52 protein-coding genes (1 of these 52 cut by a window edge) are annotated in these 56,791 nt (G+C 65.1%); 23 read left to right on the forward strand and 29 right to left on the reverse strand.

Features of this window, described 5'->3' with window-relative positions:
* Positions 1-1,799: hypothetical protein (locus tag Q0K12_RS04145; RefSeq protein ID WP_297260510.1), on the reverse strand; the 1,799-nt coding region annotated here is incomplete at its 3' end.
* 183 nt (positions 1,800-1,982) lie between these two features.
* Positions 1,983-2,375 (reverse strand): cytochrome c3 family protein, encoded by a 393-nt coding sequence (locus Q0K12_RS04150; protein ID WP_297260511.1) that lies wholly within the window; start codon positions 2,373-2,375, stop codon positions 1,983-1,985.
* A gap of 232 nt (positions 2,376-2,607) precedes the next feature.
* Between Q0K12_RS04150 and Q0K12_RS04155 the strand changes: the two genes are divergently transcribed.
* The 4 genes from Q0K12_RS04155 to wecB all read left to right on the forward strand — a co-directional run bounded on the left by Q0K12_RS04155 (position 2,608) and on the right by wecB (position 8,589).
* A complete protein-coding gene (locus tag Q0K12_RS04155; RefSeq protein WP_297260512.1) occupies positions 2,608-3,642 on the forward strand; it encodes a UDP-N-acetylglucosamine 2-epimerase in 1,035 nt (344 codons plus the stop codon).
* A gap of 130 nt (positions 3,643-3,772) precedes the next feature.
* The gene (locus Q0K12_RS04160) at positions 3,773-4,900 is read left to right on the forward strand and encodes a glycosyltransferase family A protein (protein WP_297260513.1); all 1,128 of its coding nucleotides are present in this window, start codon (positions 3,773-3,775) and stop codon (positions 4,898-4,900) included.
* Between the two features lie 41 nt (positions 4,901-4,941).
* Positions 4,942-7,152, forward strand: coding sequence for a hypothetical protein (locus tag Q0K12_RS04165; RefSeq protein ID WP_297260514.1), 2,211 nt, complete (start codon positions 4,942-4,944; stop codon positions 7,150-7,152).
* Between the two features lie 351 nt (positions 7,153-7,503).
* Positions 7,504-8,589: a UDP-N-acetylglucosamine 2-epimerase (non-hydrolyzing) gene (wecB, locus tag Q0K12_RS04170; protein ID WP_297260515.1), complete on the forward strand. Its 1,086-nt coding sequence runs from the start codon at positions 7,504-7,506 to the stop codon at positions 8,587-8,589.
* Positions 8,590-8,847: 258 nt separating this feature from the next.
* Here wecB and Q0K12_RS04175 read toward each other — a convergent pair whose 3' ends face one another.
* Entirely contained in the window at positions 8,848-9,828 is a 981-nt protein-coding gene (locus Q0K12_RS04175) for a hypothetical protein (RefSeq protein ID WP_297260516.1), read from the reverse strand.
* Positions 9,829-9,972: 144 nt separating this feature from the next.
* Between Q0K12_RS04175 and Q0K12_RS04180 the strand changes: the two genes are divergently transcribed.
* Complete coding sequence (locus Q0K12_RS04180) at positions 9,973-10,284, forward strand: hypothetical protein (protein WP_297260517.1); 312 nt, start codon at positions 9,973-9,975, stop codon at positions 10,282-10,284.
* Between the two features lie 152 nt (positions 10,285-10,436).
* On the opposite strand, the gene Q0K12_RS12430 is transcribed toward Q0K12_RS04180, so the two are convergent.
* The 11 genes from Q0K12_RS12430 to Q0K12_RS04240 all read right to left on the reverse strand — a co-directional run bounded on the left by Q0K12_RS12430 (position 10,437) and on the right by Q0K12_RS04240 (position 20,311).
* The gene (locus Q0K12_RS12430; RefSeq protein ID WP_363315616.1) at positions 10,437-11,900 is read right to left on the reverse strand and encodes a methyl-accepting chemotaxis protein; all 1,464 of its coding nucleotides are present in this window, start codon (positions 11,898-11,900) and stop codon (positions 10,437-10,439) included.
* 513 nt (positions 11,901-12,413) lie between these two features.
* Positions 12,414-13,688 (reverse strand): glutamate-1-semialdehyde 2,1-aminomutase, encoded by a 1,275-nt coding sequence (hemL, locus tag Q0K12_RS04195; protein WP_297260518.1) that lies wholly within the window; start codon positions 13,686-13,688, stop codon positions 12,414-12,416.
* Positions 13,689-13,697: 9 nt separating this feature from the next.
* Positions 13,698-14,174, reverse strand: coding sequence for a siroheme decarboxylase subunit beta (locus Q0K12_RS04200; RefSeq protein ID WP_297260519.1), 477 nt, complete (start codon positions 14,172-14,174; stop codon positions 13,698-13,700).
* 113 nt (positions 14,175-14,287) lie between these two features.
* Positions 14,288-14,842 (reverse strand): hypothetical protein, encoded by a 555-nt coding sequence (locus Q0K12_RS04205; RefSeq protein ID WP_297260520.1) that lies wholly within the window; start codon positions 14,840-14,842, stop codon positions 14,288-14,290.
* Positions 14,843-14,954: 112 nt separating this feature from the next.
* Positions 14,955-15,530, reverse strand: coding sequence for a YbhB/YbcL family Raf kinase inhibitor-like protein (locus Q0K12_RS04210; RefSeq protein WP_297260521.1), 576 nt, complete (start codon positions 15,528-15,530; stop codon positions 14,955-14,957).
* 67 nt (positions 15,531-15,597) lie between these two features.
* Complete coding sequence (locus tag Q0K12_RS04215) at positions 15,598-15,864, reverse strand: RNA-binding protein (protein ID WP_297227085.1); 267 nt, start codon at positions 15,862-15,864, stop codon at positions 15,598-15,600.
* Between the two features lie 631 nt (positions 15,865-16,495).
* A complete protein-coding gene (gene dnaB / locus Q0K12_RS04220; RefSeq protein WP_297260522.1) occupies positions 16,496-17,962 on the reverse strand; it encodes a replicative DNA helicase in 1,467 nt (488 codons plus the stop codon).
* A 5-nt stretch (positions 17,963-17,967) separates the two neighbouring features.
* Positions 17,968-18,477 carry a 50S ribosomal protein L9 gene (gene rplI / locus Q0K12_RS04225; protein WP_297260523.1) on the reverse strand — a complete coding sequence of 170 codons (510 nt, stop codon included), beginning with the start codon at positions 18,475-18,477 and terminating at the stop codon, positions 17,968-17,970.
* A gap of 10 nt (positions 18,478-18,487) precedes the next feature.
* A complete protein-coding gene (gene rpsR / locus Q0K12_RS04230) occupies positions 18,488-18,751 on the reverse strand; it encodes a 30S ribosomal protein S18 (RefSeq protein WP_297227080.1) in 264 nt (87 codons plus the stop codon).
* Positions 18,751-19,053: a 30S ribosomal protein S6 gene (gene rpsF, locus Q0K12_RS04235; RefSeq protein ID WP_297260524.1), complete on the reverse strand. Its 303-nt coding sequence runs from the start codon at positions 19,051-19,053 to the stop codon at positions 18,751-18,753. The genes rpsR and rpsF overlap by 1 nt, the downstream gene beginning before the upstream one ends.
* A 178-nt stretch (positions 19,054-19,231) precedes the next feature.
* Positions 19,232-20,311 carry an aminopeptidase P family protein gene (locus tag Q0K12_RS04240; protein ID WP_297260564.1) on the reverse strand — a complete coding sequence of 360 codons (1,080 nt, stop codon included), beginning with the start codon at positions 20,309-20,311 and terminating at the stop codon, positions 19,232-19,234.
* A gap of 428 nt (positions 20,312-20,739) precedes the next feature.
* Between Q0K12_RS04240 and Q0K12_RS04245 the strand changes: the two genes are divergently transcribed.
* Together Q0K12_RS04245 and Q0K12_RS04250 are read left to right on the forward strand one after the other, a co-directional pair.
* Positions 20,740-21,414 (forward strand): septal ring lytic transglycosylase RlpA family protein, encoded by a 675-nt coding sequence (locus Q0K12_RS04245; RefSeq protein WP_297260525.1) that lies wholly within the window; start codon positions 20,740-20,742, stop codon positions 21,412-21,414.
* 169 nt (positions 21,415-21,583) lie between these two features.
* Positions 21,584-23,053: an ATP-binding cassette domain-containing protein gene (locus tag Q0K12_RS04250; protein ID WP_297260526.1), complete on the forward strand. Its 1,470-nt coding sequence runs from the start codon at positions 21,584-21,586 to the stop codon at positions 23,051-23,053.
* Between the two features lie 42 nt (positions 23,054-23,095).
* On the opposite strand, the gene Q0K12_RS04255 is transcribed toward Q0K12_RS04250, so the two are convergent.
* Positions 23,096-23,788 carry a DedA family protein gene (locus Q0K12_RS04255; protein ID WP_297260527.1) on the reverse strand — a complete coding sequence of 231 codons (693 nt, stop codon included), beginning with the start codon at positions 23,786-23,788 and terminating at the stop codon, positions 23,096-23,098.
* Between the two features lie 109 nt (positions 23,789-23,897).
* Here Q0K12_RS04255 and Q0K12_RS04260 point away from each other — a divergent pair, with 109 nt between their 5' ends.
* Entirely contained in the window at positions 23,898-25,082 is a 1,185-nt protein-coding gene (locus tag Q0K12_RS04260; protein ID WP_297260528.1) for a hypothetical protein, read from the forward strand.
* Positions 25,083-25,364: 282 nt separating this feature from the next.
* Entirely contained in the window at positions 25,365-25,901 is a 537-nt protein-coding gene (locus Q0K12_RS04265; RefSeq protein WP_297260529.1) for a hypothetical protein, read from the forward strand.
* A gap of 476 nt (positions 25,902-26,377) precedes the next feature.
* Here the strand turns inward: Q0K12_RS04265 and Q0K12_RS04270 are convergent, their stop codons facing one another.
* The 3 genes from Q0K12_RS04270 to Q0K12_RS04280 form a co-directional block, all read right to left on the reverse strand.
* Positions 26,378-27,781 carry an L-serine ammonia-lyase gene (locus tag Q0K12_RS04270; RefSeq protein ID WP_297260530.1) on the reverse strand — a complete coding sequence of 468 codons (1,404 nt, stop codon included), beginning with the start codon at positions 27,779-27,781 and terminating at the stop codon, positions 26,378-26,380.
* A gap of 79 nt (positions 27,782-27,860) precedes the next feature.
* Positions 27,861-29,090: a serine transporter gene (locus Q0K12_RS04275; RefSeq protein ID WP_297260531.1), complete on the reverse strand. Its 1,230-nt coding sequence runs from the start codon at positions 29,088-29,090 to the stop codon at positions 27,861-27,863.
* 736 nt (positions 29,091-29,826) lie between these two features.
* On the reverse strand, positions 29,827-31,467 hold the full coding sequence (locus Q0K12_RS04280) for a lactate permease LctP family transporter (protein WP_297260532.1): 1,641 nt from the start codon (positions 31,465-31,467) through the stop codon (positions 29,827-29,829).
* 274 nt (positions 31,468-31,741) lie between these two features.
* On the opposite strand from Q0K12_RS04280, the gene Q0K12_RS04285 reads away from it, so the two are divergent.
* From Q0K12_RS04285 to ldhH, 5 genes are all read left to right on the forward strand, one after another.
* Positions 31,742-32,236 carry an EVE domain-containing protein gene (locus Q0K12_RS04285; RefSeq protein WP_297260533.1) on the forward strand — a complete coding sequence of 165 codons (495 nt, stop codon included), beginning with the start codon at positions 31,742-31,744 and terminating at the stop codon, positions 32,234-32,236.
* Positions 32,237-32,314: 78 nt separating this feature from the next.
* The gene (locus Q0K12_RS04290; RefSeq protein ID WP_297260534.1) at positions 32,315-33,703 is read left to right on the forward strand and encodes an FAD-linked oxidase C-terminal domain-containing protein; all 1,389 of its coding nucleotides are present in this window, start codon (positions 32,315-32,317) and stop codon (positions 33,701-33,703) included.
* Positions 33,704-33,714: 11 nt separating this feature from the next.
* The gene (locus Q0K12_RS04295) at positions 33,715-35,025 is read left to right on the forward strand and encodes a (Fe-S)-binding protein (protein WP_297260535.1); all 1,311 of its coding nucleotides are present in this window, start codon (positions 33,715-33,717) and stop codon (positions 35,023-35,025) included.
* A 17-nt stretch (positions 35,026-35,042) separates the two neighbouring features.
* A complete protein-coding gene (locus tag Q0K12_RS04300) occupies positions 35,043-35,681 on the forward strand; it encodes a lactate utilization protein (RefSeq protein ID WP_297260536.1) in 639 nt (212 codons plus the stop codon).
* Entirely contained in the window at positions 35,674-37,848 is a 2,175-nt protein-coding gene (gene ldhH / locus Q0K12_RS04305) for an L-lactate dehydrogenase (quinone) large subunit LdhH (RefSeq protein ID WP_297260537.1), read from the forward strand. The genes Q0K12_RS04300 and ldhH overlap by 8 nt, the downstream gene beginning before the upstream one ends.
* A gap of 297 nt (positions 37,849-38,145) precedes the next feature.
* Here ldhH and fliW read toward each other — a convergent pair whose 3' ends face one another.
* The 11 genes from fliW to thrB all read right to left on the reverse strand — a co-directional run bounded on the left by fliW (position 38,146) and on the right by thrB (position 48,826).
* Positions 38,146-38,619, reverse strand: a complete 474-nt coding sequence (gene fliW / locus Q0K12_RS04310) for a flagellar assembly protein FliW (RefSeq protein WP_297260538.1) — start codon at positions 38,617-38,619, stop codon at positions 38,146-38,148.
* A complete protein-coding gene (gene csrA / locus Q0K12_RS04315) occupies positions 38,598-38,834 on the reverse strand; it encodes a carbon storage regulator CsrA (protein ID WP_297260539.1) in 237 nt (78 codons plus the stop codon). The genes fliW and csrA overlap by 22 nt, the downstream gene beginning before the upstream one ends.
* Positions 38,835-38,844: 10 nt before the next feature.
* Positions 38,845-40,410: a flagellar hook protein gene (locus Q0K12_RS04320; RefSeq protein ID WP_297260540.1), complete on the reverse strand. Its 1,566-nt coding sequence runs from the start codon at positions 40,408-40,410 to the stop codon at positions 38,845-38,847.
* A gap of 19 nt (positions 40,411-40,429) precedes the next feature.
* A complete protein-coding gene (gene flgK, locus Q0K12_RS04325; RefSeq protein ID WP_297260541.1) occupies positions 40,430-42,541 on the reverse strand; it encodes a flagellar hook-associated protein FlgK in 2,112 nt (703 codons plus the stop codon).
* 17 nt (positions 42,542-42,558) lie between these two features.
* Positions 42,559-43,026 (reverse strand): flagellar export chaperone FlgN, encoded by a 468-nt coding sequence (gene flgN / locus Q0K12_RS04330; RefSeq protein WP_297260542.1) that lies wholly within the window; start codon positions 43,024-43,026, stop codon positions 42,559-42,561.
* A gap of 117 nt (positions 43,027-43,143) precedes the next feature.
* A complete protein-coding gene (locus tag Q0K12_RS04335; RefSeq protein ID WP_297260543.1) occupies positions 43,144-44,661 on the reverse strand; it encodes a rod-binding protein in 1,518 nt (505 codons plus the stop codon).
* Positions 44,662-45,768 carry a flagellar basal body P-ring protein FlgI gene (locus tag Q0K12_RS04340; protein WP_297260544.1) on the reverse strand — a complete coding sequence of 369 codons (1,107 nt, stop codon included), beginning with the start codon at positions 45,766-45,768 and terminating at the stop codon, positions 44,662-44,664.
* A 204-nt stretch (positions 45,769-45,972) separates the two neighbouring features.
* Positions 45,973-46,284: a flagellar biosynthesis anti-sigma factor FlgM gene (flgM, locus tag Q0K12_RS04345; protein ID WP_297260545.1), complete on the reverse strand. Its 312-nt coding sequence runs from the start codon at positions 46,282-46,284 to the stop codon at positions 45,973-45,975.
* Between the two features lie 21 nt (positions 46,285-46,305).
* Positions 46,306-46,746 (reverse strand): hypothetical protein, encoded by a 441-nt coding sequence (locus tag Q0K12_RS04350; RefSeq protein WP_297260546.1) that lies wholly within the window; start codon positions 46,744-46,746, stop codon positions 46,306-46,308.
* A gap of 70 nt (positions 46,747-46,816) precedes the next feature.
* A complete protein-coding gene (locus Q0K12_RS04355) occupies positions 46,817-48,223 on the reverse strand; it encodes an MFS transporter (RefSeq protein WP_297260547.1) in 1,407 nt (468 codons plus the stop codon).
* Positions 48,224-48,259: 36 nt separating this feature from the next.
* Complete coding sequence (gene thrB, locus Q0K12_RS04360; RefSeq protein ID WP_297260548.1) at positions 48,260-48,826, reverse strand: homoserine kinase; 567 nt, start codon at positions 48,824-48,826, stop codon at positions 48,260-48,262.
* 207 nt (positions 48,827-49,033) lie between these two features.
* On the opposite strand from thrB, the gene Q0K12_RS04365 reads away from it, so the two are divergent.
* From Q0K12_RS04365 to Q0K12_RS04405, 9 genes are all read left to right on the forward strand, one after another.
* Positions 49,034-49,879 (forward strand): hypothetical protein, encoded by an 846-nt coding sequence (locus Q0K12_RS04365; RefSeq protein WP_297260549.1) that lies wholly within the window; start codon positions 49,034-49,036, stop codon positions 49,877-49,879.
* A 217-nt stretch (positions 49,880-50,096) separates the two neighbouring features.
* Positions 50,097-50,231 (forward strand): 50S ribosomal protein L34, encoded by a 135-nt coding sequence (gene rpmH / locus Q0K12_RS04370; protein WP_296303392.1) that lies wholly within the window; start codon positions 50,097-50,099, stop codon positions 50,229-50,231.
* A 41-nt stretch (positions 50,232-50,272) separates the two neighbouring features.
* The gene (gene rnpA / locus Q0K12_RS04375) at positions 50,273-50,665 is read left to right on the forward strand and encodes a ribonuclease P protein component (RefSeq protein WP_297260565.1); all 393 of its coding nucleotides are present in this window, start codon (positions 50,273-50,275) and stop codon (positions 50,663-50,665) included.
* Positions 50,662-50,946 carry a membrane protein insertion efficiency factor YidD gene (yidD, locus tag Q0K12_RS04380; protein WP_297260566.1) on the forward strand — a complete coding sequence of 95 codons (285 nt, stop codon included), beginning with the start codon at positions 50,662-50,664 and terminating at the stop codon, positions 50,944-50,946. Before rnpA ends, yidD begins: the two co-directional genes overlap by 4 nt.
* Complete coding sequence (yidC, locus tag Q0K12_RS04385) at positions 50,933-52,585, forward strand: membrane protein insertase YidC (RefSeq protein ID WP_297260550.1); 1,653 nt, start codon at positions 50,933-50,935, stop codon at positions 52,583-52,585. The genes yidD and yidC overlap by 14 nt, the downstream gene beginning before the upstream one ends.
* A gap of 64 nt (positions 52,586-52,649) precedes the next feature.
* Positions 52,650-54,068 carry a protein jag gene (locus Q0K12_RS04390; protein ID WP_297260551.1) on the forward strand — a complete coding sequence of 473 codons (1,419 nt, stop codon included), beginning with the start codon at positions 52,650-52,652 and terminating at the stop codon, positions 54,066-54,068.
* Positions 54,065-55,462 (forward strand): tRNA uridine-5-carboxymethylaminomethyl(34) synthesis GTPase MnmE, encoded by a 1,398-nt coding sequence (gene mnmE, locus Q0K12_RS04395; RefSeq protein WP_297260552.1) that lies wholly within the window; start codon positions 54,065-54,067, stop codon positions 55,460-55,462. Before Q0K12_RS04390 ends, mnmE begins: the two co-directional genes overlap by 4 nt.
* Positions 55,463-55,503: 41 nt before the next feature.
* Positions 55,504-56,109 carry a 3'-5' exonuclease gene (locus Q0K12_RS04400; protein ID WP_297260553.1) on the forward strand — a complete coding sequence of 202 codons (606 nt, stop codon included), beginning with the start codon at positions 55,504-55,506 and terminating at the stop codon, positions 56,107-56,109.
* Positions 56,106-56,791, forward strand: the 5' portion of a protein-coding gene (locus Q0K12_RS04405; RefSeq protein WP_297260554.1) for a GAK system CofD-like protein. The gene runs 463 nt beyond the window's last position; the window shows 686 of its 1,149 coding nt (coding positions 1-686); it begins with the start codon at positions 56,106-56,108; its stop codon lies beyond the right edge, outside the window. Before Q0K12_RS04400 ends, Q0K12_RS04405 begins: the two co-directional genes overlap by 4 nt.

Consider the following 56,791-nt stretch of genomic DNA (forward strand, 5'->3'; position numbering starts at 1 on the left):
GGCGTTTCGCCCAGCGCGGCGTCCAGATCCGCCAGCATGTCGTCGGCAGCGGACGCGGCAGCCGGTTCGGCGGCAGGTTCGGCCTTCGCAGCGGGCGCGGCGGGCGTCTCGCCCAGCGCAGCGTCCAGATCCGCCAGCATGTCGTCAGCAGCGGACGCGGCAGCCGGTTCGGCGGCAGGTTCGGCCTTCGCAGCGGGCGCGGCGGGCGTTTCGCCCAGCGCGGCGTCCAGATCCGCCAGCATGTCGTCGGCAGCGGACGCGGCGGCCGGTTCGGCCTCCGCAGCGGGCGCGGCGGGCGTTTCGCCCAGCGCGGCGTCCAGATCCGCCAGCATGTCGTCGGCAGCGGACGCGGCAGCAGGTTCGGCCTTCGCAGCGGGCGCGGCGGGCGTTTCGCCCAGCGCGGCGTCCAGATCCGCCAGCATGTCGTCCATTGCCGAGGTAGCGGCAGGCGCGCTCTTCTTTTCCAGCGCGGCAAGTTCTTCGCTGAACATATCGCCGACATCCGGCAGCGTATCCGCCGCTGCGGCAGGCCCGGCAGGAACGGCATCCAGCATGGCTGCCATCTCGTCCACGGACGGCGGCACGGGAGCCTTGGCCGGGGCGGGCGCGGCGGTCAGCAGGGCATCAAGATCGGTAGTGTCCGCGGCGGGGGCCTTCTGCGGAGCCGGGGCGGGCTTTCTGGCCGGGGCGGCCGGGGCCGAGCTCTTGCCTTTGGGGGCTGCGGGCGTCGCCGCATGCGGCGCAGGCTGCGCGGCCGGGCTGGGAGCGGGCTTGGCTGCGGGCCTGGGAGCGGGTTTCGCCGTCGGCTGTGCCGCCGGCTTGGGCGCAGGTTTCGGAGCCGGTTGTGCCGCCGGCTTGGGCGCGGGCTTCGCCGCCGGTCTCGGCGCCGCAGCCTTGGGTGCGGCCTTGGCCTGCGCGGACGGTGCGGCAGCCTTGGCAGGAACCGGCTGAGCTGCGGGCGCTTTGGGCGCAGCCTGTGGCGCAAGCGGGAGGTCCGTATCCGACGCCAGGAGATCGTCCAGGGCTTCCTCGGCCGATTTCCGCTCAGACGGCATCTCGACAGCATCGGCGGCAGGCGAAGCGGACGGCAGCACAGGATCGCCCATATCCGCCATGAGCGACGTCAGATCCGCATCCAGAGCGGCTTCGATGTCGTCATCCGGGGAAGGACGCCCGGAAGACGCAGGGACGCCGCCGCTCACATCGCGCAGAAGAGCTTCCATCTCATCGCCGGCGGAAGCCGCCGGGGACGGTGCAGCCGGTGCGGCAGGCGCGGCGCCGCCCACATCGCGCAGCAGATCCTCTATGCCCTCGCCGGCAGAGGCCGGCGGCGCGGGTTCGGGCTGGGCGGCCGGAGCGGCGGCCGGCGGCACTTTGACGCCCGCGGACGACAGGAGATCCTCCACCGCGCTGTCCAGCGCGGCCCCCTCTTCCACCGGGGCGGCCGTCGTCGTATGCGGCTGGCTGGGGATATCCAGATGGTTCAGCAGAGCGTCCACATCGTCTATGCCGGGCATGACGATCTTCTCGTTGGGATTTTCATCAGGGCCCTGCGAAGGGGCGTCCGGCCCGGAGAGACTGGGGGAGCGCAACTCCTCCACGGTTTCCGGCGCGCCCTGCCCCATTTGCTGCAGCAGGCTGTCGATGGCATCGCCTGACGCATGAGGAACGTCGTTGAGACTCTGCAACTGTTCGTCCAGACTGTCCTTTTCCGCGGAGGGACGGGAAGCCTGGGCGGAGGTTTCCCCCTCCTCGATGAGATCGGTCAGGTCAATGATTTCTTCGGTATCAGCCGTCATGGCAGCCTCGCGGGTTGGGACCTTATGGGTGAAGGAATTGTTCTCTATTGTAAAACGACAAAAAAGAATAGCAGTTTAGGGGGAAAAAGGCAAACAAGCACACATGGGGCCCGACAGCCCCCCGGCAGGAAAAAAAAAGCCGCGACAGCGTCGCGGCCTGAGAGCAAAGAAATGACGTCAGGACTACGGATGACACTTGGACTTGGCGCAGCCGGTGAGGTCCTTCTTGAGGTCGGGCTTTTCGGCCACGATCTTGTCATGGCACTGCAGACAGGTCTGGAACTTCGTATCCTTTTTGTTGTGCACGACGTAGTAAAGGCTCTTGGTGCCCTTTTTGCCCGCCAGATCATCATGGCAGCCGGCCGTGGCGCACTTGGCGAAGTTTTCCTTGCCGTCCACCGGATGGTGGCAGACCGTGCATTCAATGGCCTTGTGGGTGCTGTGGTTGAACTTCACGACCTTCTTGGGGTTGGATCCCACCATCTCCAGCCCGTCGGCGGGAACGGCAGGGGCGGCAAAAGCGGGCGCGGCCAGGGCCAGCGACAGCAGGGCAGCCGGGATCAGGGCGAACTTCATACGAACATCTCCTCGTTCAGATTGCATCACCAGCGGACGCCCGCACAGGAGCGCCCCACCAGAAAACTGGTTCGGACTTACCCTACGCTTCCGGCAGTATCGTGTCAATGCGCGGAGGCCACATGAGCATCTTGTCCGCTTCTTTCCGAAAACGGGGATGCCCGGCTTCCACTCTTGCCAGACAGCGGGACAATGCGCATACTTCCTCCTGTTTTCCCGGGAGAAGATCACCATGCACGTCGCCTTTTTTGCCGCCTCGCGTCCCCACTACCGCATGGCCGCCGCCATCGCCCGTCTGGCTGAAGCGCATGGCGCATGGCACAGCCTGCTCATCCATGCCCTGCCGCCGTCCGTGCTCTCCAGCCTTCCCGTCCAGGCCACGCCGCGCACCCTCCGGACTGAGCCGGCGGAAGACGCGCTCCGCAGCCTGCTGCGGACGGAGCGGCCCGATGCCCTGCTGGTCTTCGGCGGCGGCGAGGCGGCGTTGGCCGCAGGCCGGGCCGCCGTGGCGGAACAGGTGCCCCTCCTGCATCTGGAGGCGGGACAACGCCCCGCCGAAGCCGCCCTGCGGGCCAGTCACGAATTTTTGGACAGGGAGGCCCTCCTGCGCTGCTGCCTTGACGCGCGTCAGGCCCGCACCCTTGAAGAGGAAGGCATCGCCGAGGGCGTCTGCGTGGTGGGCGATGCCCTTTACGATCTGTTCCAGGAGGCTTGCTCCGGCCTTGATCCCGATGCCGCCCTGGCCCGCCATCAGCTGACGGGGGCCGCCTTCGCGCTGGCTTCGCTGGACGGCCTGTGGCTCGCGGCCGCCCCGGAGGAACGGCAGGCCGCCCTGCGCCAGCTTGCCGAGTGGGGCCGTCTGACGGATATGCGCATCCTGCTGCTCTCGGACATGCCGTCCCTGCCCGCGCCCGTGCCGGGCGTCCAGCGGTTGCCCGCCCTGCCGCCGCTGGAGACGCTCTCCCTCCTGTGCGCCTGCCGCTGCCTGCTGACCGATTCGGACAGTTTGCTGCGCGAGGCCTTCTATGCGGGCAAGCGCGCCCTCGTCCCCGCCTCCGCCCGGCCGGGCCAGCTTGCCCTGCCGCTGGAATGCGGCTGGCACAAGCCCGCGCCTCTGCACGATCCGGCAACCCTGGCCGAACTGACGGCCGCCCTGGCCGAGCCCTGTCCCCATCCCGGCCTGCCCGAGGGCAGCGGACGCGCCGTACGGCGCATGACGGCCGCCGTCATGGCCACTCTGGCCGACAGGGCGGACGGGCTGCTGTGACGTCCAACGGCCCCGACCCCGCTGGAAAATTTTACTTTCCGTGCCGGGGCAAGTCTGCTACCCATAGCCGTGAAACGCGTTTTTGTCCGGCAGATCCGGCCGGACGCAGCCCATTCTCCGGGGGAGAGCCGTGATCTCGCAGCAACCTTGTGTCTCCGTCGTCATTCCCGCCTACAACTACGCCCGCTTCCTGCCCATTGCCGTCCAGAGCGCCCAGCAGCAGCGGGGGACGGACTTTTCCGTGGAAGTCATCGTGGTGGATGACGGCTCCACCGACGATACCGCCGAAGTGGCGGCGAGCCTGCCGGGCATCCGCTACATCCATCAGGAAAATCAGGGCTTGTCCGCCGCCCGGAACACGGGCATGCAGGCGGCGCGAGGCGACTTCCTGCTGTTCCTGGATGCCGACGATCTGCTGGCGCCCCAGGTCATCGCCACCCACCTGGCCGCCCTTGCCCGTCATCCTGACTGGTCGGTCAGCATCAGCCTCTGCCTGCAGCTCTTCGAGGACCATTCCCAGCCCAATTCCGTCTGGCCGCTGTTTGCCGACCATATCGACGTCCACATGTGCAATGCCAACGTCTCGCCGGTGCACACCTACATGATCCGCACCGAGGCGGCCCGGTCCGTGGGGCTTTTCGACACGAGCCTGAAGGCTTGCGAGGATCAGGACTTCTGGCTGCGCTGCCTCTTTGCCGGGCACCGCTTCGGCATCAATCCCGACGGACTGGTCATTTACCGGCGGCATGGCGAGAGCATGACCGCCAATGTGGTGCGGCAATATATCCATGACGCGGCCATGCATTTTCGCATCGGCAACGGGCTGGATACGGCGAAGGACTTCCCCCCTTCGGGCAAGTTCGCCGGCTGGCTGGCCCACGCCATGGGCTGTCTGGCCTGCGCCACGGTCGTCGGGCACATCACCGCGCCCCTGAGCCACCGTCTGTTCCGGGAATTCCTGCGCTCCGTGGAGCAGGCGGTCAACCTCGAGGCCACGCGCAGCTGCCAGGCCGACATGGCCGCCATCCAGCTTTTCTATGCCTCGTGGCTGCTCATCAAGCGGCGTGAAGCCCTTGCCGTCGTGCCGTCCGATCTGCGGCAGGACGTCATCCGGGCCGTCGACGAGGTGCATGCCCTCTTCCCCGGCATCCAGGACGACGACAGCCTGCTGCCCAGCGTCGAAAGCCTGAACAAGCGGCTTATCGTCGATCCCGACGTCATGCTGCGTACGGCGCACCGCTATCTGCGCCGCCGCTGAACCCACCTTCAAGAACCCTGCTGCCCGAACCGGGAGGTCACATGCGCATCCTCTGTCTGGCTGTCCTGCTGAACACCCTGCCCCAGCTGCTCAAGAAGTTCGACGCGGAAGTCCGCCGCCTGCGCGAGCTGGAGCCGGATACCCACGGCTTCGTGCTCGGCCCGGGCACGCCGCAGGAGATGCGGGGATACAGCTTCCGCTGCCTGTGCCGTCCCTTTGACCGCGCCACCTACATGAACGCCGCCCAGGCGCTGGCCGAGAGCCTGCGCCCGGACATCATCTTTTTCCGCTATCCCTGCGCCACACGCCAGTTGCTGCGCTTCATGCGCGCCGCGCCGCCGGTCATCTTCGAACACAACACCATCGAGGAAACGGAGCTGCTCCATCAGGAGCTGGTCAACGAGCGTCTGTGGGGCAGCGCCTCACTCTCGTATGCGGCCGGTTTCTGCGGCGTGACGGACGAGATCAACCGTTACGAGCTCTCGCGCATCGATCATCCCGCCCCCACCTTCATCATGGGCAACGGCATCGAACCGGAGTCCGTCCCCGCGCTGGATTTCCATGCCCCGCAGGATGCCGTCCATATGCTGAGCGCCGCGCATTTTTCCCAGTGGCACGCGCTGGAACGGCTGCTGGCGGGCATGGCCCGCTATCAGGGCGAGGCACGTTTCGTGCTGCACCTCGCGGGCGAAGGGCCGGAGCTGGAAAAATACCGGATCATCGCCCGGCAGCTGCAGCTCGGGGATGCCGTGCGCTTCCACGGGCAGCTCGATCAGGAGGCGCTCCGGCAGCTTGCCGCCTCCTGCCATGTGGGCGTGGGCTCGCTGGGACATCACCGCATCCACATGATCCAGTACGCGGCCCTCAAGCACCGTGAGTACTGCCTGCAGGGGCTGCCTTTCTTTTTCAGCGGCAACGATGTGGACTTCATGCCGTTGCCGCCCTTTGTCGCCGCCATGCCCGCCGACGAAAGCCCCGTGGATATGGACAAGGTGCTCCGTCTGGCCCGGCTGTCGGAAGAACAGCCGGACGTCCACCGGCAGATGCGGCAGTACGCCGAGGATCATTGCTCCTGGCAGAGCAAGATGCGGCGTCTGCATGCCTTCATGGGCGAAGTGCTCACCGCCCGCAACGGTTCCCTGCCGCCGCAGCGCCCCACGCTTGAGGTGGAAGGCCCCGCGCCCGCCACGGTGCGCCCCCTGCTGACCCTGTCCGCGTCCGACGCCCCTTCCGCCGAGGCCCTGACCGCCGGTCTGCACAGCCTGCTGCGCCAACAGTATCGCGGCGGCGTCACCCTTTGCCGGGATGTGGCCGCCGCCGGTCCGGCGGACTGGCTCGATCAGGTCCGGCGCACATGGGAAGAGATCAGCCCCGCCTATGCGGACGCCCCCGCCCTGCTGACCCTGCCGCAGGCGGGAGAGGCCGGTCCTTGCGCCAGCTGGAATGCGGCGGCCGAGGCTCCGGGCGCTGACGGATACGCGCCCCAGTGGCTGCTGCCCCTGCTGGCCGGGGACGTGCTGCGCGAAGATATGCTGGAAGCGCCGCAGCAGGCCGTGCGCCATCAGCCGGAAATAAGCTGCATCAGCGCGCGCACCAGCGGCCCGGACGGCCAGCCGTGGAAGCCCCGCGGCTTCCAGACGCTGAAACTGGGCCGGGAAGAGGCGGAGGCCTGCCTGCTCGTCCGCCGTTTCCTCTGGCAGGCGGTGGGCGGCATGCGGGACTGCCAGCCCCTGGGCCTCACGGACTGGCTGTTCTGGCTGGGCTGTCTGGAAGAAGGCGCTCTCCGCCGCAGCCTGCCCCGCGCGGGCATCGTGCGCGCCGTGCCCGCGCCGCAGCCGCTGGCCGAGGCCGAAGAGATGGAAGCCCTTTCCCAGATGGTCATCCGGCGCACGAGCGTCTTCCCGGCCAGTTCCGTCATCAAGGCGCATGAGATCCTTGCCGGCACGGCGGCTCTGCGCTCGCCCGAGGCGTCCGATCTGGCCGCTCTTGAGAGCCGCTGGCCCGAAGAGGCGGGTTGGTTCGCCCTGTACCGCGGCCTGCTGCATGAAGGCGCGGGCCGCCTGCCCGAAGCCCTGCTGCACTACCGGCTCGCCGCGCAACATAACGAACTGGACTGGCAGCCGTGGCTGCGCATGGCCCACCTCCATGCTCGTCTCGGCCAGCGGGCACGGGTGGCGGACGATGCGCGCCGGGCCCTGGAGCTGCGCGCCGGCCTGGAGGAGTTCCTGCCCGCGGGAGCCTGCGGACGCTGACCTCTGCCTGGACGGCTCCGCCGTCCTTGCGGCGGGCGCGCCTCATCCGCACATGGCCGCGACAGGACAGCGCGGGCGTCCCGGCCCAAGCCCGGCGGGGAAGCAGCGTTTTTCCCGCGAAACGACAGGTCGTATGGTTGGCGTCGCACAGCGTTGCAAACGGAAAAAGTTCTCTGCCCTCCCCCCGGCCGGAGAAGACGCTCAGGCCCTGCTGACGCTCCGCATCGCCGGAGGGGAGATGTGGGGAACGGTCTTCCCGCGACGCCACGGAGCATGTCGGGCAAGAGTCATAGCACCAGAACTTGTGGCAAGGTCCACACCAACACGCCCTCACGCATGGAGGCATCCTCAGTGAAGAAGATCATTTCCTTTATCGGCGCTCGCCCGCAGTTCATCAAGGAAGCCCTCCTGGGGCGGCGCGTGCGTGAGCGCAAGGCCTGGGAGCATGTGCTCGTGCACTCGGGCCAGCATTACGATCTCCGTATGTCGGACATCTTCTTCCAGGAGCTCGGCATCCCCCAGCCGGCCTACCATCTGGGCGTCGGCTCCGGATCGCATGCGGCCATGACGGCACAGACCATGCTGGCGCTGGAATCCGTGCTCGTGCAGGAAAAGCCCGATGCCCTGCTGGTCTACGGCGATACCAATACCACGCTTGCGGGAGCTCTGGTCGCCTGCAAGATGGACATCCCCGTGATCCATGTGGAAGCCGGCATCCGCATGCTGCCCGAGAATATGCCGGAAGAGATCAACCGCCGCATCGTGGACCGCGTATCGTCCGTCCTCTGCTGCTGTTCGGAGGTCGCACGGCAAAATATCACGCGTGAGGGCATCAGCAGGGGCGTCTTCGTCACTGGCGACATCATGTACGACATCTTTCTGCAGATGCGGCCCCTGTTCCCCGCGGATGACATGCTGAAAAATCTGGCTGTGCGACGCTCCGGATATGTCGTGGTGACGATGCACCGCAATTACAATGTGGACTGCAAGGAGCGGCTGGAAGCGGTGCTTGCGGGGTTGGAGGCCATCGCCCAGTCCGGCCTTGAGGTCTTGTTCCCCGTCCACCCGCGCACCAGGAAGCGCATGCAGGAATTCGCGCTCGAACATGTGGCGCCCCATGTCCGCTGCCTTGACCCGCTGGGCTATCTCGAGCTCATGGCGCTTGTGGAGAATGCGTCCTTCGTGATCACGGATTCAGGCGGCTTGCAGAAAGAAAGCTATTACGCAGGCAAGAGGGCCATCGTGATCATGCCGGATTCCGGCTGGCGTGAACTGGTGGATACCGGCTGGAACACGCTTTGCGCCCCGGATGCGCAGGAGCTGCAAAAGGCCGTGGCCGGGCTGGATCTGACCGTCCGCCCGCCCGCGGACGTTTACGGCAGCGGGAACGCCGCCGACGCCATCATCGAGGCCGTCGCGGCGACACTCTCCATCTGACGACGGCGCATCGTGGGCCGGGCGGCGCTGTGCCGCCGCCTCGCGTTCCACCTTTTTCAAAGGCAAAAGGCTCTACAAGCACTGAGGAAGGATGGCGAGGATGCCTTTTCCCGCTCTGCCGCGAAAAGACCGGGCCTCCCGCGCCGACGGCGATCGAAAGACGCCCGCAGGCCGTGCCTCACACAAAAAAGGCCGGCGGCCTCTGCGCACAACAGGAAGGACGCGCGCTCCGGCACGGCCCCACGGGCTACCCTCCCCTCAGAGAGCCTTGCCGCTCTTGCGGCGCAGCCAGTCCACATAGGTGGGGAAGTGCCGCTTGAGCAGGTCGAGCGCGTTGTTTTCGGCCAGCAGATAGCGCCGCCGCGTCACCTTGCCCGTGCCCACCCAGTGCTTCAGATAGTCCGCCACCGGGAAGTGGCGGGCATGGAAGCCGTGGGCGTACATGGCGCGGAACCACTCCACGCCGATATCCAGACAGATGGGCCCGCACTGGCGGTAAGCGCCGGGCGGCAGGGCCGCACCGAACGGCAAGGTCAGGGGCCGGGTGCGCTCCAGATCGAGCAGGCAGGCCCATTCGTTGATGCGGCATTCCGGCAGCGGCCAGGGCTGCCGGTCAAAAATGCCTGTGAAGCCTTCGGGATAGGGGCGCACGAAGATGCCCCGCTCCCCGGCCAGCGCGTAGAGCGCGCACAACTGTTCGTAGCTCGGGCGGAAATCCTCCTGCCTGCCCGGCCCGCAGGGCGGCAGACCAAAAAGCTCCTGCATGAGATCGGCGCGGGAGGCCGGGCAGTTCCAGCACTGGCCCAGATGGCCAATGGCAAAGGCCTCCCCGCGCGCCGCCAGCATGGCCCCCAGGATATCCTTTTGCACAAAGACGTCATTGTGCATGAGGAAGAGCAAACGCGCCTTGCTGTGCTCAAAGGCATACTGATAGCGGATGCCGTAGCGGTAGGCGGGATCATGCAGGCGCTGCATGTCGGCGGCGTTGAGATCGAGCCAGTACTCCGGCTGGAAGACGCGGCAGCGTTCCGCCCCCAGCTGCTCGGTCAGCCAGGCGGCAATGAGGTAGGGGCTGACCACGTCATGCTCCGAGCCGTAGGGCTCGAACTGCAAATAGATGGAGCCCACATGCGGCCCGCTGGCCCGCAGCAGGGACAGCAGGGACAAGGCGGTCTGATAGGGCTTGGCGAAAATGTTGACGGCCACGTCCACACGGACGGCACTGTCGGCTGACGGCATGGCATCCTCTCTCTTTTTTCTGCTTGTAGCGGCTTGCGGCGGACGGCACAAGCCCTGCCGCCGGGCTTTCCGCCCCGTGCCTTGACGCGCCTTGCCGCCGGGCGCTATAGTCTGCCGTCATTTTCGGGACGCAAAGGAGGGGGCATGATTTCTCCGCAAACCATTTTTGTCAATTCCAACGGCCTGCATGAAGGTACCGTCGTGGTGGACAATGACTATTTCGATCTCTCGGGCATGATCCACGGGGACGTCTACCTGAAAAACGATTCCACCTTCATCGTGCGCGGCATGGTGGTAGGAAATGTGCATGTGGACGCCACCTCCCGCATGTTCGTGGCCGGGACCGTCAAGGGTACCATCTACAACAAGGGCGATGTGGAGATAGCCGGCGTGCTCGACGGCGAAATGATGAACATCGTTTCCTCGGTCGCGCCGTCCCAGACGGGCGAGGCCTAGGGCCTGTTGCCTTTGAAAAGGCATGATACGGGGCGGCGGCACAGCGCCGTGCGGCCTGACGTCAGAACGAAAAAAGCGTCCGCGCAAGCGGACGCTTTTTTCGTTTCGTGAGATCTCCCGGGACAGGCCCGGGCGCGGCACACAGGCGCGCGTCAGCTCTTGATCTCGCCCACCAGCTTTTCCAGCGCGGAGGACTGGCTCGCCAGCTCCGTCACCGCGCGGGCCGCTTCCTGCATGGCCTGGGCCGTACTGCCCGCGATGCCGTTCACTTCCGCGATGGAACGGTTGATCTCCTCGCTGGTGGAGGATTGTTCCTCGGCGGCGGTGGCGATGGTGCGCACCTGGTCGGCCGTGATGTCCGCCATGTGCACGATCTCCTGCAGGGCCTCGCCCGACTGGTTGACCAGCAGAGTGGCGTCCTCGATGGCCTTGGCGGCGATGTCCACCTGCGCGATGCTCTTTTCCGTGCTTTTCTGGATATCCACGATGGCCTTGTCCACCTCCGCGGTGGAAGCCATGGTCTTTTCGGCCAGCTTGCGCACCTCGTCGGCCACCACGGCAAAGCCGCGTCCGGCCTCGCCCGCACGGGCCGCCTCGATGGCCGCATTGAGCGCCAGCAGGTTGGTCTGATCCGCGATGTCGGAGATGACGCCCATGATCTGGGTGATGGCCTGGGCGCTTTTGCCCAGCAGACTCATGTCCGTCTTGAGCGTGAGCGCCTGCTGCCGGACGATCTCGATGCCGTCGATGGCCTTCTGCACCACCTTTTCGCCGTCTTCGGCCTTGTTGCGCGTCGAGGCGGAGGCATCCGACGCCTGTCCGGCATTCTTGGCCACTTCCAGCACCGTGGAGTTCATCTCTTCCATGGCCGTGGCGGTCTCCGTCGCCCGTTCCGCCTGCTGGGCCGCGCCCTGCTCGGACTGGGCGATGTATTCCGACAGATGCTGCGCCGCCGAGGACAAGGTCCTGGCCATGGATTCCAGATGCGCGGCCGTGGCGAAGATGCGGGCCTTCTGCTCTTCCACGTTCTGGATATCGACGAGCGAACCGCAGGCGCGTACGGCCTTGCCGGTCTTGTCCCGCGTCACGCCGCCCGTGGCCCGGAACCAGCGGTAGGATTCATCCCGCATGCGCAGGCGGTAGGCGACATCGTAGCGATCGGTCTTGCCGGCCAGGGCTTCGCCAAAGACGGCAAAAGTCTTGTCCTTGTCTTCAGGATGCAGACGATCGGTCCAGGACGTGACGAGATCGGGGAATTCCTCCACCTTGGAAAAGCCCAGGAGGCGGCGGAACTCCGCCGACCAGGTCCAGTGGCTGCGCGGGGACATGGGATCGCCATCCTCGGCCAGCACCACGTCCCAGAGGCCCACGCCGGCGGCGGTGCTCCAGAGCTGGAGGATCTCCTCCCGCTGATGGTTCTCGTGGATATCGACGAGCGAGCCGCAGGCGCGCACGGCCTTGCCGCTGCCGTCACGCTGCACGCCGCCCGTGGCCCGGAACCAGCGGTAGGATTCGTCGCGCATGCGCAGGCGGTAGACGACGTCGTAACGGTCGGTCTTGCCGGACAGCGCATCGCCAAAAACGGCGAAGGTACGCCCCTTGTCGTCGGGGTGCAGGCGGTCGCTCTAGGAACCGACCACATCGGGGAACTCAGCCTTGCTGGTGAAGCCCAGAAGGCGATGGAATTCCGCCGACCAGGTCCAGTGGCTTCTGGGCGACAGCGGATCGGCGTTATACAGTTCCACGTCCCACAGGCCGACTCCCGCCGCGGAACTCCAAAGATCTACCAGCCGGGCATTATGCCGTATTTTCTGGAAAAAATTCATGTCTTCCGTCCTGTCTCTGAGTACAAAACCTGCCTCCCGCCTCCGCGGTCATGTCCGCCGGACGGGTCGTTTTTGGAAAAAACTCGTCGCCGTATGATGGCGGCTGAAGCAGGCTTCTAAATGTTTATCGTACGTTGTGCGAGAATGATTAGCGGCGGCGGGCAGGAAGCAAAATTAAATTTACATTTTTTTCGCACAATAACGCAGCATCAGCAGACACGGGATCGGAGACCCGGCGAAAGCCGCACCGTGGAGCGGGCAGCGGCAGAACAAAGGGGGGCTTTCGCCCCCCTTACGCCGTACTCAGAAGCGCACAGCGCGTGCCGCCTCCAGCGCCTTGTTGAAGTCGTCGTCCGTATGGGCAAAGGAGACCATGCCGGTCTCGAAGCCGGAAGGCGCCAGATTGATGCCCTGCTCCCGCATCTGCTTGTAGAAGGCGGTAAAGAGCTTCTGATCGCACTTCTGCGCATCGGCGAAATTGCGTACCGGCGTCTCCGTGAAATAGGGACAGAACATGGAGGCGATGGTGGGCATCTGGATGGGCACGCCCTTGGCGGCCAGAATGGCGGCCAGCTCCCCGGCAAAGGCCGCGGTGCGGGCTTCCAGCGCGGCATAGTCCTGCCGGCGCAGTTCGCGCAGGGTGGCCATGCCCGCCGCCATGGCCAGCGGATTGCCGGAAAGCGTACCGGCCTGATAGACTTCGCCGCGCGGCGCCACATGTTCCATGTAGGCCCGGCGTCCGCCGAAGGCCCCCACCGGCAGGCCGCCGCCGATGATCTTGCCGAAGGTGGTGAGATCCGCCTCGATGCCGAAACGGGCCTGCGCCCCGCCGAAGGCCACGCGGAAGCCGGTGATGACCTCGTCGAAGATGAGCAGGCTGCCGTGAGCGCTGGTCAGCTCGCGCAGGCCTTCCAGGAAGCCCGGCAGGGGCAGCACGAGCCCCATGTTGGCCGCCACCGGTTCCACGATGACCGCCGCGATGTCCTTGCCGTGGGCGGCGAAGAGCTCGCGCACGGCCTCCAGGTCGTTATAGGGCGCAAGCAGGGTATCGCCCACCACGGCGGCGGGCACGCCGGGCGTGCCGGGGATGGCGAAGGTCGCCACGCCGGAGCCGGCCGCGGCCAGGAAGGGATCGGCATGCCCGTGGTAGCAGCCGATGAACTTGACCACCTTGTCCCGCCCGGTCACGCCGCGCGCCAGCCGCAGGGCGCTCATGGTGGCCTCGGTGCCGGAATTGACCATACGCACCATGTCCAGGGTGGGCATGTCGGCCACCACTTCCTCGGCCAGGACGACCTCGTCCGGGCAGGGCGCGCCGTAGCTCGTGCCGCGTCCGGCGGCTTCGCGCACGGCGGCGGTCACGGCGGGATGGTCATGCCCGAGGATCATGGGCCCCCACGAGAGCACGAAGTCCACATAGTCGTTGCCGTCCACGTCGCGGATATGGCAGCCGTGGGCCTCGGCGATGAAGAGCGGCAGGCTGTCCACGTTATGGCAGGCCCGGACCGGGCTGTTGACCCCGCCGGGGATGACGGCGCTGGCCCTGTCGAAAAGCTGGCTGGAGGTGCTGTTGTCCATTGCGGCTCCTTAAAAATAGGTCATGGAGATTTTTTTCAGTTCCCGCAGGCTCCGCAGCACGGCATACGGGCCGAGGGGAGCCGCGGCGGCAAGATCCCGCACCACGTCAAGGCATTCCTGCTCGCTGCGGCCGTGGATCATGGTATAGAAGGTATAGGGCCAGTCCTCCGCCGGGCTGGGGCGGTAGTAGGAATGGGAGATGTGCGGATTCCGCGCCGCCGCCTTGCCGCAGGCGTCCACCTTGTCGGCATCCACCTGCCAGGCCACCATGGCGTTGTGGTTCCAGCCGGTCTTCTGATGCTTGATGCTCGCGCCGAAGCGGCGGATGGCTCCGCATTCCCGCAGTTCCCGCAAAAGGGCAAGCACCTCCTCCTCGCTGCTGCCGGTCTGGGCGGCCATATCGGCGTAGGGCGTGAGGCTGTCGGGCAGATCGGCCTGCGCGATGCGCAGGATGGCGCGTTCGGTTTCGCTGAAGGTGCGACTCATGCTGCCTCCCTGGCAAAAGGACATCCGGGAGGCCTTGCCTCTCCAGACGCGAAACGCCGCGCCGGTCGTCATGCTCCGGCGCGGCCTTTACGGTTTCGTCTTCTCCCGCCGGTCTAGCGGCTGAAGGAGCGGGTAAAGAGTTCCTGGATGGCCTGCCGCCCGTTGGCTTCAAGGAAGCGGGTGCCGGTGGCCGCAAAGTGCGCGTGGTCGATGACCGGATCCTTCACTTCGGTCCAGACGTCCTTTTCCCACGCGAACCAGGCATCCCGGGGCTGGTCGAAGACCAGCAGCGGCTTGTTGCAGATCTTGGCGAACTCCGCCCCCCAGCCGGTGCCGCCCTTGACGGTGTCGTCCGGCTGGATGGCGCCCACCACAATGACCTGGTTACCGCTGCTCACCTGCCAGCAGATGGACTGCAGCACCTTGCGGAACAGGGGGGCGCGGGTATACTCACGGTTCATCAGCTTGGAAACATAGGTCAGGCTCACGTCCTTGAGGGCCAGCTCTTCGCTGGTCAGCACGCGCACGCCGCGCTTGCGTTCCATCTGATGGCCTTCAAAGCTGTAGTTGACTTCTTCGATGCCCCAGCTTTCGGCCAGTGCCCCGAAAAACTGCTCGGTTCCGGCAGCGCCGCCGCTGTAAAGCACACATTGTTTGGGATCGAGCATATCGCCTCCTGCTGTTTGAATCCCTTGCGGACAATGATGTCGTTGCATCATGGCAGAAAAGCGCTCTGACGGCAAGGCGTCGCCGCCGCGAGCCGCTCCCCTGCCGCCGCACTCAACGACCGTAGGTCACGGTCAGGCTGGCGCTGCCGAGCACCTTGCCGTAGCGGGAGAATCCGGCCATGGCGGGCAGGGTCTGCGGGGTCACGCCGATGTCGGCCGTATCCAGCGCGTAGACCGTCACCACATAGCGGTGGGGCTTGTCGCCGGGCGGCGGGCAGGCCCCGCCGTAGCCGGGCGTGCCGAAGTCGGTGACGGATTCCACCGCGCCGGCGGGCAGGCTCTTGCCGGCGCTGGCGTTGAGCTTGAGGCTGCGCACGCCGGCCGGGATGTTGGAAACGACCCAGTGCCACCAGCCGCTGCCCGTGGGCGCGTCCGGATCATAGACCGTCACGGCAAAGCTCTTGGTGCCCTTGGGCGGATCGCTCCAGACCAGTTCCGGCGAAATGTTCTTTCCCGTGCAACCGAAGGCGTTGAAGACCTGTTCCGTCCCCATGACGCCGCCGTCCTTGAGTTGCGGACTGGTCAGGGTGAAGGACTTTTCCGCGGCGGAGGGGGCCGCGCAGAACAGAGAAAGGGAGAGTGCCGCGCCGGCGGCGCAGGCAAAGAGGGTACGCGTGCCGAATTTCATAGTATATCACTCTGTTTAGGGTGGCTGAAAAACCCCGAAGACGGGGCTTCGGGGCAGTCCTTACGCCTTAGTAGCGGGGCGGACGGGGGGCGCGGGGTTTGGCTTCGTTGACGCGAAGCGTACGCCCACCAAAGTTCTGGTTGTCCAGAGCTTCAATGGCGGCCTCGGCGGCAGCGTCATCCATTTCGACGAAGCCGAAGCCGCGGGCGCGGCCGGTTTCGCGGTCATTGACAAGCTTCACGGAATGCACGTTGCCGTATTCGGCGAAGAGGTCGCGAACCTGCTCTTCGGTAGACGACCAGGGAAGGTTCCCCACATAGATGGACTTGGACATGAAAAAAAACCCTCTCAAAAATGCAGTCTTGCCGCGCGCTCTCTCCCATCAAACCTCTTGTCAGCACGCGACTGTTGATATGACAAAAGCATGCTTTCTGCGCCTTGTCAACGCACAAGACAAAAACTGCAGCGCGTAAAGCGGCTTGCAAAAACATCCCTGCGGCCTTTCTGGCTGGATATGCAAAATGAGTGCCATTTTGTTACTTTGTGAAACGTTGATTTTCCAACGGGATGACCCCACAAAGTGATTGTGCGCACAAACGGGATAACGGCGCAGGCCGGGCAGGCAATTCCTGCAGGCGATCCGGCAGCAGGGGCATCAGCGACGGGCATGCTTGCCTGTCGCCGAACCATTTCCTTTCGACCGTTGGGCGTAAGCTGGCATGTTGGAGCGTTTTGCCTTTGAAAAAGGCGGACGCGAGGCGGCGGCACGGCGCAGCACCGCCGAAACCAGCCGGAACGACCGCGTTTTTTCCACAAAACGCCAGGCCGTATGGTTGGCAACGCAACGCGTTCCAAACGGGAAATGCTCTTTGCCTGTCCGCGCTTTTCCTCGTGCGGTTGCCGCGTTGCGTGCGACAACTTCCAACGCACGCATGAGGAACGGGGAAGACGTGTGGGAGCAATATTTAGCCGGCACTCTCGGACGGCGCGGGCACCCAGTCCGGGGCCAGATCCTCAAAGGCCGTATAGGGAGAGACGTACATGAGCTCGGCAACGCCCACCGGGCCGTTGCGCTGCTTGCCGATGATGATCTCCGCCACGCCCTTGGGGGGGCGGTCGGCCGGTTTGGTGTAGCGGTAGACGTCATCCCGGTAGACGAACATGATGACGTCGGCATCCTGCTCGATGGCCCCCGACTCGCGCAGGTCCGAGAGCATGGGGCGCTTGTCGCTGCGCTCTTCCACCTTGCGGTTGAGCTGGGAGAGCGCCACCACCGGCACGTCCATCTCCTTGGCCAGCCCCTTGAGCGAGCGCGATATCTCCGAGATCTCCAGTTCGCGCGAGTCCACCCGCCGTCCGGCTCGCATGAGCTGCAGATAGTCCACCACCACGAGGCCGAGGCCCTTCTCGCTCTTGAGCCGGCGGGCGCGGGAACGCAGCTCCAGCGTGGAGAGCGCGGGCGTGTCGTCGATATAGATGGGCGCGGCGGAGATGGTGTCCGCCGCCTGGGACAGATGGGCCCACTCGGCGTCGGTCAGCAGGGCCGGCCGCCGCATCTTGGACACGTCCACCTTGCCCTGCACGGCGAGCATACGCTGCACGAGCTGCTCCTTGCTCATTTCCAGCGAAAAGACGGCCACCGGGATGTTCTGCCGGATGGCGGCATGCAGGGCCATGCACATGGCAAAGGCGGTCTTGCCCATACTGGGCCGGGCCGCCACGATGATGAGGTCGGACTTTTGCAGCCCCGCCGTCAGCTTGTCCAGACGCGTATAGCCGGTGGTGACGCCGGTGATGAGATCCTGCGTACCGGCCATGCGCGAGAGGTTGTCGAACACCCGGGCCACCAGTTCGGCGGAGTCCGAGAAGTCCCGCCCCGTGGTACGCTGCGAGATGGCGAAGACCGCCTGCTCCGATTCGTCCAGCAGGCTGCCCACATCGCGCGAGGCGTCGTAGCAGTTGCCGATGATGCCGGAACAGGCCGTAATGAGGCTGCGCTGCAGAGCCTTGTCCCGCACGATGCCGGCATAGTATTCGGCATTGGCGCCGGACACCACGGCCTGCGCCAGCTCGCCCAGGTAGACGGCCCCGCCCGCCTCTTCCAGCGAACCGCGGGAACGGAGCTGTTCGGCCAGCGTCACCAGATCGATGGGCGCGCTCTTGCGGTAGAGGTCAAGGATGGCGGCAAAGATCGCCGTATGCGCGGGCAGGTAGAAATCTTCGGCCGAAAGCATGTCCACGATGACATGCAGCGCGTCGGGCCGCATGAGCACGCCGCTGAGCACGGCCTGTTCGGCCTCGGCGCTGTGCGGCGGCACGCGGCGCAGCAGGTCCGCCTCGGCGTTGCGACTGTTCCCTGCCCGCCCGGAAAAGGAACCGCCGCCCCCGGCTCGGGGACCGGAGGCGGCGTTATTGTCGGAAAGTGTGGCCATATGCCTTATTCGGCAGCGGCTTCCGCGCTTTCTTCAGCCGGGGCGGCTTCCGCTTCCGCGGGCTCTTCCGGCTTGTCGGAAATGACCTTCACCGGCACCGTGGCGATGATGCTGGCGTGCAGGCGCACGCGCACGGGATGCTCGCCAAGGCTGCGGATGGGGGCATCCAGCAGGATGCGGCGGCGGTCCACTTCCACGCCAAGGGCGGCCAGGGCATCGCCGATGATGGTGGAGGTCACGGAACCGTACAGTTTGTCGTTCTCGCCCACATGCATGGGGATGACGACGTCCAGCGCCTCGAGGCGCGCGCAAACGGCCTGGGCATCGGCGCGCAGGGCGTCCATGCGCTCCTGCAGCTTCTTGCGTTCCAGTTCAAAAACCTTGAGGTTGGCTTCGGAGGCCACCATGGCAAGGCCCTGCGGCAGCAGGAAATTGCGGCCGTAGCCGGGGCGCACGGTCACCACGTCGCCAAGATTGCCGAGATTTTCCACATCGGCGCGAAGAATCAGTTTCATGTGCGCCTCCTTAGATCATGCTCTTTTTCTTGACGCCGGAATCATGGGTGGCCGTGTAGATGAGCAGGGCCATCTGGCGGGCGCGCTTGATTTCGGTGGTCAGCAGACGCTGATGATGCGCGCAGGTGCCGGTGATGCGGCGGGCGATGATCTTGCCGCGCTCGGTGATGAAGTCACGCAGCACGTCGGGGCGCTTGTAGTTCAGGGGCAGGTCCTTGTCCGCGCAGAAACGGCAGAACTTGCGACGCGGGGCGAATTTTTTCTTGAAAGCCATTACGCGACCTCCACTTCGTCAGCCAGCTTGACGGTCACGAACTTGAAGATGCCGTCGGTGATGCGAATGTTGCGCTCAAGTTCGGCAACGAGCTGGGCCGGGGCATTGTACACGAGGCGCACATAGTAGCCGCGCATCTGCTTGCGCACCGGATAGGCCAGATCGCGCATGCCCCAGTGATCCACTTCTTCCATGTCGCCTTTCTCACGTTCCACCACACCGGTAAGGGCGGTAAGGATGCCCTCGCGGGTCTCGGCGGAAAGCTCCGGCGAAAGGAGGAGCAGGGTTTCGAATTTCCGCATGGTTATCTCCTTTTGGACTGATCAGCCCGCGCCCTTCCGGCGCGAGCAAGGAACGGGAGTCATTACCCCGATTCCCTTCTCCTGTCAAGCGCTTTCGCCCGGCGGAAGCGTCCCGGCGGCCTGCGGCCGGAGCGAGCGACGCCAGGACAGCGCATAGTGTCAACAGGCCCCACCGGCTCTACAGCAGACGCACGCCGTCCTCTTCCACGAGCACGGTGTATTCCCAGCGCACGCCGCCCCATTCAGGATAGTAGAGGCCCGGCTCCACGGTCACCACCATACCGGGGCGGAGCACATCCTCCCGTTGCGGAGAGAGGGAGGGGGCCTCGTGGGTCTCCAGCCCCACCCCGTGTCCGAGCCCGTGGGTGAAGGCTTCCGCCGTCCCCGCCTTCTCGAAGACCTTGCGGGCCGTGGCGTAGACGTCGCACATGCGCACGCCGGGCCGCATCATGTCCAGCGCGGCCTGCTGCGCCGCCTGCACGAGCTCCAGCGTCCGCGAGAATGCCGTATGCGGCTTGTCGCCCACCCAGAAGGTGCGCGTCTGGTCGGAGCAGTAGTCATCCACCCGGCAGCCCACATCCACCAGCACGGGACAATTCTCCGTCACGCGGTCGTCCCCCGGGATGGCGTGCGGCAGGGCGGCATTGGGCCCCACGGCCACGATGCCGGCGAAGGCCTGTTCCGACGCGCCGTTCTCCCGGAAAAACCGTTCCACGAGCCAGGCCAGTTCCCGTTCGCTGCGCCCGGGCCGCAATTCCTCTTCCAGCCAGCGCAACAGCATGTGGTTCAGGGCAAAGGAGCGTTCAAGGGCCGCGATCTCCGCGCCGTCCTTGATGAGGCGCAGCTCTTCCACCAGCCCGTCCGCCCCTTCCAGCGTGAACGCGCCGCCTGCCCGCCGTCCCAGGGCGCGGGCGAAGTCAAGGCTCACCGAGCGCGCCTCCAGCCCGACGCGTCCGCCGCAGCGGCGCAGCAGGCCGGCCAGCTCCCCGGCCGTATCATGTCCGTAGATGAGGATGCGCTCCCCGTCCCACAGACGGGCGGCGGCATCCTTGTAGCGCGCGTCCGTGGCCAGCCAGTCCCGGCCGTCGGCGCAGATGACCAGACGCCCGGCGCTTTCGTTGCACTGGGGATCGTGCAGCTCGAAACCGGAAAGGTAATAGCGGTTGGGGGCCCGGCTCACGAGCAGGGCATCCAGCCCCCGCTGCCGCAGCAGCTGCCGCAGGCGCTCCCGCCGGGCGGCGAACATCTCTTGTGTCATGGCGATATCCTCGAAACGAATGGCGTTGCGCAACGGGGGGGCGCCGTTCCCGGCGCGGCTCGCCGCCCGCCCGCGGACGCCGCCCGTGCTGCGGGAAGCCATGCTATCCCATGCCCGCGACAAAGACCAGACGCGCCGTCCTCCCCGCCGGGCGGAAGTCCCCGGGCGGAGGCCCTTATGACGCGCAGGGCCGCGCCCGTTTTGCCCGCAATGCGGAGAGCGATACTGATAACCAATTGAAATAACAGGAGAGCTCAACTTGACATGTCCACAGGCATGAGGCATACTCCCCCCACTTAGGAGGAGTATTACCCGTAAAGGCAAACCCTGTCTGCCGGTCCCCGACCGCAGACCGAGTGGGCCGCGTTCATGCGGCCTGCGCCATCCGCGTTAGGAAGGCGCACCTGTACTTCAGCAAAGGAGACCCCATGAAATTGATGCGCAGGCTTGCCATCTGTGCGGCTGCCGTGGCCTGTATCGGGCTCGCCGCACCGCTGGCCATTCATGCGAAGGAGACGGCCCCCGCCAAGACCAAGGCCGAATCCCGCAAGGAAAAACGGAAAAAATCCCCCACCGCCGAGAAAAAAGCCCAACACGCCGATGCCAACCGTGACGTCTGGCTGGAGCGCGCCCGCAAATCTGATTTTCTCCTCGGCAAGGCTTCCTACTACAGCTCCGAATTTCATAACAAAAAGACGGCCAGCGGGGTCGGTTACGATATGTATACCTTTACGGCGGCACATCGTACCCTGCCCATCGGCACCGTTGTACGCGTCACCGACGAACAGTCGGGCAAGAGCGTCATGGTGTGCGTAACCGACCGCGGCCCCTTCACGCGCGGACGCATCATCGACCTTTCCTATGCGGCGGCCGACAAGATCGACATGCGCCGCCGCGGCGTCGGCAATGTGCGGCTGGAGGTGGTGAGCGATGCCGACGGCACGCCGCTCTCCACGGATGAAGCCTATTATGTGCGGTTCCGCAGTCTGGACAAGGCGGAGACCGTGGGCCCCTTCCGGGCCTTCGCTGACGCCGCCGCCATGCATGAAGCCATGCGGCAGGCGCATCCCGACGCGGAAGTCATCCTCGAAAAGGCCCAGTAGGACCGCTTTGCATGTCCTGAAGGCCGTCCCCTGCGGGGGGCGGCCTTTTCGTTGCCGGGGCCTCTGGCCGCCTCTGGTCTTTTGGGACGCCTTCGGCTAGACTTCCGCCCGCTTGCCCCGTCCGGCCGCCTGCCGGACGTCCCTTGCCTCTTTTTGCCGAGGATGACCGATGAACGAACTTGTGCGCGTGGAGAACGTCAGCCTGCCCCTGACCGGCGAACCGGATACCTGGGCCCTGCGGCATATCACCTGGCATATCGACAGGGGCGCGCATCACGCCCTCATGGGCGACAACGGCGCGGGCAAGTCCACGCTGCTCCGCCTGCTGCACGGTCAGTGCTGGCCCACGGAAGGACGCGTCATCTGGAACGGGCCGGACGGCCCCGAAGATGCCCCCCTGGCCGGGCGGGCCATCAGCGCGCTGGTCTCCCCGGCCCTGCAGGAGAATTATCAGCGGCAGGGCTGGTACATCAGCGGCAGGGAGCTGCTCCTCACCGGTTTTGACGATACGCCCCTGCTCTACAGCACCACGGCGGAGGAGCGCCGGCAGGACGCCGAGGCGATGGCCCGCCGTCTGGACGCCCTCCCCCTGCTGGATGTCTACGTGCCGGAGATGTCGCAGGGGCAGCTGCGCCTGCTGCTGCTGGCCCGCGCCCTGGTGCGGCGGCCGGCTCTCCTGCTGCTGGACGAGTGCGCCGACGGCCTCGACGACCGTCACCGCGGCCTGTTCTTTGCCGAACTGGACAGGGCCCGGGAGCACAGCACCGTCATCATGAGCACCCACCGCCCCGAGCAGTTGCCCGACTGGTGCCGCCGTCTACGCTGGGTCGAAGCCGGACGGCTCCTGCCGGAAGGAGAGACGCCGCGCCCGCCGGCCGAAAGCGCCCCGCCGCAGCCGGAGGCCTCCCGTCCGCGTGCCGCCGCCCCTCGGACGGACAACGCCGTCCCCCTGCTGGAAGTGCGTGACGCCACGGTCTTCATCGACCGTAAGGAAGTGCTGCACGCCATCAACTGGCAATTGCGGCCGGACGAGCACTGGCGCATCGTGGGGGCCAACGGATCGGGCAAATCCACCTTCCTGCGCATGCTGGCCGGGGACGAATTCGTGGCCGACGGCGGCAGCCTGCAGCGCCATCTTCCCGGTCAGGGCGGCAGGACGAGCGTCCTGCAGGAGATCCGCAAGGGCGTGCGCCTGGTCAGCGACCTTGCGCAGGCCCAGTACGGTTACAGCCTGACCGCGCTGGAACTGGTCTGCTCCGGCTGGGACAACACCGTGGGTAATTATCGCGAATACAGCGAGGACGAGATCGCGCAGGCCCGCGCCGTCATGGCCCGGCTGGACTGCATCACCCTGGCGGACAAATCCATCCGCAACCTTTCCACCGGCCAGCTCCGCCGTCTCTTCCTTGCCCGTTCCCTGCTGGGCGGCCCCGACATCCTGCTGCTGGACGAGCCCTGCTCCGGTCTGGACGAGGGCAGCCGCCGCCAGTACCTTGCCCTGCTGGACAAGCTGGCGGCCGAGGGCCTGCATCTGGTCTTCGTCTCCCACCTGCCCACGGACGGCCCTTCCTGCCTCAACCGCACCGCGCTCATGGAAGACGGACGCCTGCGCGTGCTCGATGGCGAGGACGGCCGGTAAACGCCGTTCGGGGTGCGGCGCGAGGCTCTCCCCGCGTGCCGCCTACTTCTCGTCCGTCGCCTTATCGTAGGGATTGGTCAGCGCCTGCGGCGCGGCCGGATGCTTGCCGAAGCGGGCCCGCAGCAGTTCGATGGCGACCGGCAGCACGGAAATGACGATGATGGCGTAAACGATGATGCCGAAGTTCTCCCGCACCCAGGGCAGGTTGCCCAGGAAGTAGCCCGCCGAGACGAGGCTCCCCACCCAGAGGCAGCAGCCCAACACATTGTAGGAAAAAAACTGGCGCGGGCACATGAGGGCGATGCCGGCCACAAAGGGCGCGAAGGTGCGTACGATGGGCACGAAGCGCGCAAGCACGATGGCCTTGCCGCCGTGCCGCTCATAAAAGGCATGGGCCTTGAGCAGATGCTCTTTCTTGATGAGGCGCGAATCACGGGAAAAGATGGCCGGGCCCACATGCCGCCCGATGGCATAGTTCACCGCGTCGCCGCTGATGCCCGCCGCCAGCAGCACGCCCAGCACTTCCAGATAGCCCATGTGGCCGGTGCCGGCCACCACGCCGGACGCGAACAGCAGGGAATCCCCCGGCAGGAAGGGCGTCACCACCAGACCGGTCTCACAGAAGACGATGACGAAGAGGATGGCGTAGATCCAGAGGCCGTAATTGGCCACCAGCTCAAAAAGATGATCGTCGATGTGCAGGACGAAATCCACCAGATAGGAGAGCAGTTCCATGATAACCTCGCGGAAGGACGTCGCGGGAGCAGGCACCCGTCATGCTCTTGTACCCCAAGGCCGCTTATGGCACAACAGGGGACATTTCGCCCGCCGAGGTCTATCGCACATGCCGCACTTTCCGCTGTTTTCCCGTTGCCGTCTCTCCGGCATGCGCTCCCTGCGCGCTCTTTTGTCCGCCGTATTCCTCTGCGGCGCGCTGCTTGCCGTCCTGCCGCCCGCCACGGCCCGCGCCGAAGAGACCTACCGCGTGGGATTGCGCACCCTCGGCTTCTGGCTGCCGGACGACGGCGTGCGTCTGGACGTGAACGTCTGGTATCCCACCAACTGGACGCCGCGGGAGCTGCGCTTCCCTCCCTGGCGGGTGGAGGCCGCCCGCAACAGCGACGCCGTGGCCGGACGCTTCCCGCTCATCGTGCTCTCCCACCCCTCGGCGGGCACCCGCTTCTCCTATCATGACACGGCCGCCTGGCTGGCCGAACACGGTTTCGTGGTGGCGGCCCCCACCCATGCCCGCGATTGCATGCGCAATATGGAGCAGCTGCATACCTGGCAACAGTTCGCGGGACGTCTGAAAGATGCCGGCGCGCTCATCGACCAGCTGCTGCGCCATGAAAAGCTGGGCAAGAGCATCGACCCGCAACGTATCGGCTTCCTGGGCTTCGGCGCGGGCGGCACGACCGGCCTGCTGCTGGGCGGGGCGCTGCCCGACTGCAAACGTCTGGACGCCCATTGCGCCGCCGCCTCGCCGCAAGATCCCTACTGCAACAGCTGGGCGCGCCGCCAGCTGGTCAAGCTCTGCAACAAGCTGCCGCTCACCGTCAGCCCGGCGGATACGCGCATCAAGGTGGTGGCGGCCGTCAATCCCACGCATCTCATGCTGTTCGACGCGGGCCTGCGCTGGTTCCATCCGCGCCTGCTGCTGGTCAGCGCCGCGCAGGACGGCGATACCGACAGCCGCCTGACCGAGGAGCTGGCTCGCCGCATGGGCCAGCGGGCCCGCTTCCTGAAGCTGCCGGACGCGGACGGGGGCGCTCTGCTGGCGCCGTGCCCGCCCTCACTTGCCGAAGAGCTGCCCGAACTCTGCCTGAGCGTCACGCCGCAGGAACGCCTGCGGCAGCAGGAACTGCTGCGCCAGGAACTGCTGGCCTTCTTCCTGCACTGGCTCGGCAGCAGCGAGAACATCCCGGTCATCCCCGCGCCGCCGGACCTGACGCCCAAGCCGGAGCCCGCCCCCGCCGCGGCCGCCCCGACGGCAAAGGAGACCGGCAAGGCCCGGCGCAAGCGCCGCTGACGGCCCGCCACGGCCGTCCGCATCCCCGCCCGGCTTGACAAGGCAGGCCCGAACAGCTACAGCCCTTAGAGCATTTCCAGTTTGAAACGCTTGGCGTTTCAAACCATACGGCCTGGCGTTTCGCGGAAAAAACGCGGTTTTTCCGCTCTCTTTTGGCCGGGAGGCGCTGTGCCGCCGCCTCGCGTTTCACCTTTTTCAAAGGCAAAACGCTCCAACAGGGCAGGCCTCTTGCCTGTCTCTTCCGCTGTTTCGCAGACGACCGACGCTCTCCGCCAAGGACACATGATGCTGCGTTTCCTGTCCCTTCTCTGGGCGGCTCTGTTCCTGCTGCTGCCCCTTCGGCTCGCCGCCGCAGCTGCCGCGGACGGCTGGCAGGTCATGCCCGAAGGGGCCCGCCCCACCTATATCGGCATACACGGCGGCACGGTTCCCGTAAGTCTGCTCGTCAGTCAGGACGGCAGCTCGCTGGTGAGCTTCGTGGGCCGTACAGGCAACGACTTCCTGGAGATCCTGCACCGCAGCGACGTACGCATGCCCTCCCTGCTCAACAATGCCACGGGCAAGGTCTCCAGCGGACATCCCGCCGCCACCGTGCTGCTGGCCGGCCATGCCGACCGCCGCATCATGGTCATCTACATCGTGGGAGACGGCGCGACCCGTACCGCCGTGCCCATGAGCGAACTGGAGCCCTTCGGCCTTTCCCGCAAGCCGCTTTCGGTGGAAGGGCTCGCCACCCTGCCCGCCCAGAGGGGCGCCAGCCACCCCCGCCGTCTGAACCTCGATACGGATTACCTCCAGCCCCGCCGCGCCGGCAGCTAGGGGCCGTCAGCACCCTTTGCCGTTTGTTTTGGGGAAGGGGCCCCTCGCTCTGCTGTCGATGCCTGTAAGGCTCCTTCGTCGCCTAACGGGCACGGCCTACGACCGCCCGTCGGGTCGCTGCCGGCGCTGGAGGGGGCCCCTTCCCCCAAGCCCCCATCCCTTTCCCAGCGCGCTTTTACCGGGGAAGCATCGGGGACGCAAGGCGACCCCGCCTCCAAGCGCAAGCGGAGTGCACGTAACCTGTCTATCTTATTTATTGAAATTATTTGCAAAATTTGTGTTAACAAGCCCTGGAAAGCGCCAGCCGGTAGGGCTGAGAGGACGGAATCTTCAGCCGCAAGCGATCCGGGGCGGCCGTCCCGCTTGGGAAAGTCCGCTTCGCGACCGGCGTCTGGCTTGAAAAAAAAGACGGCCCACGCCGTTCCAACGCGAAAGATGCGGCGTGGGCCAGACTCGCACGATGCGCCTATGCCGCCTCAGCATTCGACGATGCTGACGGCAAGTCCGCCTTCGCTTGTTTCCTTGAATTTGTTGCTCATCTCCCTGCCGGTCTCCCCCATGGCGCTGATGACGGCATCCAGCGTGACCTTGTGCTGGAAGCTTTCTTCGCATGTGGCGATCAGCATGGCGCTATAGGCCTTGATCGCCCCCACGGAGTTGCGCTCTATGCAGGGTATCTGCACATATCCCCCCACGGGGTCGCACGTCAGCCCCAGGTGATGCTCCAGCGCGATCTCCGCGGCATTTTCCACATCGGCAATGGCGCAGCCACGCGCATGGGCCAGCATGGCCGCACTCATGCTGGCCGCCACACCCACTTCACCCTGACAACCCACTTCCGCGCCAGCGATGCCCGCATTGTGCTTGGCGAGGAAACCCACGGCTGCCGAAGCCAGCACACCCTCGCGCAGAGCGCGTTCACCTATGTTCATATCGTTGCGCATGGAATACAGCAGAGCCGGCATGACGCCCGCCGCGCCGCAGGTCGGCGCGGTGACGATGACACCGCCGCTGGCGTTCTCCTCGGCGACCGCAAAGGCATAAGCGCTGAGCTTGGCCAGAAAGCGGTCAACGGCAATGGGCATTTGCTTCGCATGGTCGAGCAGGCTTGCGGCCTTCCGCCAGACGCCGAGCGTCCCCGGAAGCTTGCCTGTGGCCGCAAGCCCGCGGCGCACGCTGTCGTACATGGCTTCCATGATCTCATCAAGCCGTTCATAGATCGCGGGACGGCTCATCCCGGTAATGGCGGTCTCGTTTTCAAGCATGAGCTCGTGCAGGGTGAGTCCTGTTTTCGCGAGATGGCCGCGCAATTCCTGCATGGTGCCGTAGGGGTAACGCGGCTTCCCTCTTTCCGGGGGAGTCCAGCCCTGCCACTGGATGAACCCGCCGCCGACGGAATAGTATTCCCTCTCGAAAAGCGATCTCCCTCCGGCGTCAAGCAGGAAAGCCCGCAGCGTATTGCTGAAGGGAGCGTCGTGGGCCACTGGTCCAAATACCACATCGGCGAGTCCCACGCTCAGCGTTTTGCCGCCAATGCTGACATCATGGCGGGCATCGGGATCGCGGCCAAGCGAGGTCAGAACATCGCCCGGGCAGGTTTCCGGCTGGGAGCCCAGCAGGCCGGCAAGAACAGCCACATTCGTTCCGTGCCCTATCCCGGTGGCGCTGAGGGAGCCGAGCAACTCCACTCGCAGGGCCTCCGCCCGCGCCAGAGTATCCGACGGCAGGGCGCGGCAGAGATCAAGAAAATCACAGGCCGCTTTCATGGGGCCGATGGTGTGGGAGCTGGAAGGACCGGGCCCTACCTTGAAGAAGTCGAAGAGCGTGGTAGTGATGGGGGGGCGGGCAGTCGTGACCGGGCGTAAAGAGGGGTGTGACATGGGAAAACTCCGTTTCCGCCGCGTTGGGCAAGCGTATGAAAAATGCGCCGCGCGGGTGGCCGCACGGCGCGATCGAACATCAGAACAGTATCGCCCCAAGCAGAGAGGCAATGGTGATGAGGCCCATCACCGTCACGAAGACGTTGGAGAACTGCCCCTGGAACTTGTGCATGGCCGGTACGCGGCGGATGGCATACATGGGCATGATGAAGAGGATCATGGCGATGATCGGACCGCCAAGGGTCTCGATCATGCCGAGGATGCTTGGGTTGATGGTGGCGACAATCCAGCCGGAGATGAAGAAAAAGAGGGTCAATCCCCGGTTGAGCCTGGCGGCGTCGTAACTTTTGCCGCTGTCGCGCAGATATTTGTGCAAAATGCCGTGCAGTCCTTCACGAGCGCCGAGGTAATGTCCAAAGTAGGATGTGGCGATGGCAAGGAAAGCGATCAGCGGTCCGAAATAGGAAATGACGGGATTGTCAAAACGGTTTGCCAGGTAGGAGAGGATGGGGATGTTCTCGCGCTGCGCTTCGGCAAGATCCTGTGGGGTCAGGCTGAACACGCAGCTGAACACGAAAAACATGACAAAAACCACCAGGATGCCCGTCGTATTCCGCAGGGTGACGCGCGCCTTCTCTTCGGCCGCGGTCCCGTATTCGTTCTGCTCTGCAACGGCAAAGGACGAGATCGCGGGCGAGTGGTTGAAGGCAAAGACCAGCACGGGCAGGGTCAGCCAGATGGTCGTGGCGAAGTCGCCAACGCCGGGCATCTCGGAGAACATGCTCATGTTCCAGTGCGGGATCAGATAGATCGACAGGCCAAGAAGGGTGGCGCAGAGCGGATAGACAAGTTTTTCATTGAACTTGAGCACGAAGCTTTCGCCCACCACGATGACGAGGATCATGGCGCCCACCAGCACGCCGGAAAGTATGAAGCGGCTCAGCGTGTAGGGCTCGAGCACGGTGGCCAGCGAGGCCATGCCAAGCTGATTGACGAGAAAGGAGCCCACGGTATTGGTGATGCCTACGCCATAGATCAGCAAAATTGGGTAGATGGCGAAAAAATACAGGACGGTGATCAGCTTTCCGGCCGAGGAGCCGAAATGCTCTTCCACGACCTCCGTGATGTCGCTGCCGGGTTTTGCGGACGAGAGCACGAACCGCGCCAGAGCGCGGTGGGAAAGATAGACCATGGGGCCGGTAAGCAGCGTGATCGCTATCAGCGGCCAGACGCCGGATGCGCCCGCCTTGATGGGGAGGAAAAGAATCCCCGCGCCCACGGCGGTGCCGAACAGATTGAGCATCCACATGGTGTCAAAAGAATTCCAGCGTGAAGTCGTGTTTTGCAATGCAGTACCCTCCTGTTACAAGATTGACAAAGTGCATCCCAACAAATTTGAGCGCTGTATATTGATGACGCTACTTCCTTATATGAGAATATACGATATGGCAAGACAAATCCTCGCGGGCAGCAATCTCGCCATAAAACTGACAAACGGATGCCGTAGCATCATTTTTTATAACATATAACGAAAATTCATGCAAGTATATTCCGCTTTCAAGAGTGATATATTTTTAACATTCAACCCATATAAAATAGCAACAATAATTCATCGATTAAACCTATTAATCTGTCATGCGAGCGCAAAAAAGATGAGAGCTTGCGGGAACGGCTCATTGCTGACCATGCCCACAGTCTGACGCATCCCGACCGATGATGGAGTGTCGAGCCGCAGCGCGCACCTCGAAGGCGGACTTGCCTCGAGTCCCTGACTCATTCCTCACAAGAGGGCGCTGGGGGAAAATGGAGGACCTGGAAGGAAAGAATCTGCGCGACGGGGTGACGCCCCGCCGGGACGGACGCTTGCCGCTGGGGGGGATCGTGCAGGCTGACCAGGGAAAAAGCGGCGGGGGGCGGTCCTTGCGAACCGCCCCCTCAGAAAAGGAGTCCGAACATCTCTCGCCGTGTCATCCGCGTGAAGAGGGGCTCCGCTCACGCCGCAACCAGTTTGACGGATGTCCGGACAACCCCTCTTCGCGCGAAGCTTACGGCAGCATCCAGCTCAGCACCGTGGCCTGCAGCCAGGTCAGCACGCAGATGCACACCGTCATGGCGATACTGTGCGGCAGGGCGAAGCGGAAGAGGTCGCCTTCCTGTCCCACCATGCTGGTGGCGGCGGTGGCCACGCTGATGGACTGGGGCGAGATCATCTTGCCGGTCACGCCGCCGGACGAGTTGGCGGCCACGGCCAGTTCAGGCGGCATACCCACCACTTCGGCGGTGGAACGCTGCATACCGCAGAACAACGCGTTGGACGAGGTGTCCGAACCGGTCAGGAACACGCCCAGCCAGCCCAGCAGAGGGGCGAAGAAGGGGAAGATGCTGCCGGTCAGGGTAAAGGCGATGCCCAGGGTGGAGCTCATGCCGGAGTAGTTCATGAGGTAGGCCAGACCCAGGATCATGGCGATGGTCACGATGGGGAAGCGCAGCTGCACCACGGTGCGGAAGAAGCAGCTCACCGCGCGGCCGAAGCTGTAGCCGGGCATGAGCGGCACCGACAGGAAGCCGGCGATGAGAATGGCCGTACCGCCCGCGGAGAGCCAGTTGAGCGTGAAGACCGCCGGATACACCGGATCCTTGCCCGCGGGCAGGATGGGAGCGGCCTTCATCACCAGACCGTCAAGAGCGGGCCAGCTGAACTTGATGACCGCGCCGGGCATGGCGTTGAGCAGATCCTTGAACTGCGGCAGCCCCCAGAAAAAGACCATCACGGCCAGGATGATGTAAGGGCCCCAGGCGCGCACCACCACGCCGAAACGGGGAGCTTCGCCCTGGATGACGGCTTCCGTCTCGCCTTCAAAGCGGAAGATGCGCGCCGGCTTCCAGACGCGCAGCAGCAGCACGAGGCCGATGATGGCGATGATGGCGGACATGATGTCCGGCAGGGTCGGGCCGTGGAAGTTGGAGAACAGGAACTGCGAGCCGGCAAAGCAGACGCCGGAGACGATGATGGCGGGCAGCACTTCCATCGAACGTTTGAAACCGCACATGACCACGCAGAGCCAGAGCGGCACAATCACCGAAAGGAAGGGCAGCTGGCGGCCCACGATGGCGCTGATGTGCAGATCGGAGAAGCCCGAGACCTGTCCGGCCACGATGACCGGCACGCCGATGGCCCCGAAGGCCACGGGCGCGGTATTGGCGATGAGACAGATGCCGGCGGCGTAGAGCGGTTTGAAGCCCAGCCCCACCAGCATGGCGGCGGTGATGGCCACGGGCGTGCCGAAGCCCGCCGTCCCCTCGATGAAGGAGCCGAAGGCAAAGGCGATGAAGATGGCCTGGAGGCGGCGGTCATCGGTCAGGCGCGCCAGGGACTGCTTGATGTATTCGAACTCGCCGGACTCGACGGTCATGTTGTAGACCCAGACCGCCGTAACCACGATCCACACGATGGGGAACAGGCCGAAGGCCGCCCCATACAAAAAGGAGCTGAATGCCGTGGAGGCCGGCATCCCCCAGACCAGCACGGCCAGCGCGAAGGACAGCACGACGGCCACACCGGCGGCATGATGTCCTTTGGCGCGGCGCACGGCCAGCATGTAAAAAAGCGCAATGAGCGGAACGGCCGCGCACAGCGCGGACAGCAACGCACCCCCGGCGGGATCGTACACCTGAGTCCAAGCCATATGCCTCTCCAGACACGTTAGAAGTTCATCCTTGCCCCCTCCCCTCCATCCGCCATGCCGAGGAAGGGAAGGGGCTGTCCTTTTTCAGGATATTTTCAGGATAATATCTTATCCGCCCCATATGCGTCAACAAGATAAGAAAAAAAGATTGAGCGCCTCTTCTTTCCGCCCTGCCTTCTTGACATGACGGGGGCCTTGCCCGCATGGTTTCATATCATCATCCACCATCGCCGGCGGGCGGTCTGCCGGCGTGCCTACAGAGGGGGACGCCTTGATGCGACACTGGCTGTTCAAATCCGAACCGGAGTGCTTTTCCTGGCAGGATCTCTCCGACGCGCCGCAACAGACGACCTCCTGGGACGGCGTACGCAACTATCAGGCTCGTAACTTCATGAAGTCCATGCGGGTGGGCGATCGCGGTTTCTTCTACCACAGCGGCGCGGACCCGGCCATCATCGGCGTGGTGCGCGTGGTGCGGGAAGCCTACCCCGACCATACGGCGCAGGACCCGGAAAACAACCATTTCGACCCCCGCGCCACGCCGGAAAAGCCCATCTGGGAAATGGTGGACGTCCAGCTGGAAAGGGCCTTCCCCCATCCGCTGCGCCGCAGGGAGCTGGCCGCCTTCCCGGAACTGGCGGGCATGGAGCTCATGCGCCGGGGCAGCCGCCTGTCCGTGCAGCCGGTCAGCCCGGAGGCCTTTGCCTTCATCTGTGCGCTGGCCGAAAACAGCGGGGCGGACTTTACAGGCCCGTCCCCTCTAACGTAAGACAGTCATCATTTTTCACTATTCCGCCGGCATATTGTGACAAAATGTATCTTTTCGGCGGGATCCGAGGTTTTTTCCATGGCGAACAATGCACTCATCAAGGATTTCGAGGCCCTGCTCGGCCCCGAAAATGTGTTCAGCTCCGAAGCCGACCGGCAGAGCTATTCCTATGACTCCGCGGTGCTCGCGCCTGTCGTGCCCACGCTGGTGGTGCGCCCCACCACCACCGAACAGCTTGGCCAGTGCGTCAAAAAACTGTACGACAACGGCATCCCCATGACCGTGCGCGGCGCGGGGACCAACCTGTCCGGCGGCGTCATCCCCGACGTGCCGGATACGGTGGTCATCCTGACCAACGGCCTCAACCGCATCCTCGAGATCAACGAGAACGACCTCTACGCCGTGGTGGAACCCGGCGTCATCACGGCGCAATTCGCCGCGGCCGTGGAAAAGCGCCGGCTGTTCTATCCGCCGGACCCGGGCTCGCAGTCCGTCTCCACCATCGGCGGCAACATCGCGGAGAACGCTGGCGGCCTGCGCGGCCTCAAGTACGGCGTCACCAAGGATTACGTCATGGGCGTGGAGTTTTTCGACGCCACCGGCGAAGTGGTCAAGAGCGGTTCGCGCACCGTCAAATGCGTCACCGGCTACAATCTGGCGGGCATGCTCACCCAGAGCGAGGGCACGCTTGGCGTCATCTCCCGGGCCATCCTCAAGCTCGTGCCGCCGCCCAAGGCCTCCAAAGCCCTCATGGCCGTCTTCGACGACATGCAGAAGGCCGCCGAAGCCGTGGCCGGCATCATCGCCGCCCATGTGGTTCCCTGTACGCTGGAATTCCTGGACAACAACACCATCGTGCGCGTGGACGACTTCACCCATGCCGGCCTGCCGCGTGATGCGGCCGCCATCCTGCTCATCGAGGTGGACGGGCATCCGGCCCAGGTGGCCGACGACGCCGAGGCCGTGGAGCGCGTGCTCAGGACCACCGGCGCCACGACCGTACATGTGGCGCGCGACGCCGCCGAAAAGACGAAACTCTGGGAGGCGCGCCGCATGGCCCTGCCCGTGCTGGCCCGCGCCCGGCCCACCACCATCCTTGAAGACGCCACCGTGCCCCGCTCGCAGATCCCGGCCATGATGAAGGTCGTCACCGACATCGCCGCCAAGTACCGCGTGGAAGTGGGCACCTTCGGCCATGCCGGGGACGGCAACCTGCATCCCACCTTCCTGTGCGACAAGCGCGATGCCGATGAATTCGCCCGGGTGGAGGCCGCCATCGACGAAATGTTCGAGACGGCCATCAGCCTGCACGGCACCCTTTCCGGCGAGCACGGCATCGGTACGGCCAAAGCCAAGTGGATGGAAAAGGAAACCTCGCGCGGCACCATCCTCTTCTCGCAGCGCCTGCGGCGCGCCCTCGATCCCAAGGGCCTGCTCAACCCCACCAAGCTGGTGAGCATCCGCTAGGGGGGCCCGCGATGAGCGATCTGCATACCCTTGCCCAACGCCTCATGGCGCTGGATGACCGGCTGGCGGCCTGTATGCGCTGCGGCCTCTGCCAGAGCGTGTGCCCCATGTTCGGGGCCACCATGAAGGAGGCCGACGTGGCCCGCGGCAAGCTGGCGCTGGTGAACAACCTGGCCCATGAGCTCATTTGCGACCCGCAGGCCGTGGCCGGCAAGCTCGACCGCTGCCTGCTTTGCGGTTCCTGCGAAGCGGCCTGTCCTTCCGGGGTGAAGATCACGGAAATCTTTTTCGAGGCGCGCGAGGTGGTCAATGCCTACCTCGGCCTGCATCCGCTGAAAAAGATGATCTTCCGCTTCCTGCTGCCCCGGCCGGAACTGTTCAATCTGAGCGTGCGCGTGGGCGCTCCCCTGCAGCGCCTCGTGCTGCGCCGCAATCATGACGTGCAGGAAACGTCCTGTGCGCCCATGCTTTCCTTCATGCTGGGCAAGCGGCATGTGCGCCCGCTGGCCGCCCGCCCCCTGAGCGCCCTCACCGGACCGCTGGACGAGCCGCGCCCGGAAGGCGGCCTCAAGGTGGCCTTCTATCCCGGCTGCATGGGCGACAAGCTCTATGTGGACATGGCGCAGGCCTGCCTTGCCGTGCTGCGCCATCACAAGGTGGCGGTCTTCCTGCCGGAAGGGCTGGCCTGCTGCGGCATGCCGGCGCTGGCCTCCGGCGACGCCGAGGGCATGCTGCGCCAGATCTCCGTCAACCTGCCCGTGCTGCGCGGGGATTTCGACTACCTCGTCACGCCCTGCCCCACCTGCACCAAGACCATCGCCTCTCTCTGGCCGCGCTACGCCCAGCGTCTCGGCACCCTGGAACGCGAGGCCACCGCCCGCCTGGCCGAAAAGACGCTGGACATCACCGCCTTTCTTGTGGATGTGCTCAAGGTGGAGGCCCCATCCGACGGCGAAGGTTCGCTTGCCGTCACCTACCATGACTCCTGTCACCTCTCCAAGGGACTGGGGATCCGCAGCCAGCCCCGCACGCTCATCAAGGCCTCCCGCCCCTGCCGCCTCGTGGAGATGAACGAGGCGGACCGCTGCTGCGGCTGCGGCGGTTCTTTCAATCTGAGCCATTATGATCTTTCCCGGCGCATAGGTCAGCGCAAACGGGATAACATCGTGGAAAGCGGCGCCGCCGTGGTGGCCGCCGCCTGTCCGGCCTGCATGATGCAGCTGGAAGATGTCCTTTCGCAAAATCACGACGCCGTGAGCGTCCGCCATCCTGTCCAGCTGTACGCGCAGCATCTGGGACTGGGCGGCGGGCCCGCGGCATAGTTTCAAAGGAGTGACTCATGGCCCCTGTCAATCAGGAACTTGTCGATCTCTTCATAGCCCGCGCGGAGGCTGTCGCCGCCCAGGTGCAGCGCCTGCCCAACATGGCCGCCGCCCTGCAATACGCCGTGGATGTCTGCGCCCGCAAAGCGCCCTGCGAGCTGCTGGCCGATGAAGATGTGGAAAAGGGCCCGGACGGCCCCAATAAAGTGCCTACCCGCGTGCAGAAGATCCTGGCCGCGCCGGATCTGCCGGACGCGGACTTTGCCGCCCTGGCCGAAGCCTGCGCCGCGCAGGGCTTCGCCTGCCGCCGGGACGGCCTGCGCAACCATCTGGCCGGCATCGACGTGGGCCTGACCACGGCCCGTCTGGGCGTGGCCGCCAGCGGCACCTGTCTCACCGTGGGCGACAATGAGGATACCCGTCTGGCGGGCATGATCAGCGAGACGCACATCCTCATCCTGCGCGCCTCGGAGATCTATCCCGACCTGCCCTCCATCGCCGGCCGGCTGCGCGAGCGCATGGCCGAACGTCCGGGCAGCTATACCGTCTTCATCACCGGCCCCAGCCGTACCGCCGACATCGAGCGCGTCAGCGCCGTCGGCGTGCACGGCCCGCTGGAACTGCATATCGTTCTTCTGGAGGATGCCCATGTCTAACAGCGAAAAACTCGGCAGCGAATCCGCGTACCACAAGGATATCGACAGCGCGCTGGAAGACGGCTTCCTGCGCCGGACCCTGGATACCTTTGCCGTGGCCTACCGGGCCAACCGCGAAGCCATCTTCAAGGAAGTGGACGAGCGCGGCCTCATCCGGCAGATCGCCGACGCCAAGGACGACGCCTGCCGGCACATGGAAGAGCTCTATACGCAGTTCCGGGCCGAGGCGGAAAAGCGCGGCGTCATCGTGCACCGGGCGGGCACGGCCGCCGACGCCAACGAGATCATCGCCCGCATCGCCAAGGAGAACGACGTCAAGTACGTCATCAAGTCCAAGTCCATGACCGCCGAGGAGATCCACCTCAATACGCGGCTGGAGGCCGACGGCCTCGTGGTGGACGAGACCGACCTTGGCGAGTGGATCATCCAGCTGCGCCATGAAGGCCCCTCGCACATGGTCATGCCCGCCATCCACCTTTCCCGCCAGCAGGTGGCCGACGACTTCGCCAAGGCCACCGGCGACCCGCAGGACACGGACGTGCAGCGTCTGGTCAAGGTGGCCCGCGTGCAGCTGCGCCGCAAGTACCTGCGCGCGGACATGGGCGTGAGCGGCTGCAACTTCGCCGTGGCCGAGAACGGCAGCGTGAGCACCGTCACCAATGAAGGCAATGCCGAAATGGTGACCACCCTGCCGCGCGTGCACGTGGTGCTGGCCGGTCTGGACAAGCTCGTGCCCACGCTGGACGTGGCCCTGACGGCCCTGCAGGTGCTGCCCCGCAACGCCACGGCCCAGCGCCTGACCTCCTACGTCACCTTCATGGACGGCGCGGGCGACTGCGCGGCCTCCCCGACCGGCAAGAAGATCATGCATGTGGTCTTCCTGGACAACGGCCGTACCGAGATCGCCAAGGACCCGATCTTCTCGCAGATCTTCCGCTGCGTGCGCTGCGGGGCCTGCGCCAATGTCTGCCCGGTCTTCCGTCTGGTGGGCGGCCACCGCATGGGCTATGTCTACATCGGGGCCATCGGGCTCATCCTCACCTACTTCTATCACGGGCAGGACAAGGCCCGCATCCTTAGTCAGAACTGCATCGGCTGCGAAGCCTGCAAGAACGTCTGTGCGGGCGGCATCGACCTGCCGCGCCTCATCCGGGAGATCCGCGCCCGTCTGGTGGAAAAGAACGGCGCCGGCCTGCCCATGAGCCTGCTGTCCTCGGTGATGAAGAACCGCAAGATGTTCCACAACCTCATCAAGTTCGCGAGCTTCGCCCAGCGCCCCTTCACCGGGACCGGCAAAGACAACGTGAGTTATCTGCGCCATCTGCCCGCCATCTTCCTGGGTAAGCATCAGTACAAGGCCCTGCCCGCCATCGCGGCCGAATCCTTCCGCGACCGCTGGGCCCGCATCAAGCCCGTGCTGCGCGAACCGCGCATGCGTATCGCCCTGTTCAGCGGCTGCGCGCAGGACTTCATCTTCCCCGACCAGCTGGAAGCCTTCGTCAAGCTCATGACGGCGCTCAACGTGGAAGTGGACTTCCCCCTGGAACAGACCTGCTGCGGCCTGCCGCTGGACGTCATGGGCCAGCGGGCCACGGCCATCGAAGTGGCGCAACAGAACGTGGAAGCCTTTGCCCACAAGAAGTATGACGCCATCGTGACCCTCTGCGCGAGCTGCGCCTCGCACATCCGGAACGTCTACCCCGAGATCCTGGAGCACAGCCCCTACCGGCAGCAGGCCGAAACGCTGGTGCAGTCCGTCCAACCGTTCAGCGCCTTCCTGCATGACACGCTGGGCGTGAAGGCCGAGGACTTCAACCAGAGCGGCGAAAAGGTCACCCTGCACCTGCCCTGCCACCTCTGCCGCGGCTGCGGCGTCACGGATGCGCCGCGCGAACTCATCGCCCAGGCGGCGGAATATGTGCCCTGCACGGAAGAGGACGTCTGCTGCGGCTTCGGCGGCAGCTACTCCATGAAGTTCCCGGAAGTGGCCGCCCAGCTGCTGGAGAACAAGCTCAACAACGTGCAGGCCAGCGGCGCGGATCGCCTGGTGACCGACTGCCCCGGCTGCGTCCTGCAGATCCGCGGCGGTGTGGAAAAGAAGGGCCTTCCCGTCAAGGTGAGCCACATCGTCGAACTCATGGCCGAGAACGTGCGTACGCGCAGCTAGGGCCTGAGACACACTTCGCTGCTTATTTGGGGGGAAGGGAAACCCCTCCGCCGGCGCGGAAGGGTTTTCCCTTCCCCCCAAGCCCCCCTTCCCTGCCCCAGCGCGCTTTTAGAGCGTTTCACCTTTGAAAAAGGTGAAACGCGAGGCGGCGGCACAGCGCCGCCCGGCCCAAAGAGAGCAGAAAAACCGCGTTTTTTCCGCGAAACGCCAGGCCGTAACTAAAATTGCTCTAAAAGAAAGGCGGCGAACAGGCATCTGACCTGTCCGCCGCCTTTCTTTGGGCTGTGATATGTTCGCCTAGGCCTTTTCGGCTTTCTGGCTCTTGCGTTCAAACACTTCGCGGAAGCTGACCTTCTGCGGTCCGTCGCCGGACTGCGGCACCTGCAGGCCCACGCGCGTCTTGAAGTTGATGACGATGGGGCCGCTCAGGTTGAGGCAAGCTTCTTCCGGCTTGCCCATGGGGATGGAGACCGTCACCAGGATGGCCGCATCCTCGGGCTTTTCCAGCCCCAGCAGCATCTGCTCCGCATCGCCGATGATGACGGGATAGGAGTCAAGGAAGCTGTAGGGGTCCGTGACCATCAGGCCCAGCGTGGGCGTTTCCGTGCTCTGCAGGATGAGCAGCGCGCCGCCCTGCTGAATCTGCAGCAAGGTAAAGGAATGCTCGTTTTCCAGTCCGGCAAGGCCACGGGGGAAGTTGATGATCTTGTCGGCTTCGATGCTCCGACGGCCAAGACGGGTGTCGATCTCTAGGGCTTTGTTCTCTTCCATAGCTGCAATGCCACCATAAGGTCTTCATTGTTAGAGGGAATGGCGCCTTTGTTTTCCTCTTCAGCGCGTTTATAAAGCTCTTCTCGGTATACTGTCGTATCCGCGGGGATATCAAGTCCCAATTTGACTTGCTTACCCTGCATGCTCAACACGGTTATTCGGATGTTCTCTCCAAGACAGATGCTTTCCCCTGGACGACGGGCAAGTATGAGCATATGCCGTCCATTAGAGGAAATTGGAAAGATTGAGCTGCATGATCATGGACGATGATTGCAGCACCATGCTGTAGGTCATCTGCTGGCGCGTAAGATTGGTCAGCAGTTCCGTCAGGTCGATGTCTTCCACGTTGCTCAGCAGCTCCTGCTGGTCCAGCTTGCGGAAATCCAGGATGTCGTAGACGGTCTCCACGCGGTTTTCCTTGGCGCCGATCTTGGCGGCCTGAGATTCCACGTAGGGCATGCAGGTCTTGTCCAGCTTGGCCAGCACCTGAGCGCAACCGTCGCGGTTGTCGCACTCCAGATAGGCGATGAATTCGCCCGCCAGTTCAAAGACGTTCTGGTCGGTGGGCAGAGCGGGCTTGCCCTGATAGTAGCCGCCGAAGATCTCCATGCCCACGTTGTTCACGGAAACATAGGTGTCTTCCATGATCTCGTAATTGAGGTCAGCGCGGTCGGGATGCACCATGATCTGCGCGCCGGCGGGGATGGTGGAACCGCCCGCGACGCCGGCGGTATTAAAATCCATATAACCGCCGGGGATGGTCAGACGCAGGGTGTCGCCGCCGGTGGTCGTGCCCTTGGCCGTCACCCAGTTGTTGCCGCCGTCGGTGCTGTAGGAGTAGGTGAACTCATTGCCGGCAGTGGCCAGATCCGCATCCGTATCGAAGCGCACCAGCACGTCCTTGCCGAAATTGCCCGTGGCGGAGACCTGATCCTTGCTCAGGCCGTCCTGACCGCCCATGACCACGATGTCCGGCGGAGGATTGTTGTCGTCGCCCTTGTACACAGCCGTAGGCCGGATATAGAGCAGGGTCCCGTTATTGGCGCCAGGGCCGGTATCCACATCGGCGGCCTTGGTCTGCAGCCCGCGCGGCACGGTGAGCCGCACGCCGTTGGCGTCGATGGTAAAGGAGGCGTTGGGGTCGGCATTGGCCGCCAGCGTCCCTTCCGTCCAGGTCGCACCGCCGTCGGCGGACCAGCGGTAGGTCAGGTCGTCGTCGCCCACGGTGCCGTCGCTGGTGAACTGCACCATGACGGTGCTCTTGGAGGAACCTTCGATGCTGAAGGCCCCTTCATTGGCGGCCTCGGCCCAGTTCTCGTCCCAGGTGGTCACGGCAAGGGATTCCTCGAAGGCGTTGATGTCGTACTTGTGCCCGCCGAAGATGCTCTTGCCGTCGAATTCCGTATTGCCCAGATTGAGCAGGGAGCCGAAAAGGGCACGCGCTTCGTCGGCCATGATCCTGCGCTGTTCGGCGTTGTAGGTGTCCGTGGAGGCCTGTTCGGCCAGCTCCTTGAGCTGGGTCAGCACATTGCTGGTCTGGGTGGCCACCACGTTGTCGGCCAGCTGCAGCCAGCCCTTGGCGGTCTCCACATTGGTCTTGTACTGATCCGTGTTCTGGATCTCGTTACGGGCGGTCAGCACCCGGAAAGCGCCGGCGGGATCGTCCGACGGACGGTTGATGCGCTTTTGCGTCGACCCCTGCATGACGCTTTCCATATAGGCAGCAAGACTGTTCTGCATGTTGTTGATCATGCTGCCGTACATATTACGCTGCGTTACGCGGATTGCCATGATGTCCCCTCCTTGTGCCCTACTGCTTGAGTCCCAGCAGGGTCTCCAGCATCTGGTCGGCCGTGGTGATGAGCTTGGCGGCTGCCGTGTAGGAGCTCTGGTACTTGATGAGATTGGCCAGTTCCTCGTCCAGGTTGACGCCGGACACGGAGGCCACGCGGTCGCTCAGATCCTGGGTGAGCGTGGTGTTGTACTCGGCATTGGTCTTGGCCTGGAGCCGGTCCGAACCCACGGTGGTGACGAGGTTGGAATAGTACGAGGTGATGCTCTGGTTATCCACGGTCTTCCAGACGGTGGAGATCACCACGTTCTTGGTGGACAGCAGGCCCATGTCGTTGGCCAGCGAGTTGTCGCCCACGTTCATCTGGTACTGACCATTGACGCGGCCCGCGGCCACCAGATCCGCATCCTGATACAGCTCGTTGTTGATGGCCATGCTGGAGGCGTCGGTGCCGGAGAAGAAGCCGTTGATGCCCAGCGCGGCCATGAGACCGCTGCTGTCCGCGCCCATGGCGAAGTTCACGTTGCTGTCGGGATTGGCTTCGATGAGCAGCCGGCCGTCCTGGATGGTGGCGTTGAGCATATTGTTGCCCGCCGCATCCGGGAAGGAACGGTTGATGGCGTCGCGCACGTCCTCGAGCGTATGCACTGAGGGATCGAAGTTCTGGACGCCGGGCGTGGCGGCGTCGAAGTCCAGCATGCCGGAGGAGACGTGTTCCCCGGTGGTCTTGTCGTAGAAGTGGAAGTTGACGTTGCCCGCCTGGAGACGGTCGCTGTAGGCGTGCATGGCCTGCGGCGAACCCAGCGCCTGATTGATGGCCCCGATGGTCTGCGTGCCCTGCGCGTAGTCCAGCGGCTTCAGGCCGACGCCCTGGCTGTGCAGGCGGTTCACTTCCCAGATGAGGGCTTCGGCCGTGGCGTTGACTTCGTCCAGATAGCGGTTGCAGTTGTCGTCACGAATGTTGAAATAGGACGCCAGCTTGCCGCCGGTCACGCGGTTGGTGTTCTCCGTGCCGTTGAGGTAGCGCTGCGGCGTGACGTTTTCCGGACCGCGGGTGGGCTCGATCCAGTAGAGGGCGCGCTTGGGCACGATGTCGAAATTGTCGCCCGTATGGAAGTTCTGCGTATCGGTGAAGGAGACGGTCAGGTTCTTCACCTTGACCGGGTCGATCTTGCCGTCGCCGTCGTTGTCCGTGATGTCGTAGCGCAGCTCCTGACCGTTGTCGTCGCGCAGCCAGGTCTTGCCGCCGTCCAGGGACACGCGGAAGGACGGCGGCGGGTTGTCGCCCACATTGCCGCCGTTGACGATCTCGACGGTGTACTCGAAGCCGTCGGAGCCTTCAAATTCGATCTGACCCTGATAGGTGGATTCCGGGCGCAGGCGATTCTCGGCCTGCGGATCCAGCATCTCCAGTTCCCAGGATTCCTGCTTGTCCACCAGCGGCTGACCGGTGGTCAGCTGTACGCGGAAGTCGCCCTTGCCGTTGTCGATGGTCTCCACATCCACAAGGGTCGCCAGCTCGCGCACCAGGCGGTCGCGCTCGTCATACAGGTTGTTGGGATTGCTGATCCCTTCCACCGTATTGGCCGTGATCTGCTTGTTGACGTCGGCGATGGCCTTGGAGATCTCGTTGACGCGGGCGACGGTCTCGTCGATGGACTTGTCCATGTCGCTCTGCAGCTGCTTGATGCTGTCCACCGTGGAGGAGAACATATCCCCCATGGATTCGGCATAGGAGAGCAGCGCCTCACGGTGGGCCGTGCTGTCGGGATAGAGCGCCAGATCCTTCCAGGCATCGAAGAAGAGACCGAGGGAGGAGTTCACGCCGGCGCGGTTGGACTCGTTGAAGAGCCCTTCCAGCGAGGTCATGATGGTGTCCTGCTCGTTCCAGCGGGAGGACACGGTGGACTGGCGCACGTAGGAGCGTTCCAGGAAGGCGTCATAGTAACGCAGCACCTGCTGGGCGTTGACCCCCAGCCCCTGAGCGCCGGGCTTGGCCTGGATGGCGTAGGAATCGCGCTGATCGACATACTGGCGCGAGTAACCTTCGGTATCCGCATTGGCGATATTGTTGCCGGTAACGGATATCCACGCCTGCGAGGCGTTCAGGGCCGACTTCCCTATGTTCATCAAACCACTCAGCATAATCACAGCCTCCCGGAAATAATGGCCGCATCAGGATGCGCCTTGTAGCACATGGTCCCCTGCGATCCGTAGATTTCGGCATCTGGGGGGGTGACCTGCTTGGTCAGATGACGAAGATTGCGCGTGCTCTGGTCAAGCAGCGCAAGCGAAAGCTGGGCATTGCGGGACGCCTGACGCGCCGCACGCTGTTCCCCCCTGTCCACTTCAGCAAAAATATTCCGCAACTCGTCAGCCTGTTCTTCCGGCAGCGTCTCGGCGTATGCAAGCACACGCTGCCCCGCAAGCGTCTGGATCACGCAACTTTTCTCCACTGCGATCTGACGTATGAGCTCTTGAAGAGAGAACTCCAGCGCCACTACGGCTTCCGTCTTGCGGTCCATGATGGAAAAATATTCCTCTTCCAGCAGCTCGAACAACAGTGACAACGCCTTCGCCTGACGTTGCAGAGATTGGCTAACGATTTGAAACATACGCATATCCTTACAGTTTTTGCATGCGTCCCCTGCTAATGCGACCGGCGGCATTTTCTGCCGCCGGCGGAGCGTGCACTTACTATCGTGCAAGAGATATGCCGATTGTGGACAAGGCTACATGGGAACGCCCGCGATAAGCGCTTCTTCCGCGCTCAGGCGGGACTTGCCGGCCTTCTGCGCCGGCTGGAGGACAGGCGTCTGCCCCATGCTTGCGTGGGGCGCGGTCAGCGGCGGGATGCCGGAGGCCGGCATCTGCTGCTGTCCCGGCTGCGCCTGCGCCGTCGCCTGCGCGCCGCTCAGCGGGGCCACGGGAGCCTGTCCGGCCTGCGGCTGGCCCTGCAGGGCATTCATGTTCTGCTGCTGCATGTGGGCCTGCAGCTGCGAAGCCTCAAGCTGGGCGGCCTGCGGCGTCTGTATCACCTGCTGGGCCGCGGCGCTGTTGCCCTGGGCATGATAGGCACGTATGCCCTGGCCGGCCTTCTGCCCTCCGGCATCCACATTGAGGGTGCGGATAAGATCCTGATTGAGGCCCTGCCGCAGCTGTTGCGCCTGCTGCGGGATATTGGTCTGATAACGGACGCGCACCACATCCTGACCGCTGGCCGGCTGGGCGGCGGGCTGCGGCGCGGCGGCGGGCATGGCCCCGGCCGTCATGCCGGCCGGCGTGAACGGCGCTGCCGGCTGCGCGATCTGAGCGGGGGTCAGGGGCGGCTGCATGGCCGCCTGCATGGCGGCGGGACTGCCCACCGGCGATGCGGCCGCGATGTAACCGCTCCCCTGGGCGGCAGTCCCCGTCTGGGGAGCGTTGGCGGGAGCTGTGGCCTGCCAGACGTTTTCCTCCTGCCGCCTGCGCCGCGAGGCGGGCCGTACGCCGTTGCCGAGCTTGTCGCCGGCCTGCCGGTGCGCCTGCTGGGCCATCTGCAGGCCCGAGAGCTGGTCGGAGCTGCGCTGATGCCGGCGAACCTCGATCCGCTGCTTTTCCGGCTGCGGGGCGGCAGGCGGCTGCAAGGCCGCCAGCTGCGGCTGCACCGCCGGCTGCTGTCCGGCTGTCTGGGGAGCGGCCTGGGCGGCGTCCTGATCCACCACGCCGCTCACCGGCGCATATCCTTCATAGATGGCGGCCCCCTGCGGAGCTGCGGGGGAAGCTTCCGCCACCACGGCGGCCGGCTTGCCGTCAACCGGGCTCTTCGCGGCATCAGGCGCGACCAGCGGGGCCGCCTGGGCCACGAAGGCCGGCGCGCGTCCGGCCGACCCGGCGGTGCCGCGGCTGGCCGAGACCAGATTGCGCGAAAGCTGCTCGTACATCATGTCCGCAAGACCGATGCCGCCCACGCTGGCCATGGACTTGGCCAGCTCCTGATCGTACATGTCCTGCCACATCTTCTCGTCACGGCTTTGCAGCAGGCCGTTCTGCGGCAGCGTGGCGCGCATCTGCTGCCACATCTTCTGGATGAAGATGGACTCGAAGCCCTCGCAGGCTTCGCGCAGCCGCTTTTCCTTCTGCTCGGGCGTGAGGCGGCTGGAGGCGGACTCGTTGAGGCCGCGCACCCTGTTCTGCAGCTCAAGCTGCCGTCCCTGACTCTGGCCGAGCGAGGCCTGCATCATGCTGGAATCCAGTGAAGAAGCGCCCATTTAGATCACCTCCAGGCTGGCATGCAGAGAGCCCGATGCCTGCAATGTTCTCAGGATCGAAATAAGGTCGCGGGGCGTGGCGCCGATGGCGTTGAGTCCGTCCACCAGCTCCTGCAGGGTCGCGCCTTCCACCATCATCAGGCGGCGGTTCTCCACGCGCACGTTGATGTCCGTCCCCGGGGTGACCACCGTCTGTCCGGCGGAGAAGGGGCCGGGCTGCGAGACCTGCTCGCTCTCCTGCACCACGATCTGCAGGTTGCCGTGCGCCACGGCCGCCTGGGATATGCGCACATCGCGCCCAAGCACCACGGTGCCCGTCTTTTCGTCCACAACCACCTTGGCGGGGACATCGGGCGAGACTTCGAGGTTTTCCACCGAGGCCATGAGCGGCACCAGATTGCTGCGGTACTGCGGCGGCACATTGACCACCACGGAGCTCGCGTCCTGCGCATTGGCGAAGGGCCCGCCCATGGCTTCATTGAGCCGCTCCGCTATCTGCTGGGCCGTGGAAAAGTCGGCCATACGCATATTGAGGGTCAGCTGATCCTGCTGATTGAATTCAAAGGGGATGGCGCGCTCCACGATGGCCCCGCCGGGGATGGTGCCCACGGTGGGGATGTTCTGGGCCGCACGGGCCGCCGCGCCGGTGATGGAAAAGCCGCCCACGGTCAGGGGGCCCTGCGCGAGGGAATAGATCTTGCCGTCCACCCCCTTGAGCGCCGTCTGCAGCAGCACGCCGCCCAGCAGGGACGTGGCGTCCCCCACGGAAGACACGGTCACGTCCAGCCGCGTGCCCGGCTTGGCCGACACCGGCATGCGGGCCGTCACCATGACCGACGCCACGTTCTTGACCTTGAGCGCATCGGCATCCACCCCTACGCCCATGCGGTCCATCATGTTTTTCATGGAACTCATGGTAAAGACGGAATTTTTCTTGTCGCCCGTCCCGGCCAGACCGACGACCAGACCATAACCGATGAGCTGGTTGTCACGAACGCCGGAAAAGGTGGCGATATCCTTGATGCGCACGGCCTCCGCCCGCCCCGGCAGGGACAGGATCATCAAGGCCAGCAGGAACGACACAATGCGAACCGGATTCAGATTCATTCGCTATTCTCCTCTGCCGACAACACGGCGCAGGAGAATTTGCAAAAATCACGCCATGTAGAAATAAAGTATATTTATTCCAAACTGTTACAGAAAATCGTCACGTCTCTCCCAATGCGTCGCGCCAGACATTTGGCGCTTTTTATACAAAAAAAGGGAGGACGCCTACGGCATCCTCCCAGAACGGAATACACCCGCGAGGTGTTACAGCGTGAAGAGCGCAGGCTCCTCGCGCAGCAGATTGGCGGCGATCAGACGGCTGTCGGCCGTGTAGGTCCCGTTGGCCACCTGCATGCGCAAGGCTTCCACCTTGTCCGCGCGCACATCCGGAGCGTTCTGCGCCACACGGTGCGCCTCGCTGAGCAACATGGCGTCCTTAGAGACGCTTATGGAATCCCCTTGTACGCCGGCATGCGGCGTGCCGGCATGCTGACGCTCGCCGGCGTTCTCCAGACGGCCCTGCGCGTACACATCCCGCACGGACCCAAGCAAACCGGACGAATATTGAATTTCCATCGTGTCCTCCTGCCTGACGAATCAGGACCGGACAGGAGCGGGCTTGTCCAGCATGCTCCTGTCGATTTTTTCTCGTGTTATGCGCCACAACAGGCGACGTACGCGGGCCTGCAGCTCGGCCGAGAGCTTGCGGGCCCCCCTGTCGTCCTGCCGGACGAAACAGAGTCCCTCCCCCGGAGGATAGGTAAAGCGTATGGTGAAGCCCACACGTTCGCTGAGCGCCCGGCGGATATCCTCCACCACGGGATTGTCGCTGCCGGTGAAGAGCAGGCTTTCATACACCTCCTGCGCGACCTTCTCCACATAGACGCCGCGCCGGGGGGTCGGGTCGGGATCCTGCGGAGCTTCGCCTGCCGCCAGCCGCATACGCGTCCGCAGACGAGTCAGACGGCGAGCGGCAAGCAGTTGCATCTCGTAGCCCTGAACTCTCTGACGCAAGCGAACGGCAGCGATATCAGACATAAAACTCCCCATTCCCTTCTGGCAGTCTTTTCGACCATGCGCATGATTACTTTAGAGGTTTCCGAAAAGATTACGCAATATCTTCCCGTGGGCCTCCATCCCGCCGGCTGCCGTTGCGGGCAAGGGTGCACGTCACGGCAAGCAGGTTGAGCACGCCGAAAAAGATCATGTCCGTGCGCATGGCCCGCAAAAACTGCGGCATGTTGTCCGGCCCCACCGCCGCATGCCCCAGAAAAAAGCTGAGGGTCAGCGTGATGATGACCATGTTGCAGAGCATGCCCGCCGTGCGCACCATGCCCACGAGGCCCGAGGCCCGCCCCACGTTCTTTTCTCCCGCGCTTTCCATGATGATGGCCGTGTTGGAGAGCGCGAAGAAGCTGACCCCCACGCCCAGCAGCACCTGCGAGCCGAAAATGAGCCAGAGCGTGGAATCCAGCTCCAGAAAGGCGGCCAGCAGCAGGCCGCAGCCGCAGAGCACCGTGCCCAGCGTACAGACATGCCCCGCCTGCCAGCGGCCGCAGAGGCGTGCGGCCAGCGGGCTGGAGAGCGCCTGGACCAGGGCCTGCATGGCCAGCACAAGACCGGTCTGCTGCACGCTCATGCCGCGCCCCATCTGCAGGTAGAGGCTGAAGAAGAAGAGCATGCCGAAAAAGGAACAATAGTTGATGAACGCCGCGATGAGCGAAAGGCTCGTGACCCGGTTGTGGGCCAGCATGCGCACGTCCAGCAGCGGGAAGGCGGTACGCAGCTCCCGCAGACAGAGGACGACCGCCAGCACCGCCCACAGCGCCAGCATGGCCCCGCCAAGGCCGGGATAGTCGGCCAGCTCGGAAGCGCCGATGGTCAGCGCGGCCATGCAACAGGCATAGATGAGACAGCCGGAGGTGTCAAAATGTTCGCCCCGGGCGGGACGCCACTCCATCCGCACATGAAAGACCGTGAGCAGCATGGCGGCCAGGGCGGCCAGCCCGGTCAGCCAGAACAGCCACTGCCAGCCCAGCCAGCCGGCCACGCAACCGGCCAGGGGCGGCCCGCAGGCGATGCCCGCATAGACCGCCGCGCTGCTGATGCCGAGGTAGCTTGCCCGCAGCTCGGACGGCGCGGCCGAGACGAGCAGGGCCAGACTGCAGGAACTGAGCAGCGCGCAGCCGGTCCCCTGCACGAGGCGCAGCACGATGAACAACGTCATGTTGCTGACGAAGCCGAGCACGATGCTCGTACAGCCGAAGATCCCCATGCCCGCGAGGAAGACCCGGCGGCGGCCGAAGATATCCCCGAGCGTCCCCCCGGCCAGCTGGAAGATGACCAGCCCGAGGGAGTAGACCGCCCCCACCAGGCTGAGTTCGCGCGCGCTCGCGCCGAGGCTTTCGCCCAGCGGCGGCAGCACGGCATTGACCCCGGCCATCATGAAGGGCATGAAAAACTGGGCGGCGCACATGGCCACCAGAAGTGAGCGGTGTTCCCTGAGGACCGGCACGTTCCCCCTCCCGCGCGCATGGCGCGCGTCAGCGCATCATCGGTCTGCGCATGGTTCCGGCGCGATGCGCCCCTGCTCCAGCAGTCTGTCCCGTATCCATCCCGCGCACTGCTGCGGCGTCCGCCCCTCGGCGGGACAGCACAGGTCCGCATAGCGGCGGTACAACGCTTCCCGCTCCTCGAAAAGCCCCCGCAGGGTCTGCCCCGGGGCAATGGCCAGGCCGCGCTCGGGATTGCGGGCGATGCGCTCCTCTATGATGGCGAAGGGGACATCCAGATGCACTACGGGCCCCTGCGCGGCCAGATGGCGCATGGCCGTCTCCCGGTAGATCACGCTGCCTCCCGTGGCGAGCACGGTCCGCGGCGCGCGCACGCTGCCGACCACGCAGGCTTCAAGATCGAGGAAGGCCTCCTTGGAGAGCTCGTCCGTGACGCCCTGCAGGCGGCTGGCGTAGAGCGACTCCATAAGATAGTCGCTGTCCATGAACGCCCAGCCGAGCAGCTGCGCCAGCGACTGGCCGACCGTGGACTTGCCCGCTCCGGCCATGCCGATGATGCTGATACAGGGCTGCGGAGCGCTGCCTCCGCGGGATGCGCAGTGCATAGGTTCTCCTTGGAGCAAGAATCCGTGCCGCCCAGGGCGGCATGCTTGCCAGATTGACCCAAGGCAAACGCCTCTGTCAAGGCGGCCGCCCAGCCCCGGCGCTTTTCCGTATTTTGTCCATCTGCTGAAAATTCTTGCTTCTCCGCCGTTCCCGCACTAATGTTTTCCGCATGCCTTCCGATTGATAGGCAAGAGGAGTGACATTCCATGCGCCATATATTTCTTCCGCTCGGCCTTGCCTGCCTGCTCGGCATCACGGCTGCCCCGCTGACGGCCGATGCCGCCAGCCTTTCACGGAATTCCGGCTCTATCGACATCAACCAGCGCGTGCAGGACTGGAAGGACTACGGAGGAGCCCGTCTGTACTGGCTCTCCGTGGCGCAGCCGCGCCAGATCCGCATGGGGGGCCTGCCCTATGTGGACCCGGCCTCCCACCCCCTGCTCACCACTGAAGAAAAAGCCCCGGTGCGCCGCAGCAGCACGCGCAAACGCTCGACCCGCCGTCAGACGACGAGCGCCGTCCGCACTCAGAAGGCGCCCAAGGACGCCGGCTCCACCTCGCTGCGCAAACCGGCGGCCAGCCGTTCCGGCGGAACGGTCAGCTCGGGTACCGTGCCCATCGAGCAGACCGCCCGGCGCAGGACGGGGGGCGTCGCCGTCACGACGGAAGTCCCGCGTCCCGTGACCCCCGTCTCCGGCGGCCCCTGGGCCCCGGTGCCGGGCACGCCGCCGGTCTCGGGCCTTGGCATGTATGACGCCCAGCCTGTCCCGGCCATCATCCCCGCAGGCTCCCTGCCGCCCGGCGCGGCCACCAGTCCGGCCATGACGCCCCCCGTGCCGGCGGCCCCGGCCGTTGCGCCGGCTCCGGCCGCTGCTCCGCTGCCCGCCGGCGGCCCGGCCGACGTCTACAGCCCGCAGACGGTGCCCGGCACGCCGCTGCCGCCGCTGCCCGGTTCGGCGGCCGCCCAGCCCATGCCCAACTTCCCGGGCATGCAGGGAACCGCGGCCATGGCCGGCACGCAGAACGGCATGACCGCCCGCAGCGGCGGTTAGCCCTCTCTGGGAAACGTGGAGGGCGTCATGTCGGGCCTGCTGAAGGACTTGACGAACAACGCCTTGCCATGTATGAACCAATTTTCGAACGTCTTGCCTGCGGCCCGTTCCGGCAGGCACAATCTGCCGTGCGGACACTTTCCTGCCTGAATGCGCCCATCTCGCGCCGGGCTTTCCGGCCCATGTCCGCAGCCGCATTACGAAAGGAGATCTGACCATGAAAAGAACGTACCAGCCCAGCAAAATCCGTCGTGCCCGTACGCATGGTTTCCGCGCCCGCATGGCTACCGCCAGTGGCCGCGCCGTCCTGCGCCGCCGTCGCGCCAAAGGCCGCAAGCAGCTGAGCGCCTAGGCCCGCGGCGAGGCGGGCCCTTGCCGTGTACACGCGCCATGATGGCACAACAGCAACTGCCGAAAGAGGGGCGGATCCGCAAGCATGCGGATTACGCCCTCTGTTATGAGCAGGGGCGGCGTCATCACACAGGGAATTTTATTCTCTTCGTATTCCCACGTCCCGGCAGCGGTAAGACGCGTGTCGGGATGGCTGTTTCACGCAAGGTCGGCAATGCCGTAACACGCAATCGGCTCAAGCGCCTGCTGCGGGAGTTTTATCGCCTGCATCAGGCTCTTTTGCCATATGATAGTGACATCGTGACCGTCGCCAAGAAGCACGCCGGGCAGTCCCAGCTCGATCTTGCCCAGGTGAGCGCCGAGCTGGAGCCCCTGCTCCGGCGGCAGCAGCGGCGGCAGCGGGAACAGCAGGAGGCCCCCACATGCCGTCCTTGAAAAAGGTTCTGCGGTATGCGGCCATCCTGCCTATCCGTCTCTATCAGCTGTGTCTTTCGCCATTGCTGCCCCCCTCCTGTCGATTCGTCCCCACCTGTTCCGCCTACGCCATTGAGGCGATCACCCGTCACGGCCTGTTGCGCGGCGGGTGGCTGACGTTGCGCCGTCTGGCGCGCTGTCATCCCTGGGGCGGTTCAGGGTATGACCCCGTTCCCCCCGCGCACCCACAGCTTTCGGAACCTGTCGCTCCCAGGAGAACCACCCCCGATGCAAGAAACTAGCAGCAGCAAAAACCTCGCTCTGGCCATCGTCCTTTGCCTTGCCGTGCTCTTCGGCTGGAGCTTCTTCGCAGAATATATGGGCTGGGTGGCCAAGCCCGACCCTGAAGTGGTGGCCCAGCAGCAGGCCGAGGCCGAAAAGGCCAAGCAGGAAAAGGCCGAAGCCGAAAAAGCCCGCACCTCTGTGCCGCTTACGGTCTTTGCACCGGTTCCCGGACGGGACATCGTCATTTCCACGCCGCTGTACGAGGCGGTCATCCACAGCGGCGGCGGCGTGGTCCGCTCCTTCCGCCTGAAGCACTACGACGCCACCATCCGGCCGGATTCCCCGCTGGTCAACCTGGTGGATCCCGTCACGGCGGAATCCGCCCCGCTGGGTCTCGTCATCGACGGCGCCGCCTCCTGGAGCCTCGGCCAGTGGGCCGTGGAAGCCGCGCCGGAAGGACCGCTCGCCGCCGGGCAGAGCGGCGTGCTGCGCCTCGTGGGGGAAGTGAACGGCCTGCGCGTGGTGCGCGAGCTGCAGTTTTCCGCCGACAGCTATCTCATCAAGGAAAAGACCAGCCTTGCGCCGCTGGGCGAACAGACCCGCAGCGCGCGCCTGGCCTACACCGTGGCCTCCGATGCCAGCAATGCCGGCGGCGGACAGTATGACGCCATGCGCATCGCCTGGTATCTGGACGATTCCCTCGGACAGGAAGCCGACGCCGAGGATCTGACCAAGGGCGTCACGGCCACCGGCAACGTCAGCTGGGCCGGTCCCATGAGCACCTATTTCCTGTCGGCCATCCTGCCCGGCAAGACGGACGGCGTCACCGTCAAGGGCCTCCTGCGTGGCAGCGTCTACCGCGTGGCGGTGGAAGAGCAGGACATCCAGCTCACGCCCGGCAAGACCACCGACCTGGAGGTCGCCTACTGGCTCGGCCCCAAGAAGCGCAAGCTGCTTATGGAAGTCTCCGAGCCGCTGGCCGGCAGCGTCGAGCTCGGCATGTTCAGCATCATCGCCAAGGGTCTGCTCTGGCTGCTGGAATTCTTCCATCAGTACGTCAACAACTGGGGCCTGGCCATCATCCTGCTGACCGTGCTCATCAAGGCCGTCTTCTGGCCGCTCACGGCCAAGAGCTATGCCTCCATGGAGAAGATGAAGAAGCTCCAGCCCATGATGATGAACATCAGGGAAAAGTACAAGGACAACAAGGAGATGATGAACAAGGAGGTCATGGCCCTCTACAAGACCTATGGCGTCAATCCCGCCAGCGGCTGTATCCCCATCCTTGTGCAGCTCCCCGTGTTCTTCGGCCTGTATCAGGCGCTGCTGACCGCCATCGAACTGCGTCACGCCACCTTCATCGAGCTCCTGCCGTTCACCGACAAACTCTGGCTGGCCGACCTGTCGTCCAAGGACCCCTTCTACATCACGCCCATCATCATGGGCCTGACCATGTTCCTGCAGCAGCGCATGAGCCCCCCGCCCACGGATCCCACACAGCAGAAGGTCATGATGTTCCTGCCGCTGATCTTCACGGTGCTGTTCCTGGGCTTCCCCTCTGGTCTGGTGCTGTACTGGCTGGTCAACAACATCCTGTCCATCGCCCAGCAAGGCCTTATGCACCGCAAGAACAGACGGCTTGACGCCGACAGCTAGACTGTCGCCACACATGCGTTCCTACCGGGCGGGCGGCTTGGCCGCCCGCCCTATTGGGGTACTTATGGAAGGTTTCAAGGAATTTCTGGGCAAGACGCTGGATGCGGCCATCGAAGAGGCCTGCACCTACTATAATGCCAGTCGGGAAAAACTCGAGATAGAGATCGTCCAGGACGCCAAGACGGGCATCTTCGGCATCGTCGGCGCCCGCAAGGCCAAGATCCGCGCCCGTCGCGCCGCACTGCGCGAAGTGGTGGAAAGCGCCCTCGGACGGGACCGCCGGCCCTCGGTCGCCGAGGCGGAAGCCGCCGCCGAAAAGAGAGAAGACGTCACGCAGACGCCCACGGCGGAAAGCGCCCCCGCCGCGCCGGAAGCCCGGCCGGAGAAGCCCGCCCGCCGCTCGCGGGGCCGGACGGAGGAACGGAAGGACGGCGACGCGAAAGAAGGCCGCCGTACGGAAGAGCGCGGCCAGAAGGCGTCGCGCAAGGCCATCGCCGCGCGGGAAGAGTCGCAGCTGCCGGCCCGCAAGGGCCAAACCATGCCGGCTCCCGTCGAGGACCGGCCGCAGGCGGAAGCCGCGGCGGACGCGGAACCAGCCGAGGAAAGCGGCCGCACGCGCAACGGCAGTCAGGAGGCCGCCCCCCGGCAGGAGCGTTCGCGCAACGGCGAACGCGCGTCCTCTCGCGAGGCGCAGCGTGAAAGCCGCCGCGCCGCCGATGACGACATGGACGAAGCGGATGATTCCCTGCCGCGCCGTGCGCTGGAAGAGCTGGATCAGCCCCGCCTGAAGGAACTCTCCCGCGACTGCGTGAGCCGCCTCATCCGTCCCATGCTGAGTCAGCCCGTGGACGAGCCGGAAGTGGAGATCGTGGACGGGCGCGTACGCGTGGCCGTGGACTGCGGGGAAGACTCCGGCCTGCTCATCGGCCGCGAGGGACAGACCCTGGCCGCGCTGCAGTATCTGGCCTCCCGCATCGTTTCGCGCGGCATGGACGCCGCTGTGCGCGTCCAGCTGGACGCGGGCCGCTACCGTCAGCGGCAGGAAGAAAAGCTGCGCGACATGGCGCTGGCGCTGGCAGCCAAGGTGCGCCAGACGGGCCGCTCCTACTCCACGCGGCCGCTCAGTTCCTACCATCGCCGCATCATCCACCTCTGCCTGCAGGACATGGAGGACATCTTTACCCGCAGCACCGGGGACGGCCCGCTGAAACGGGTCGTCATCCTGCGCCGCCGCCCGGAAAAGGGCGAACGCCAGCCTCAGGAAGAACGCACCGGCCGCCGGCGTCCCAGAGCGAACAGCGACATTGAAAGCCGCTGCCCTTCCCCTGAGGCTGTCGGGCCGGAAACGGCCGCCGTCGCCGGATGCGTAGAAGCTGCGGCTGAGAACGCCGTGCGGGAGGACGTCCGGGATGTCGCCGTACTGGGCACGGAAAGCCCTGCCGCGGCGAGCGTGGACGAGGCCCGCGCCCGGGACGAGGCATGACCACCATCGCGGCCATAGCCACCGCGCCGGGGGCGGGCGGCATAGGCATCGTCCGCCTTTCCGGGCCGCGCGCCAAGGAGATCCTGGCGCGGCTCTTCCTGCCGCTTTCGGCAGATTTCGTCAATTTCCGCCCCTGGCAGCTGCATCATGGCCGCGTGCTGGATTGCCACGGCGAAGCCCTTGACGATGTGCTCGCGGTCTTCATGCCCGGGCCCCGCACCTTCACCGGGGAAGACGTGGCCGAGATCCATTGCCACGGCGGCGTGTTCATGGTCCAGGCCGTGCTGGAGAGCGCGCTGCGCCTCGGTGCGCGGCAGGCCCAACGCGGAGAGTTCAGCCGCCGGGCCTTCTGCAACGGCCGCATGGACCTGAGTCAGGCCGAGGCCGTGGCGGAACTGGTGGCCGCCCCGTCGCGCGAAGCCGTACGCTTCGGGCTTTCCCGGCTGGACGGCCTGCTTGGACGCCGCGTGCGGGCCCTGCGGACGGAGCTGGACGGCCTGCGTGCCCAGATGTGCCTTGCCGTGGATTTTCCCGAAGAGGAGGTGGAGAGCCTCCCCCCGCCCGCCTTTGCCCAGCGCATCCGCCATGTGGTCCAGGCTCTGGACGAACTGCTGCGGGCACAACGTCGGGCGCGGGTCATGCAGCAGGGAGCGCAGGTGGTGCTTGCCGGAGCGGTCAATGCCGGCAAGTCCAGCCTGATGAACGCCCTGCTGGGACGGCAGCGCGCGCTGGTCACGGACATACCCGGCACGACGCGTGATTTCATTGAGGAATATTGTGACCTTGACGGACTCCCCATACGGCTGGTAGACACCGCCGGCCTGCGGGAGACCGCCGAGAGCGTGGAGCATCTGGGGATCGCCCTGAGCCGGGAAAAACTGGCGCAAGCCGACGCCATCCTGCTGGTGGTGGACGGCGGCGCCCTCGGCGAGGCGGGCGCGGCGGCGACGGCCTGTCCCGAACCGGCAGCCGCCGAAGTGCTGGAGACCGCCGGGGACATCCCCGTCCTGCTGGTCTGGAACAAGGCGGATCTCTGCGATCCGGAGGTCTTCCCTCCCCGCTGGGCCGGCCGGCATCCCGCATTGCGCCTCTGCGCCCGCAGCGGCGAGGGGCTCGACGAGCTGGCCGCGCGGCTTCGGGCCTGCATCCTGGCCGGAGCGACGGAAACGCCCCCCGAAGACGGTCTGGCCCCCAATGCCCGTCAGGCGCTCGCTCTGGAGCGGGCGCGCCGCGAACTGGAAGGCCTCCACGAGGATATCCTTGCCGGGACGCCGTACGACTGCTGCGCCGTTCGTCTCGATGCGGCAACGGCCTTTCTGGATGAGGTGACCGGCAGCAACAGCACTGAAGAGGTGCTCAACAGCATCTTTGAACAGTTCTGTATCGGAAAATAAACGGCGGAGGCGGGGCTTGTCCCCGCCGGGGAAAGCGTAGCATGGATCTGGAAGAGTTGCGCCGTCGCCTGAGCAGCGACGAAATCAATGCCCTGCCCCTGCGGCATTATGAAGGGCCCATCTATCTTGTCCGCACCCCGGCGGACTGGCGCAACGCCCTGCCCCAGCTCCTCGATGAACGCGTCATCGGCTTCGATACGGAAACGCGCCCCACGTTCCGCAAAGGCCGCATCAACCAGCCCTCGCTGGTGCAGCTCGCCACGGCCGACGCCGTTTACCTCGTACAGCTCGGCTGGCTGCCCTTTGGCGATTACCTGGCCGACCTGCTGGCCGACGGACGTTACCTCAAGGTCGGCGTGGGCATTGGCGACGACATGCGGGAACTGGGCAAGATCCACCCCTTCACCCCGGCCGGGCATGTGGACCTCGGCCAGATGGCGCGCCAAAACCGCATGTGCAGCCAGGGCCTGCGCTCCCTCACCGCCCATCTTTTCGGCTGGCGCATCTCCAAGGGCCCGCAATGCTCCAACTGGGGCCTGCCCGAACTGACGCAGCGCCAGATCCTCTACGCCGCCACCGACGCCTGGGTGGGACGGGCCATCTTCCTCAAAATGTGCGAGCTGGGGCTTGTGAGGCAACTGCCATGAAGGCAGTCTCCCCTCCGGCGCTTGGCCCGCGTCTGGTCTTCTTCACCGGCGGCACGGCCCTGCGCGAGGTCAGCCGCAGTCTTACCCGCCTGACGCACAACTCCGTCCATCTGGTCACCCCCTTCGATTCCGGCGGCAGCACGGCCAGCCTGCGCCGGGCCTTCGCCATGCCCGCCGTGGGCGATATCCGCAACCGGCTGGCGGCCCTGGCCGACAGGGACATCATCCCCGAAGCCGTTCTGGAGCTCTGGGAGCGCCGTCTGCCCGAGGACGGCGACCCGGAAGAGCTGCGCCGGCAACTGCTGCAGCTGGGCGAGAGCGTCCATCCCTGCTGGCGCGAGCTGCCGGATGTCTTTGCCGCGTCCATGCGCCTGTATCTCAACTTTTTCCTCCAGCGCATGCCGCCGCATTTCGATGCGCGCTACGCAAGTCTCGGCAACCTCATGCTGGCCGGGGGCTATCTGGAGCACCGCCGGGATCTCGGGCCGGTGCTGGCCTTTTTTTCCCGACTCCTGCAGGCGCGCGGCGTGGTCACGCCCATCGTGGAAGAGAGCCTGCACCTGGCGGCCCTGCTGGACGACGGCAGCCGGGTGGTGGGCCAGCATCAGTTCGGTCAGCTGGGGCAGCATATCCGCCGTCTCTTCCTCACCGTGCATGAGCCGGACAGGCCGTTCCACGACAC

Source organism: uncultured Desulfovibrio sp., from assembly GCF_944324525.1.
In the GTDB taxonomy this organism is placed as follows: domain Bacteria; phylum Desulfobacterota; class Desulfovibrionia; order Desulfovibrionales; family Desulfovibrionaceae; genus Desulfovibrio.

Excerpts from the sequence above, each read along its gene's own strand:
- Q0K12_RS04150 (WP_297260511.1), bottom strand. The coding sequence starts at position 2,375 with ATGAAGTTCGCCCTGATCCCGGCTGCCCTGCTGTCGCTGGCCCTGGCC.
- yidC (WP_297260550.1), top strand. The coding sequence starts at position 50,933 with ATGCAAGAAACTAGCAGCAGCAAAAACCTCGCTCTGGCCATCGTCCTT.
- Q0K12_RS04175 (WP_297260516.1), bottom strand. The coding sequence starts at position 9,828 with ATGCCGTCAGCCGACAGTGCCGTCCGTGTGGACGTGGCCGTCAACATT.
- rplI (WP_297260523.1), bottom strand. The coding sequence starts at position 18,477 with ATGAAACTGATTCTTCGCGCCGATGTGGAAAATCTCGGCAATCTTGGC.
- flgK (WP_297260541.1), bottom strand. The coding sequence starts at position 42,541 with ATGAACATAGGGAAGTCGGCCCTGAACGCCTCGCAGGCGTGGATATCC.
- rpsF (WP_297260524.1), bottom strand. The coding sequence starts at position 19,053 with ATGCGGAAATTCGAAACCCTGCTCCTCCTTTCGCCGGAGCTTTCCGCC.
- Q0K12_RS04280 (WP_297260532.1), bottom strand. The coding sequence starts at position 31,467 with ATGGCTTGGACTCAGGTGTACGATCCCGCCGGGGGTGCGTTGCTGTCC.
- Q0K12_RS04350 (WP_297260546.1), bottom strand. The coding sequence starts at position 46,746 with ATGTCTGATATCGCTGCCGTTCGCTTGCGTCAGAGAGTTCAGGGCTAC.
- Q0K12_RS04255 (WP_297260527.1), bottom strand. The coding sequence starts at position 23,788 with ATGGAACTGCTCTCCTATCTGGTGGATTTCGTCCTGCACATCGACGAT.
- Q0K12_RS04270 (WP_297260530.1), bottom strand. The coding sequence starts at position 27,781 with ATGTCACACCCCTCTTTACGCCCGGTCACGACTGCCCGCCCCCCCATC.
- Q0K12_RS04165 (WP_297260514.1), top strand. The coding sequence starts at position 4,942 with ATGCGCATCCTCTGTCTGGCTGTCCTGCTGAACACCCTGCCCCAGCTG.
- Q0K12_RS04155 (WP_297260512.1), top strand. The coding sequence starts at position 2,608 with ATGCACGTCGCCTTTTTTGCCGCCTCGCGTCCCCACTACCGCATGGCC.
- Q0K12_RS04240 (WP_297260564.1), bottom strand. The coding sequence starts at position 20,311 with ATGACACAAGAGATGTTCGCCGCCCGGCGGGAGCGCCTGCGGCAGCTG.
- Q0K12_RS04200 (WP_297260519.1), bottom strand. The coding sequence starts at position 14,174 with ATGAGTCGCACCTTCAGCGAAACCGAACGCGCCATCCTGCGCATCGCG.
- flgM (WP_297260545.1), bottom strand. The coding sequence starts at position 46,284 with ATGGAAATTCAATATTCGTCCGGTTTGCTTGGGTCCGTGCGGGATGTG.
- rpsR (WP_297227080.1), bottom strand. The coding sequence starts at position 18,751 with ATGGCTTTCAAGAAAAAATTCGCCCCGCGTCGCAAGTTCTGCCGTTTC.
- Q0K12_RS04260 (WP_297260528.1), top strand. The coding sequence starts at position 23,898 with ATGCCGCACTTTCCGCTGTTTTCCCGTTGCCGTCTCTCCGGCATGCGC.
- Q0K12_RS04365 (WP_297260549.1), top strand. The coding sequence starts at position 49,034 with ATGCGCCATATATTTCTTCCGCTCGGCCTTGCCTGCCTGCTCGGCATC.
- fliW (WP_297260538.1), bottom strand. The coding sequence starts at position 38,619 with ATGGAAGAGAACAAAGCCCTAGAGATCGACACCCGTCTTGGCCGTCGG.
- Q0K12_RS04290 (WP_297260534.1), top strand. The coding sequence starts at position 32,315 with ATGGCGAACAATGCACTCATCAAGGATTTCGAGGCCCTGCTCGGCCCC.
- Q0K12_RS04275 (WP_297260531.1), bottom strand. The coding sequence starts at position 29,090 with ATGTGGATGCTCAATCTGTTCGGCACCGCCGTGGGCGCGGGGATTCTT.
- dnaB (WP_297260522.1), bottom strand. The coding sequence starts at position 17,962 with ATGGCCACACTTTCCGACAATAACGCCGCCTCCGGTCCCCGAGCCGGG.
- Q0K12_RS04180 (WP_297260517.1), top strand. The coding sequence starts at position 9,973 with ATGATTTCTCCGCAAACCATTTTTGTCAATTCCAACGGCCTGCATGAA.
- Q0K12_RS04295 (WP_297260535.1), top strand. The coding sequence starts at position 33,715 with ATGAGCGATCTGCATACCCTTGCCCAACGCCTCATGGCGCTGGATGAC.
- Q0K12_RS04335 (WP_297260543.1), bottom strand. The coding sequence starts at position 44,661 with ATGGGCGCTTCTTCACTGGATTCCAGCATGATGCAGGCCTCGCTCGGC.
- Q0K12_RS04340 (WP_297260544.1), bottom strand. The coding sequence starts at position 45,768 with ATGAATCTGAATCCGGTTCGCATTGTGTCGTTCCTGCTGGCCTTGATG.
- thrB (WP_297260548.1), bottom strand. The coding sequence starts at position 48,826 with ATGCACTGCGCATCCCGCGGAGGCAGCGCTCCGCAGCCCTGTATCAGC.
- Q0K12_RS04390 (WP_297260551.1), top strand. The coding sequence starts at position 52,650 with ATGGAAGGTTTCAAGGAATTTCTGGGCAAGACGCTGGATGCGGCCATC.
- Q0K12_RS04320 (WP_297260540.1), bottom strand. The coding sequence starts at position 40,410 with ATGGCAATCCGCGTAACGCAGCGTAATATGTACGGCAGCATGATCAAC.
- Q0K12_RS04400 (WP_297260553.1), top strand. The coding sequence starts at position 55,504 with ATGGATCTGGAAGAGTTGCGCCGTCGCCTGAGCAGCGACGAAATCAAT.
- Q0K12_RS04300 (WP_297260536.1), top strand. The coding sequence starts at position 35,043 with ATGGCCCCTGTCAATCAGGAACTTGTCGATCTCTTCATAGCCCGCGCG.
- flgN (WP_297260542.1), bottom strand. The coding sequence starts at position 43,026 with ATGTTTCAAATCGTTAGCCAATCTCTGCAACGTCAGGCGAAGGCGTTG.
- hemL (WP_297260518.1), bottom strand. The coding sequence starts at position 13,688 with ATGGACAACAGCACCTCCAGCCAGCTTTTCGACAGGGCCAGCGCCGTC.
- Q0K12_RS04210 (WP_297260521.1), bottom strand. The coding sequence starts at position 15,530 with ATGAAATTCGGCACGCGTACCCTCTTTGCCTGCGCCGCCGGCGCGGCA.
- mnmE (WP_297260552.1), top strand. The coding sequence starts at position 54,065 with ATGACCACCATCGCGGCCATAGCCACCGCGCCGGGGGCGGGCGGCATA.
- Q0K12_RS04285 (WP_297260533.1), top strand. The coding sequence starts at position 31,742 with ATGCGACACTGGCTGTTCAAATCCGAACCGGAGTGCTTTTCCTGGCAG.
- Q0K12_RS04250 (WP_297260526.1), top strand. The coding sequence starts at position 21,584 with ATGAACGAACTTGTGCGCGTGGAGAACGTCAGCCTGCCCCTGACCGGC.
- rpmH (WP_296303392.1), top strand. The coding sequence starts at position 50,097 with ATGAAAAGAACGTACCAGCCCAGCAAAATCCGTCGTGCCCGTACGCAT.
- Q0K12_RS04245 (WP_297260525.1), top strand. The coding sequence starts at position 20,740 with ATGAAATTGATGCGCAGGCTTGCCATCTGTGCGGCTGCCGTGGCCTGT.
- ldhH (WP_297260537.1), top strand. The coding sequence starts at position 35,674 with ATGTCTAACAGCGAAAAACTCGGCAGCGAATCCGCGTACCACAAGGAT.
- Q0K12_RS04265 (WP_297260529.1), top strand. The coding sequence starts at position 25,365 with ATGATGCTGCGTTTCCTGTCCCTTCTCTGGGCGGCTCTGTTCCTGCTG.
- rnpA (WP_297260565.1), top strand. The coding sequence starts at position 50,273 with ATGGCACAACAGCAACTGCCGAAAGAGGGGCGGATCCGCAAGCATGCG.
- Q0K12_RS04215 (WP_297227085.1), bottom strand. The coding sequence starts at position 15,864 with ATGTCCAAGTCCATCTATGTGGGGAACCTTCCCTGGTCGTCTACCGAA.
- Q0K12_RS04205 (WP_297260520.1), bottom strand. The coding sequence starts at position 14,842 with ATGCTCGATCCCAAACAATGTGTGCTTTACAGCGGCGGCGCTGCCGGA.
- csrA (WP_297260539.1), bottom strand. The coding sequence starts at position 38,834 with ATGCTCATACTTGCCCGTCGTCCAGGGGAAAGCATCTGTCTTGGAGAG.